Source organism: Mesorhizobium sp. Ca11, from assembly GCF_020165275.1.
Classification (GTDB): Bacteria; Pseudomonadota; Alphaproteobacteria; order Rhizobiales; family Rhizobiaceae; genus Mesorhizobium.
In genome coordinates this window covers 57,106-113,234 of record NZ_JAIUHU010000004.1, presented here as the reverse complement: position 1 = coordinate 113,234, position 56,129 = coordinate 57,106, and the positions used below count along the sequence as shown (strand labels likewise).

Sequence of the window (56,129 nt, the reverse complement as noted above, 5' to 3'; positions counted from 1 at the left end):
CCGATCACCTCGCGCGCGCACCATACGGCGTGGCCGAGGCCCTGCGGCGACTGCTGACGGATGAAGGAGGTAGCGCCGGCCTCCGGCAGCAGGCTTTCCAGCGCTTCGAGCTGCGCCTTCTTGCCGGTCTGCTCCAGCGTGCCGATCAGTTCAGGATGCAGGTCGAAATAGTCCTCGATGACCGCCTTGTTGCGGCCGGTGACGAAGACGATGTGCTCGATGCCGGCCTCGAACGCCTCGTCGACGGCATATTGCACGACAGGCTTGTCGACGACGGGCAGCATCTCCTTCGGCATCGACTTGGTCGCCGGCAGGAACCGCGTTCCGAGCCCCGCCACCGGGATGACTGCCTTCCTGACTTTCTGCATCTGCTCTTCCTTCTGAGAGAAAAGATTTCTACCTGTCGCCGGCTATCAAATCGCCCGCATGCTTCATCTCCCCACCCCCACGGCGAACTTGCGCCGCAATCCTTCTGAGCCGGACCGCGATCGGCATCGACATATGCCCGATCGCCGCCGGATCCCTGAGCGCCGCGCCGATCGCCTTGAGCGGGGCGCGTGCCTTGATGTGCTGAACCAGGGACAGGAACGACGCCGCCTTGCGCAGGCTGCGGCCACGCCTGGCGAAAGCCGCCTTTGCGTCGCTGTCCATGGGATATGCCGCCGCGAACAGGGCATCGGCGCGCGTCATCGCCTCAACGTGATGCAGTTCGAGCACGCGCGAGATCGAGCCGGTGCGGATGTGGTAGGCATAACCGACGGTCGGCTCGACCACGCAACGGCCGCCGCTGGCCAGCGCGCTTGCGAGCAGAATGTAGTCCTCACCAATGCGTAGCTTCTCGTCGTAGCGCAGCTTGTTGTCGTCGAGGAACCGGCGCTGGAAGATCGGCTTGAGATAGCCGAAATTGAAGCGCGATTCGAAGACCAGATTGCCGGCGATGTAGTCGGCCAACGAGATTTCGCGCAAGCCTTCGAGATAGCTGGCCGGGAACATGGTGTCATCGGGCGTGCCGTCCTCGCGCACGATCTGCACATTGTCGACCGCAATCTGGGCGCCCGCCGCTTCGGCGCGGGAGATCATCGTGGCAAGGCGACCGGGAAGGACCGCATCGTCGGAATCGAGCACCGCCACCCAGCGGCCGCGCGCCAGGTCGAGGCCGGCATTGCGGGCGCCGCCCGGACCGCGATTGGCGGGCAGCGCCACCACCTTGACGACATCTTGCGGATAAGCACGCGCCACATCCAGCGTGCCGTCGCTCGACTGGTCGTCGACGACGATGACCTCGACGGTCACGCCGAGTTGCGCGATCGCGCCGGCGATGGCGCGGTCGAGAGTCGCCTCGGCGTTGTAGGCGGCGATGACGAAGCTGACGTCAGGCTGCACGCTTGTTCCCTTGTTCTGGCGACGTGAGGCCGTATTGGCGGATTTCACGGACGCCGACCAAACCGCTGACGACACCAACGTGCATAATGCCGCGCAGCACGCTGCGGTTCCGTTGCACCGGGCTGATGGCGGTCAAAATAGCCATACCGAAGCAGTAGGCAGCCTTGGCCGAAGCGAGTCCGACCTGACCGGCGCGACGCAACCCGCCGGCGCCGTGTCCTATCAGGTGGCCATGCGTCTGGCCGAAGCGGAAGCGGCGGCGGCGCAGCCAGTCGAACGCGGCCCTGGCACGCGGCACGACCTCGTCGACGAAGGCTTGCGGAGCAAAGGCGATGCGGCCGCCGGCCTTGACCATAGCATCGAAGAACTCGGTGTCCTCGCCGCCGGTCTGGCCGCGCGCTAGGCTGAAGCGTCGGCCGCGAAGGCTCGCGTCGGCCATTTTGAGCAACACGTTGCAGGTGTAGCCGGTGCGGATCTCGCCGCGCACCCAGACCGGCAAGGTGGAATGGAAGTCGCCCTTCTGCATCCAGTCCGGCGCGTCGGGGCGGTAATGCGCCCGCACCGGACCGAGCACCGCCGCAGCGCCCGTGGCATCGGCCGCCGCCATCAATTCGACCAGCCAGCGGGGCGACGCCGTCTCGTCGTCATCGATGAAGGCAACGAAGTCCGACACGCTGGCGTCGAGACAGGCGTTGCGGGCAATCGAGATGTTGCGCGCCGGCGCGTGACGATAGCGGACCGGCAGCTTCAATTCCTCGGCCAATGCTCTCACCAGCTTCTGCGCGCCGGGCTCATCGTCATTGTCGGCAACGACGATGCCAATCTCGGCTCCCGCCGGCTTCTCCAGCGCGGCGACGGAGCGCAGCGTGTCGGCCAGCTCCGGCCGACGGAAAGTGCAGATGCAGATGTCGATCGAGCGCCCGGTCATCACGCCACCTTGCGCTGCAATCGAGACGCCAGAAGCTGCTGCCAGAAACCGGCCGACCAGCCGAAATGCATGACCATCGCCGAGACGCCGGCGAGCGCTATGCCTGCGTTGCGCTGGCGTATCGCCGTCACCAGGCCGTAACCGAGGCACACCGCCGCCCATAAGAGGAACGGCAGCGCCGCCAGCCAGTGGACGAAGGAAAACAGGGCGAGCAGCACCACGGGCGCAACCAGCAGCGGAATCATCTGCCGAACCTTCGGCACCATGCGGTGCTTCAGCACGTTCCTGGCGCGACCGCGGCCATAGCCGAGATACTGGAAATAGAGACTCTTCAACGTCGAGCGCGGATAGTAGACCATCTGTGTCCTACCGCTCATCCAGATGCGGTAGCCCGCCTGGCGGAGCCGGTAGTCGAGCTCGGCGTCCTCATTGTGGCTGAAGCTCTCGTCGTAACCGCCGACATGCCTGAAGGCGGCGATGCGCATCAGCGCGTGGTGGCCGTGGTCGACCCATTCGCCTTCGGACATGTGCCGGTGCTTCGAGCCGCCGGTGCCGAGCTTGGAATTCTGCGCCGCCGCGACCGCCTTCTGCACGGCCCCGGTGCCGGCGGTCAGCATCGAAACGACGACCGAATCAGCGCCGGTGGCGAGGGCTTCCTCCACCAGCCGGTCGCAGTAGTCGTCCGGATAGCCGCCATGCGCGTCGATGCGGATGAGGTAGTCGACGCCTTCGCCAAGGGCCACCACCGCGAGATTGATGGCGGCGCTCTGGAGGCGCTTCGGATTGGCGAGCAGGATAACCCGGGGATCCTTCGCCACGATTTTTTCGACGATGGCTTGCGTGCCGTCGGTGCTGCCGCCGTCGGCGACGACGATGCGGCCGCCGAGCCGGGCCGCCGCGGGCCGCAATTGGTCGAGCAGGCCGCCGATATGGGCGGCCTCGTTGAGGCAGGGAATGACGATCAGGATCGATGAGGCGGACTGCGCCATCGGTTTTTGTTCGCCCTGTTGCGCCATCACGCGGCCGCCTGTGTCGCAAAAGCCGAAGGCATGGCGGCGAGGCCGCGCAGCTTGTCGACGAAGGCCGCGCAGTCGCTGCGGTCGTAGCTCCAGGTCTTCGGATTGCGCGCCGACACGCGCGACCTCAGGCCGCGATATTCATCTTGATCCATCCGGCTCAGCATCGCCTCGAGGCTTTCGGGCGTCGCTTCGGGCAGGAGCACGCCGATATCCCGCTGCTTCAGGAACCTGCCGGTTTCGGTGTCCGCCATGGAGATCGGCACGGCGCCGAAGCGGCAGCCCTCGTAGAGGCGGTTGGGAAGCAGCCATTCGGAATTCTGGCCGGCCTCGAAAAAATCGATCGCCCAGGAGAAATGCACCTCACCGTAGATGGCTGCCATGTCCTCCGGATTGCGATAGGGGCCGCGGAAGGAAAGCCACGGCTCGGCCTCGACGAAACCGTGAAAGTCCGGAAATTCGGACAGCGCCGGACGGCCCCTGAGCACGACTTCGAAACGGCCCGCCTGCCGGCGGGTGAAATCGGCCAGCAACTCCAGCGAGCGGCGGCAGCGCAGCGCGCCGAACCAGCCGATCCGCCAGGGCGGCGGCGACGGGCTGTCGTCCTCGACAGAATGCGCGGCGACGACGGATGCTGCCTCGAAATATTTGTTCTCTATCAGCTCGACAGGTGCGCCGATCTGCCCGAAAGGCTCGAAGTAATTGGCGATGAAAGCCGGCGAGCTCGTCACCAGAAGCTTCACGTCGCGCGCGAGATGGCGTTCGGCGCCACGCAGCGTCCTGCCGACGAAGTCGTCGCGAAGCACCAGGCGATGAATATCGAGGCATTCATAGACGATCGGCACGCTCGCCCGGAGCGCGCCGTTGGCGCGACGGGCCAGCGCCAGCATTTCGAGGTTGCGCGCGATGATGAGATCAGGCTTGGGCACGGCGACCAGCTTCGCGCCGATCGATATGGCTGCCTTGGCGACAGCGCCGATGCGCTGCGCGAATCGGCCGTCGCGCGTCGCGCCAAGGTCGACAGGCTCGATGCCCTCGATCTCGGCGACCGGGCTGGTGGTGCGGCGGAAGCCCGCCAGGGTAACCCTGGCGCCGCCTGCCTTGAGCATCTGTATTCTCCGGCGCACCGCCGGGTCGGATACGTCATGCACAAGGTACAAGACATGCAGCATGTAACTCGACCGCTGTTGGGCCCACCCATCGGGGATGCTAGTACAGCTTTTGCTGCATCGCAACAATTTTGGTGCGGCGTAGCAAGCGCCCGCACATTTTTTGTTGCACTGCAAAAATCATAAGCTACTCTCAGCCTGCTTGGCGTCGATCCGGATTTCGCGTTGGCTATCAGCGCGGAGCAGCACGCCAGATCGCGACGCGGATCGCGTGGCAGCACTCCGGCAAACATGCCGTTTAACCGCTGTGGCCTGGCCACGGACGCGAAACGAGGTTCCCCATGAAAGTCGTGATCGAAAACACAGTGTGTCTGAACACTGGCGATGCCGCGATCCTTTTGGCTATCCGCCATATTCTCAGATCGATCGTCGGCGGCGATGTGCAGTTCCTGGTTTTCGACAGTCAGCCCGACGTCGCGGCCAGGCTTTACCCGAAGAAAGATTACCCCGATCTCGAATTCCACAAGCTGCTGTCGGAATCCCTGTTCAGGGATCAGCATGGCGGCGGGATAAAGGGCCGGCTCAAGTCGATCTACAATCGGGGAGTCTTGCGCGCCTTGCGCCGCTTTGCCCAAAACGGCGCCAGCAGCGTGTTCTTCAGCAGAAGCGACCGCCACGGCCTTGAGGCCTATGCGAGCGCCGACCTGGTGGTCACGACAGGCGGAACCTATCTCGTCGAGAACTACGATCTTGAAAAGCGGCTCAATCAATTCCGCATCGATGCGATCTTGGGCAAGGACCCGATCTTCTTCACGCAATCGCTCGGCCCGTTCAAGAAAAGCTACAATCGCCAGGAGCTAGGTCCGATCTTCGACCGGGCTCCGCTCATCCTGCTGCGTGACGAGCGATCCAGAAATCACATACTGGATCTGGTGAAAGACCCCGGCAAATGCCATGTGGTCGCCGATGCCGTCTTTGCCCTGGCTGATACCGACAGGATCAAGAAACATCTCGGCAGCGCACCGGCGCCGACGGGCCGAGTCGCTATTTCCGTCCGCCACTGGAGCTTCGTCAGAGACGGTGAGGATGGCATGCGCCGCTATCTCGATTCGATCCGGGAGATCGCCACAATTCTTGTCAGGGACCACGGCAAGCAGGTGACCTTCATCTCAACCTGCCAGGGTGTGCCGGAATATGCCCATGACGACGCCAGGACTGCGCGGGCGATCGTGGCCGAACTCGACCCGGAAATCGCCGAACACGTCAATGTCGACGCCGCATTTCATACGCCCGACCAATTGATGGCGCTGGTGAAGGATTGCGACTTCGTCGTCGCCACGCGCATGCATATGATGATCATGTCGCTTTGCGTCGGCACGCCGGTGCTGCCGATCGCCTATGAATTCAAAACCAAGGAAGTCGCCAAGCGCATCGGTGTCGACGACCTTCTGCTCGACATCGATACCGTAACGCCGTCGGAAGCAGCCGAAAAACTCGGCAGATTCATCGCCAGTCTTGACCACTATCGCCGGGCAAGCCTCGAGGCCGTGCTGGAAGAGCATGCGTCGGCAATGTCGGCAACCAGGCCGTTGTCCTCCTTGATAGGCAACCGCTCACCCAATGTTGCTGGCGACGTTGGCAAGAGTGGCGAACAACGCCTTGCGCGACTGCGGAACAGCAAGCATGAGGGCCAAGGCGAACCCGTAGTTTAGGACGACCGCCACCAGGATCGTGAGCAGGTCCGACTGATTGGTCAGCAACGCCGGCAGCGACAGATATGAGAGCCAGGCGAGCAGGGACGAGACGATGAAGAGCCCCTGTATGCCCAGAAAATCGCCGGCGGTCACCGGGCCGACACGATGGATCAGGGCGGCAAGCACCGGGATGCGCAGCACGTAACCGCTGATGGCATAGGCAGCCGCGACGCCGATGGCGCCCCAATGCAGGCCGACGATGAAGGAGGCGACGGTCGTCAAAGACGAATAGATGCCCCAATGAAACATCGTCTTCGTCTTGCCCTGGCAGATGAATATCCACCCCGTGGTGCTCGATACGGACTGCATCAGGCCGGCGATGCCCAGCCAGGCGAAAATCGGCGCCACGGCCATCCAACGCTCGCCGAAGAGAAGCCTGACCACCTGCTCCGAAGTCAGTGTCAAAGTCGCAATGCCGGGCATGGTGATGACGGCCAGCAGCCAGTTTGTCCGGACATAGATGTCTCGAAATCGTTGCTTGTCCTCATGGATGCGGCTGAGCAGCGGCACCATGATACGCGTCAGCGGCTGGTTGATGTTCTGCAGCGGAAACAGCAGAAGCTTGTAGGCGCGATCATAGTAGCCCAGCTCGACCGCGCCGGAATATTTTCCGATGAGAATGTTGTCGAGGTTGCGAGACAGAAAATTGACGAGGTTGAAGCCCGTGAGGTTCGCCCCGAACCTGAATATGTCCGCGTCGACCTTCAGATTCGGCCAAGACGGCGTCCAGCGCGTCACCAGCCAGCCCGCAACCAGCGCTACGACAGCCGACACAGCCGGACCCAAAACCAGAGACCAATAGCCAAGCCCTAAATACGCCGCGGTTGCGGTAGCGAGCAGCCCTACGGCCGCGGTGACTGCGTCGTTGAGCGCAAGCTGGCCGAATTGCAGATGGCGGTTCATCAGGGCAAGCGGCACCGCGGCAAGACTGCCAAAAAGCAGCGGCACGGCGGAAGCAAGTGTTATCCCCCACATTCGCTGATCACCGTAGAAAGCGGCAATGGCGGGGGCCAGGCAGGCCACGACCGCCCCGGCGCACAGGCCGACAACCGCGCTCAGCCAGAAAACTTGGTTGAGTTGCCGTTGATCGATCTCCTTGCGCTGGATGACCGCCTGCTGGAGGCCCAGATCCTGAAGCAGGCCGACGAAGGCCACGATCGGTCCCACGGAAGCCACCAGGCCGAAATCCTCGGGGACGAGCAGTCGGGCAAGGATGACGACCGAAAGGAACTGGATCGCTATCTTGAAGCCTTGCGCGCCGGCTGTGACCAGCCCGCCGCGCAAGGCAACGCGACCAAATTGCGGGGGCGGCGGATTGGCATTCATGTGACGGATCCGGTCTCCCCTAGCCGCGCGACGATCTGCGCAAAGCGTTCATTCAAAGTATCGGCATTGAAATCCGCCTCGACCTTCCTTCGAGCGGCAAGCGCTATCGGCTCGCACAGGCCCGGGTTCTCGGCGATCCAGGTGAGTTTGCCGGCAAGCGCGGCGACGTCCCGTTCGGGCACGAGGAAGCCAGTCTTGCGATCCTCGATCAGCTCCGGAATTCCCGAATGGTAGGTGCTGACAGCGATCAAGCCGCCGGCCATCGCCTCCATGAGCGCAACCGGTATTCCTTCCAGATCGCCGTCTCGCCCGGCGACGCTTGGCAGAAGGAAGACATGGGCGTCGCGCAGGCGCTGCTTCACCTCGCCGTGCGGACGCGGTCCGAGGAAGGTCACCCTGTCGGCAATACCGAGGTCGACGGCGGTAAGCTTCAATTCCTCCAGCAATTCCCCGCCGCCGATCACCGAATAGGTCCAATCGCGGTGCGGCAGGCAAGCGAGGGCGCGAAGCGCATATTCGGTCCCCTTTTTCTCGGTCAGCCGGCAGACCGAGATGAAAGACAGCGTACGCCCCTGCCAGGAGCGCCAGCGATATTCGATCTCGCTTGGGCGAATGCCCATGTGGTGAACCGCGACTTGTGCCGGCGCGGCACCGGCATCGATCAGGGCCTGACGGAAGAATGCGTTCACAGGGAGCTGGAGAGCCCCTTGTTCGAAAACGGGCCTGTACTGGTCCAGGGTGCCGTCATGCAACGGCCTGCCGACATCGGTGCCATGGAATATGGTCACCAAAGGCGCGGAAATCCTGCGCCGCTTCATGACGCGGGCGACGCGCAGGCCGTTATGGCCAAAATGCGCCACGATCACATCGACGTTTCGCAGCTTGCGTGCGTTGGTCAGGTCGATGAAGGTCGAAAGCTTGTCCCAAAATCTGCCGGACCATTTCCGGAGCAGTGAGCGGTAGCGATTCAGGCCACCCCACCAGGAAACGACAGGGCCGGGCAGTGTCTGCCAACGTGCATCGTCCACATTGCTATCCTTGCCAAAAGCCATCTCGTTGCAGACGACGCTGACTTTCATTCCCCTTTCAAGGCATCCGGCAATCTGATCGAGCACGAATGTCTCGGACAAAGTGGGAAATTTATCGACTACGAAGCAAATCCTCATCGGCAGGATGTTCTCGCCCAGATCAGGCTGGAAACATCGCCGGCAGGGCCTGACGAATGCGGCATGAACTTTGACTCCTGTCGGCCCAACCTATTGCAGGTTTTGCCGCATCGCAACATTTTTGGTGCGTTGCAGCAAACGGTTCCCTCTCCTTGCTTGCAAGCTACGCAGCGTGGCGGACGCCCTGCCGAGCCGCTCTTTCGAGCAGATCGAGAAACACCACCAATTGCCGCGCGGGATCGAGCTCCGGGCGCTTGGAGAAGGCCAGAGCCGAGGCCGAAAGCCGTTCGTATTCCTGGCGATCATTCCAAAGGCGCGTCACCGCCGACGCCCAGTCGGTAAGCGGGGCGTCGTAGTCGAGCACCACGCCGCCGGGACCGATGGCTTCGGGCAGGCCGCCGCGCCTCGAGCCCACGACAGGGATGCCGCTGCAATGCGCCTCGGACGCGACGCGGCCCCAGGCTTCCTCCCATTTGCTCGGGGCAAGCAGGATCCTGGTGCGGCCATAGACCGTCTTCATGTCGTCGGTGCGGTTTTCCAGCGTGACGTTCGAGAGCGGCGCGATGGTCTTTTCGATGCGGGCACGATGCTCGTCCTCCAGTTTCCAGCTCTCCACGAACAGGAAGGGAATCTCCGGGCAGGCGGCCGCAATCCTCACCGCCAGATCGAACCCCTTCTCCTCATAGGGATTGATCATGGTGACGAATTCGCCGGTCGTATGCGTGCAGTAGAGCGCGTCGTTGATGGTCGGCGGAAGCACGGTGGACTCGATGCCGAATTTTTCCTTGTAGGTGCGCGCCGTGAATTCCGAATTGGCGATGTACAAAGCCGAATTGAGTTCGCGCGGATCGCCGGCGAGCTCGTGAAATTCAACATTGTGCAGATAAACGACCAGCGGCACGCCTTCGGCAAGAAGCGCCTTTCCGAGCAGGACGGATTTGTGGCACTGCACGACCGCGACGTCCGGTGTGGTCTTCTCGACGGCGAAGCCGGCCGCCTCCCAGGGGAACCAGGCGCGCATCACCGGGTAGCCGGGGAAATTGTCGACAACCGCGGGCTGCCGCAACAGCTTCATCTTGGCGCGCGCCTTGAGGCCGAACATGCCGTCGCCGAACAGCGAGGCGAGGACCGACGCCTGATGGCCGTGCTCGATCAGCTGTTCGACCAGGTGATGCGTGTTGGATTGCACGCCGCCGGTGAACTCGGGAATGTACCCGTTGCCGCTTGCAAAAAGCACTTTCATCGTTCTGCTCCTAATTCGGCCCGGGCGAGTATCCGCAAGCCACGGCTCATCAGCTTGCGCTGCGCGCCAAGGGAAGCTTCGACGTCATCGCCCGACACAGCCGACCGAGCGAAGCGGAAAGCGACAGCGCCGAATACTCCCGCAACAATTTCGAAGCCGGGATCACCTTTCCCGCCTTCAGGTCCCGCGCCAGATAATGCGGGAAGGAATGCATGTATTCCCTGACGATGTCGGCCTTCAGCGATCCCGACCTCCAGGCCTTCACCGCCGAGACGAATTCGTCGGCCGGGGCGGATGCCAAACCTGTATCGTAGGCTTCGAACGTACGCCGCACGATGGCGCGTTCCTTGTCGTTGAGCGACGTCTTTCCGGCTCGTTCGGCAAGCAGGGCGTAGCGGCGGATGTCCTCGGCCGCGTGATGCCATAGCCCCTTTCTGGCCATGATGCTCGACCGCTGCAGCAGCGCCTGCATCTCGAGATCGGCCGTCCTCGGCAGGGCCTGCTCCGAGCGATCGAGATACTCATGCAGATCGACCGACTTGTAGACCTCTTCCATGATCGCCCGGTCGTACGCGCCCCAGGCCTTGATCCGGTCGGTGTAGGAAATGACCACCTTGGTGCTGCCGCGGACCATGTCGTGCTGGCGCTGGAAGAACATCAAGCCGTCGACCCTGACGCCCTTAAACCGGCGCGCAAGCCTCAACATCATCTCGTAGTCCTGCGACCGGACCAGGGTCTCGTTGAAGCCACCCACCTCGTCGTAGCATTTGCGGCGCACCAGGAGACCCGGCTGGTGGACGTGGCAATATTCGAGATGCGACGGGAAGAAATTGTCCTGGCTGACATGGCCGAAGGCGACGATCTCGTAATCCTGCTCCTCGATCTGGGCCGAACGCTGGAAACGCGCATATTCGCCGAATGCGAAATCGGCGGCCGGCTCGCGCTCGAAGGCGGCGAGAAACCGCTCAAGCGCCGTCGGGTGCGCGACGTCGTCGTCATCGAATATCCAGACGAAATCTCCTGTGCAGCGCTTCAGGGCAAAATTCAGCGCCGTCGATTTCCCGCCATTTTCCTTGCGGTAGTATTCCACCGGCGCCGGGAAAGAGGCCGCCACCGCGCCGGTATCGTCCGTCGAGCCGTCGTCCACGATCAGGATCTGATCCGGCATCACGGTCTGCCGCAGCAGGCTTCCGATGGATTCGGGCAGGAATTTTTGCCGGTTGAAGGTGGGGACGATGACGGTGACCGTCGGTTTGTGCTGCGCAGCCATTGATGACCTCATACTGTTGCCGATGCCCCGTTCGCCGGCATGAGTCCACAGCCATGGCGACGGCCATTGTCCTTGAGGCAATCAGCCCTCACGCCGCCATCCTGCCGATCGAGAAGTATTCGATGCCGTAGCGCGCGATCACCTTGGGATCGTAGAGATTGCGGCCATCGAAGATGACCGGCGTCGTCAGCGCGTCCTTGAGCGCATCGAAGGACGGCGCGCGGAAGCTCTTCCATTCGGTGCAGATCAAAAGCGCGTCGGCGCCGCGCAGCGCCGCTTCCTTGGTGCCGCACAAAAGCAGATCCTCGCGCAGGCCGTAGATCGCCTGGCACTCCTGCATCGCCTCGGGATCGTAGGCCTGCACCTTGGCGCCGGCCGCCCACAGCGCTTCCATCAGCGTGCGCGCCGGCGCCTCGCGCATGTCGTCGGTGTTGGGCTTGAAGGCCAGCCCCCAGACGGCAAAGGTCTTGCCCCTGAGCGCGCCCTTGAAATAGTGGTTGACCTTGTCGAACAGGACCGACTTCTGCGCATTGTTGCGCTCCTCGACGGCGCGCAGCAGCTTGGCGTCGAACTTGACGCCCTCGGCGGTCTTGATCAGCGCGCGCACATCCTTCGGGAAGCACGAGCCGCCATAGCCGAGGCCGGGATAGATGAAGTGGTAGCCGATGCGCGGATCCGAGCCGATGCCCTTGCGCACCTCTTCGATGTCGGCGCCCAGCTGCTCGGCGAGATTGGCCATCTCGTTCATGAAGCTGATCTTGGTCGCCAGCATGCAGTTGGCGGCGTATTTGGTGAATTCGGCGCTGCGCACGTCCATCACGATCATCTTCTCGTGGTTGCGGTTGAACGGCGCGTAGAGCTCGCGCATCACCATCTCGGTGTCCTCGCTGGAGGTGCCGACGATGATGCGGTCCGGCTTCATGCAATCGGCGACCGCCGAGCCTTCCTTGAGGAATTCGGGGTTCGAGGCGACGTCGAAGGCGAGATCCTCGCGGCCGCGCCTCTTCAGCGTTTCGGCAATCCTGGCCTTCACCTTCTCGCAAGTGCCGACCGGCACGGTCGACTTGCCGACGACGATCTTGGCGCTGTCCATCTCACGGCCGATGGTCTCGGCGACGGCCAGCACATATTTCAGATCGGCCGAGCCATCCTCGCCGGGCGGCGTGCCGACCGCGATCATCTGGATCTGGCCATGCCTGACCGCCGCTGCCGCGTCGGTGGTGAAGCGGATGCGGCCGGCCGCATGGTTTTCCCTGACGAGAGCCTCCAGGCCCGGTTCGAAAATCGGCACCAAGCCCTGGTTCAGCCGCTCCACCTTCTTCTCGTCGATGTCGACGCACACCACCTCATGGCCGACCTCGGCCAGCACAGCGGCCTGGACGAGACCGACATAGCCAATCCCAAACACCGTCAAATTCATTTGGTTCTATTCCTGTCAAAGGCCGGGCCGCAAAAGCGGTCCGGCCGGTTCAGATGTCCCCCAGGCCAAACGGCCCAGTTGGTTCGGCATGATCCTATCCCAAAATCGGTTCCACTTTGGGGGATCATGCCTAGTTGGAATTGCTAATGCTGCATGCCAGCGATTCCGGAAATTGGCATGGCTGGCCCAAAGCGGTGAAAGCGACGCGCTTGACCTCCATGGTCACCTTGCTGCCGGGATCGACAAAGGCGCCCATCCAGTTGGTCAGCTTGTCGCTGCCCCAGAGGCTGAAGAAGATTTTCTGCGAATGCTTCGGCAACTCGTCGGGGTTGGTCACCTCATGGACGAGCTTGCCGTTGACGTACCAGCGTAGCCGGTCCTTCTCCCAAACGAAGCCATAATCGTTGAAGCCCTTGTCGGCGCCGCCTTCGACGTCGACAAGCTTGCCGTTCTTCGGCTTGCCCTGGATATAGCTGTTGACCTGCACCTTGGACGGATCCTTGGTGAGGACCTCGAAGTCTATCTCGTCCCAAGGCTGTTTGTCCTGCGGGCCGATATAGGAGAAGAAGGCGGCGTTGAGGCCGGAGCCGGTGCCGGTCTTCATCCGTGCCTCATAGACCCCATAGCCGTAGCGCTGCTTGGTCTGGATCTCGGCGCAGGCGAACTCGCGGTCCTTCAGCTTGCGCTTTTCGAAGCCCAGCGAAAGCACGCCGTCGGACAGCCGCACGAGATCCTTCGACCACGTGCAGTTCTGATGTGCGCCATTGGTCCAGCCGTCCGAGACGAACCAGCGGGACTGGTTGAAATTCGAGAAATTGTCGACAAAGGACGGCGCGCTTTGCAGCTCTTGCTGCGCCGCTTGCGCATGCGCGGGATGCGGGCTCGCCGCAAGGGCCGCAGCGACCGCAAACAGGGCGCCGACCACGCCAAGCCTCAGGCTGGTTAATCCGCTCCCTGGCGCCTGCGATACCTCGCAAGCCGCCTCGGTGGAGGTGTTGTCCGGATCTGCGTTCATAACAAACTCACCTTGTGTTGTCCGCCCAACCCAAAGTCATCCTCGGTTCGCATGAGCGACCCGCTTCCGATCTTCCGCCCTGTGAACTCCTCTAATGTCCTGTAACGTCTCGTACCATGACGGCGCCTGACGCGCCGTCAGCCTCTTGCCGTCGCCTGCGCAGCAGACCGCTCGGCACCATCCTCGACGATCGCGTCGAGCGAATGACGCAGTTCCTTCACCAGGCCTTTCTGGCGAACGAGCTCCGCAATGCGCCGCTCGCAGTTCAGGATCGACTTGGTCATCGCGGCGACATCCGATCCCTTGCTGGCCGACGCCGAACCATTCTCCATCGCCTCGACCAGAAAGGCGGCGTTGGCAGCCGTCGACTTATAACGATTCTCCAGTCCGGTTTTCTCCGCCTCGATCTCGGCCGCGATCTGGTCGAACAGCTTCGCCAGCCGGTCGAAACGCTGGAGATCGGTCTGCCGGTCGCGAGCCGGATCCCGGGATCTGAAGCTAAAAATCGAAGCCATCCTATCGGCCTTTCGAAATTGCTGCATTGCAACATAGACTGCCATTCCGGCAGCGACTAGGCAACATCATAGTTTCCGGAATGCGATTTTTTGAGGGACGGCGGCTTCCGGGACAATGCACGATCACGCGCTTGCGGCGCTGGTTGCCGCCATCAGGAAGCGCGTCGGCGGCATCTGCTGCCGCGCAACAATCCCCGTGCGGCGGAACAGCGCGTCGAGCTTGTCGGTGGCGACGCCGCGCACGATCGGGATCAGATTCGATTGGCTTGCGAAAGCGTAGGCCGCGGCCGATGCCAGCCCACGCTCGGCCTTCACATCAAGGAAGTTGCGCAGCCGGTATTTGTCGCGGACATGGCGCTCATGGCGCCGCAACGCGGCCTTCGAGCGCTCCGGAAGGCTGTCTATCTGGAGCAGCGCCAGATCGGCATCGGCAAGGCGCTTCAAATCCTGCGTCCTGTGGCGGCCGCTCAGCGAATCGGCGCGCACGATCGCGCCATAACCGCAGGACTTGATGATCTTGAACCGAGCCCCGTAAGCGACAGCGCGCGCGTAGAGTTCGTAGTCCTCGCCAAGCCTGAGGTTCTCGTCGTAGCTCAACCCATGCCGCTCGAGGAAAGCCCGGCTGATCACCGGCTTGAGGAAACCGAGCTCGCCGCGCCGCACACGGCGGCGCGAGATGTTGCCGTCGATGAAGCGCTCGAAATCGAGAAATTCCGGCTCGGCCGCGAAAGGCGGCGCTGCGACCTTGGCGAGGTCGGTCGCGGCATCGTCGCGGATCAGCATGATGTTGTCGGCGGCGAAGTCCCAGTCGGTGCTGGCGAAAAGCCGGCGGAAGCGGCCTTCGAGGAAGAAATCGTCGGCGTCGAGAATGCTGATGAAGGGCGATTTAGAGGCCTGGATGGCGGCGTTGCGCGCGGCGGAAGGACCGCGATTGACGTCGAAACGGATGACGGCAAGCCGGCCGCTGCCATCGTCGGCGGCCAAAGCCACATCCCGGGTGTCGTCGGTGGAGGCGTCGTCGACCACGATGACTTCGGCGACTTCGGCCTCGCGCAGTGCCGAAGCGATGGCGCCGGGAATGGTGCGCGCCGCATTGCGCGCGGCGATGATGACGCAGACCCTCGAGGTCGCCACAGGGGTCGTCACGGGCGTCGTCACGGGCATGGGCTCACCTTTCGCTTGCATGATTGGCCGCCCCGCCCACGATTCTGATCATTTCGCTCCGCGCCGGCCCGGCCGTGGCCGGGCGCTCGAAGATGCGCCGGCTGAGGTCGGCGGAGGCCGCCCAGCCGGCTTCAGCCAGGTAGCGGACCGGCTCGCGGCCGCAGAGTTCCCACAGCACATGGCGGCGCTGCGGCCAGCGCAGGGACGCGAGCCACGGCGCCATGACCATGTGGAAGAGGTCGGCGTTGTCGATGCGGGCCAGCATGCGGGTGGCGCGATCCGAAAGCAGCGTGCCGTCGCCGCCGAGCAGCACGTCGGCGGCGCGCAATCCCAAGAGCAGCGTATCCGCCAGGCCCTGTTCGGCGGCGTGGTCGAGCACCCTCCGCTGCTCGGCTTCGCTCAGGCGGCTGACGCTGGCTCTGACGTCGCAGACATAGCCGGCGCAGGGCTCGCGGTTGAAAAAGGCCTTGGCGACGCTGATCGCGGACAAAAGCAAGGTGTCGGCGGCCGAGATGATCGGCATGGCGGCGCCGGCCACCTCGACTTCGCGCTTGCGGCGCAGGAAGCCGTCGGTGTCGCGCGGGCTGGGCGAACCCGGCTGCTGCAGCCGGTGGTGGAGGTCAACTGTCGAGGCCCTCGCGCCGTCTTCGCGCACCATATGCTGCTCACCGAGGAAGCGCACCCACCAGACCGAACGCGACTTGCCGGCAACCTCATAGCCCATCGTGCGCAACGCATCGCGGGCCTTGGCGAAACCGGTCGGCGAAACCAGTATATCGACGTCGCCGGATGGCTTCATGAAGTGGTCGCCATAAAGCAGATGCTGCTGGAGCGGCCCCTTGAGGAAGACGAAATCGACCTGCCTGTCGCGCAGCACACGAGCGATGGCCACCGAATCGCCAATGCAGGCGACATTCATCGACATGGTACGCCGGCGGTAGCTGTCGAGCCAGCCAGGCAACTCCGCAGGCGCGGTATTCGCGGGCGCCCGCGCGAGCGCCTTGAGCAGGAACACGGCGACCTTGTTCAGCCTGGCGATGTCGGCGACATTGGTTGCCGAAATTGGGGCCGCCGAGATTGTCGTCGCCGTGATCGGGGTGGCCGACACCGTCGGCGCGGGCACACCGACCCGGCCATCCGTGATGTTGGCTCGTGGCGCGAAAAACAGCCTCAGACAGGCCTGCACATAAGCGACTTCATCGGCGCAGCCGGCGGCGCGCAGCCTTTCATAGGAGCCATCCTGCACCGCCATGCCCGATGTCGTTCTCCGCAAAATGCCGCCCAAAGCGGTTATACTGCACCTGCGAAGAAAAGCATCGGAAAAATTGACGCGCTCACGCCAAAAGCGGCTGAGGTCGCCTCCTGACCGCAACCCCAGCGTTTAAAATCGCTTCACGTTCAATCACTTTTGAAGACAATTCCGGGGGCGTCCCGGCTGGCCGGAAAATGACGATTTTTTGTGACAAATTCTTCGCAATTGCGAGATGTCTTTTTCGCCTGAAAAATTATCGCAGATAAATCAATCGCTTATCTAAACGGCAGGGACCTACGGTTGAATTCCTGGATGGGTGAGGTTTAGGATGACGCTGCCTACGCCTTGATTAACAACGGATGCGAGCGCAACCAAGAATTGATTAATGCTTGGTAAATCAAGCTTGACTCATGGATGTTGCCATGCAGCAATTGCGCTGCAGCATAGCGATATGTTGGCGGCATTCTGCAGCCGCTTCCAGTCCTTAATTGGAGAGTACAATGGAACAGAATGTTGAAAAGCATGAGTATGAAACCCCCAGCCTGACGGTTCACGGTTCGATTGAAACTATCACGCAGGGCGGTGCAGGCACGACGGCGCTCGACGCGAGCTTTCCCGCGCACACGCCGGTCGGCGAGCTGACTTTCTCTTAAAACTCACACAGGTATCCGGGTGTCTGAGTTGGGGCTCCGGATGCTCTCCAACAGGTGAGCCGGGGGGCGTTGTCCCCCGGATTCCTGCCGAGGATCGCAGGCAACCGATCCCGGTGGAAGCCATAGGGCGCGACGGGCCAGCAACGAGGTTTTAGGATGCACTGGAACCCTTCGGACCATGACCGCGTCGTCGCGACGAACGAGGCGGTGGCTTGTGAATTCGGCGCCGGACTGGCGCTGCTCCACCTCAAATCCAATGTCTATTACAGCCTGAACGGCGTCGGCGCCTTCATCTGGGAGCAGATCCAGGAGCCGCGATCGATGCTCGATATCCGCAGCGCCGTGCTTGCGCGCTACAATGTCGATGCCGAACGCTGCAGGGCCGATGTCGAGGGCTTGCTCAAGGGGCTGAGCGAAGCAGGGCTTGCGAGGCTCCACAATGAGGAACTGGTCTAGGCTCCGCTCGCTGAGCGCCTGGGAAATGCTGTTTCTGGCGCGCTGCCTGATGGTGGTGAGCGTTGTGCGGCTCGCGCTGACGCTGTCCTCCTATAACCGTGTCCGTAGCCTGGTGACGGGAATGCACGCCAGACGCGACGCCAGCGTCGCCGACCTGCGGCGTGTCGCATGGGGCGTCGCCGCCGCGGCGCGCCTCGTGCCGGGCGCCAGCTGCCTGACCCAAGCGCTGGCAGGACAATATCTGCTCGCCCGCCAGGGCAGCGCATCGAAAATAAGCATCGGCATCGAACGAGGGACAGGCAGCGAGCTCAAGGCGCATGCCTGGTTGATGAGCGGCAACCACATCGTGCTTGGCGGCTCGATCAAAGGATTTGCCCATCTGGTCGACCATAGGTCGTGAGCGATGAGCGGCGTCGCTGGAATCGTGCTCAGCGATAACGGCCGGCCCGCCGCGGCCGGCGCTATCCAAGAGATGCTTTCGCGCATGCGCCACCGCGCCCGCGACGGCAGCTCATGGTGGGCGGACGGCAGCGTCGCGCTCGGCCATGCCTGGCTCGACACGACCGGCGAGGAGGGCCCCGGCCCGCTGACGATGGCCGGCGGCAAGCTCGCCATCACCGCCGACTGCCGGCTGGACAATCGCGACGAGCTTCTGGCGCGGCTCGGCATGCGGGACCGGTCGGTCGCCGATGCGGTGCTCATCATGCTCGCCTACCTTAAATGGGGCGAGGCCTGCCCGACCTATCTGCAGGGCGATTTCGCCTTCGCGATATGGGATGGCGAGCGCCGGGCGCTGTTTTGCGCGCGCGACCATTTCGGCGTCAAACCTTTCTACTATCATTCGACCGGCAGGCGCTTCGCCTTCGCCTCGGAGATTGGGCCGATCCTGGCGCTGGACGACGTCGGCAGGCGGCTCAGCGAACACCAGATTTCCGGTTTCCTGGCCGGCTTGACGGACGATCCGCAGGCCACGCTCTACGCCGAAATCTTCCGCCTGCCGGCGCGGCACAGCATGACGGTCGCCGACCGCCGGGTAGTGCTGCAGCGCTACTGGCAGATCGAGCCTTCGCAGCGGCCGCCGCACCCGGACGCGGCCGAAGAATTCAGGCATCTCTTTGCGCAATCGGTGGAGAACAGGATGCGCGGCACGCCGGCCGTCGGCGCGATGCTGAGCGGCGGGCTCGATTCCTCCTCGATCGCTTGCGTCGCCGGTCTTCGCGCGGCGGCGAGGCGCAACCCGAGGCTCAAGACCTTCTCGCTGGTGTTCGACAGAGGCTCGTCGATGGACGAGAAGCCTTTCATCGATGCGGTGCTCGACCGCAATCCGCTCGACGCCACGCTGATTGCAGTGAGCAATTACGCGCCCTTCGCCGAGTTCGAGCGTATCCTGGAGGAGCAGGAAGGCACGTTCCTGGCGCCCGGTCTGTCATTGACCCGCGATCTTTACCGCACCGCGGGCGCAAAGGGCGTCAAGGTGCTTCTCGACGGGCATGGCGGCGACGAGGTCGTCTCGCAGGGTCATGGACACCTTCACGAACTCGCCAATGCCGGCCGTTGGCTGGAGCTGTGGCGCGAATTGCACAGCGCCGCCAACACCTATGGCGAGGGCATGTTCTCCCTCTATTTCAAGTTCCTGACCATCTACGGACCCGCTTGGCGGATCGCCCGGATGAGATCGATGGCCAGACGCCTTGTCGGCAAGGTGCGGCAGAGGCCAGCATCGGCGCCGCGCGCGTGGCGGGGCCTGGTCAATCCGGACCTTGCCAGGCGCACCGATCTTGCCGAGCGCTTCCATCGCAGCGGCTACATGCCCGCCGCCGTGAGCGCCAGCGAAGCGCTGACGCATCGCTGGCTGCTGTCCACCGGGCTGGTGCCGCACGCCTTCGAAGTGCTCGACAAGGCCGCCGCCAATTCCGGCGTCGAGCCCCGCTATCCGTTCTGGGACAAGCCGCTCGTCGAGTTCTGCCTGGCGCTGCCCGGCGAGGAAAAGCTCAGGGACGGGTTTGGCCGCCACGTGCTGCGCCGCGCGATGCAAGGCATTCTGCCGCCGGCCGTGCAATGGCGACGCGACAAGATCGATTTCACCGCCAACCTGGTCAAGGGCATGCTCGGCAACCACCGCGAGCTTCTGGACAGGCTGCTGATAGCGGACGGCGAGCGGATCGCGCCCTATGTCAACCTGCCTGAAGTGAACGCCGTCTATGAGCGCCTGCTCAGCCAGCCCGAGCAGGCAACGCTGCCCGACGTCCAGCATGTCTGGCGTTCGGTTTCGCTGTCGCTGTGGCTGCGGCAAGTCCAAGGAAGCCCCGCATGAATCTTCCGATCGCTTCCTTTGCGCGACCGGGGCCCGCCACCGGGACAATGGCGCCGGGCGGACGCGTCCGCCATTTCTACAGGGCGTACGGGCTGGTCGTCAGCTCGGACGTGGCCTTGCCGGAACTGACGCCGACGGCGCCGGCGACGCCGGACCTGGAGATCGCGGTCGGGCCGATCGACTTTCCCGACGGCGCATCGCATGGCGCCACGGCCTTTCGTTTCGAGGCGACCCGCCAATATCTTTCCTGGCAGGCGGTCGGCACCTTCATGATCAGCGACGGCAGGCGGATCGATGTCGATCCGGCGCCGGGGATCGACGACCCGCTGCTTGCCTTTCCGCTGCTCGGGCCGGTGATGGCTCTTGTCCTGCATCGGCGCGGGCTGCTCGTCCTGCATGCCAGCGCCATTGCCGTCGACGGCAAGAGCGTGATCTTCATGGGCGACAAGGGCGCCGGCAAGTCGACGACGGCGGGCGCGATGATCCGCGCCGGCCATCGGCTGATCACCGACGACGTCGTCGCGCTGGATTTGTCCGACCCTGGACGACCGATGATCCTGCCCGGATTTCCGCAGCTCAAGCTGGCCGCGGATGCGGCCGGCGCCATTCGCCTCGAGCAGGCGGAAGTGCGCCCGCAGGTGCATCCGCAAATCGACAAGGCGCAGCACCGGCTGCATGACGGATTTGCCGCCGAGGCGGTGCCGGTATCGCGCATCTATGTGCTCGAGCGCGGCGAACGCGCGGTGATCTCGCAGCTTGCCGGTGTCGCCGCGCTGCCGGCGATCATCAAATTCTCGTACATCACGCGCTTCGGCCGGCAGGCGTTGACCGGCGATCTCGCCGCCGCGCATCTCAGCCAATGCGCTAAGATCGCCGGATTGATCGGCGTCAACCGCCTCGAAGTGCCGGCCGGACTCGCCAGGCTCGATGAAGCGGTCGCCGCGATCGAATCCGACCTGGCGTCCGGAACAAGGTGATCCAGGGTATGGGCTGGTCCTCGAAGTTTCGCCTGTCGCTTCTGCGCGATGTCGCCGGTTTCGGCGCCATGGTGGCGCATGTCGGCGGACGGCGCACGGCGACGGCGCTTGCCTTCCTGATCCTGGGGAGCCTCACCGAAGGCATTTCGATCCTGCTGCTCGTTCCGCTGCTGCGCCTGATCGGCAAGCCCGACCAGGACTATGCGGTGCGGGTGCCGGAGGCCTTGCATCGGCTGGTGCCCGGCGGAACGCTGTCGCTCGCGAGCGTGCTCTCACTGCTCGTCGCGCTGGTGGCCGTGCAAGCGATGTTCAACCGCTTCAAGTCGGTCTACATGGCGCGGTTGCTCTATGACTTCGTCAACCGCGTGCGCATGAACCTGTTCGAGAGCATCGGCAAGGCGCGCTGGGGCGTTTTCACCCGCATCCGCAGCTCCGATCTCGACCATGCGCTGAACGGCGACGTCGACCGGGTGCAGGTTGCGGCCTTCTCGCTGCTGATGCTGACCCAAGCCACACTGCTCCTGGCCGGCTATCTCATTGTCTCGCTGTTCATCTCGCCGGTGATGACGTGCTTCGCCATCCTTGTCGGTCTGGTGCTGCTGGTTGCGCTGCAGCCGTTCCGGGCGCGCGCCAGCGCCTATGGCCGCACGCTGACCGGCAATCGCCAGGACCAATACCGCACGGTCTCCGAGTTCCTCGGCGGCATCAAGGTCGCCAAGAGCCTGAACGTCGAGGCAAGCTATTTTGCCGAGCTCGGCGCGACGCTGGACAGGATGAAGGCCGACAACATCGCCTTCGTCCGCAACAGCTCGCTCGGTACCGCTCTGTTCCAGGTTACGAGCGTGATCGGGCTGAGCCTCTTCATCTATATCGCGCTGGTTCGCTTCCACCTGTCGCTGGCCGAGATCGTCGTGCTGCTCCTGGTCTTCATGCGGGTCGCGCCGCGCTTCATGGACATGCAGCTTCAGACCCAACAAGTGCTGATCAACCTGCCGGCCTATGCTTCGATGCAAAGCCTCCAGGCTCGCTTCGATGCCGAGCGCGAGCCGGAAGAGAACGTGACCGAAGGCGTAAAGCTGTCGCTTGAGACCGGCCTCAACATCCGCGATGTGGCGTTCGCCTATGGCGAGGGCGGCGGCAAACCGGTGGTCAGCGACATCACCTTCGGTCTGCCGGCCGGAAAGGTGACGGCGCTGATCGGCCCTTCGGGTTCCGGCAAGAGCACGATCGCCGACATGCTGCTTGGGCTGCTTGAACCCACCCAAGGACGTATTCTGGCCGACGGCGTCGAGATCACAGCGCAGAATCGCAGGGCCTGGCGCGATCAGGTCGCCTATGTGCCGCAGGATGTGTTCCTGCTGCACGACACAATCGCCGCCAATCTGCGCCTTGCGGCGCCTGAGGCCAGCGACGAAGAATTGTGGGCGGCCCTGCGAAACGCCCATGCGGCCGATTTCGTGGAGCGGCTGGACTCGCGGCTCGATACGGTGGTGGGCGACCGCGGCGTCCGCCTTTCCGGCGGAGAGCGGCAGCGCATCGCATTGGCGCGTGCGCTGCTGCGCAAACCCTCGCTGCTCATCCTCGACGAGGCGACAAGCGCGCTCGACTGGCAGAATCAGTCGCTGATCGCCCAATCGATCGAGGCGCTGCGCGGCCGGATGACGATTTTGACCATCGCGCACCGGCCGTCGATGATCGCCTTCGCCGACTGGGTCGTGGCCATCGAGAACGGACGCATCGTCGAGGTCGGACAATATCGGCGGTTGAGGGCGAAAGCCGGCAGCCGGCTTGCGAGGATGCTGTCCGGCGAGCAGGCGGAGCGCGAAAGCGCGCCACCGATCGCGGCCGGGCTGACCTCCGCGCCGATTGAACGTTCAGTGGAGGCTGCGTCTGGCGCTTAGCTTTTCGCCTTCGGCGACCTTGCTCAGGATCGGGCCGCGGTCCGCCTCGCGGGTCTTGTCGGCCGATGTCGGCGTGGCTCCCCCGATCATGGCAAAGACCAGAAGGAAATAGCCAGCCTGGATAATGACGGCGCAGACGATGGTGCGAAGCAGGATGGTTCCCGCCGACGCGCCATCGAAATAGGACCAGCCGATGACGATCGCGAGCGCGAAGATCATACCGACGATGAATTTCGGCAAAGACATGACCGCCGCCCTCTCAACCGAGACGAGCATGCAGAAGCTGCGACTTACCCACCCGCGTAACTCCCCGTTGCGCCAAAGAGCTCTTTCTGGCTGCCCAATCCGGCCGGTTGCTTCCGACCTTCCTTACCCGTGCAGACTATGACAGGAACAATTTGCGACTCTATTAAGGCCGGCCTGCCGGAGCAAGGCCGTGCAGGTATGGTTTCCAACGATTTTACGAGATCGACTCTGCCATGCTGCGCCGCACACTCTGGCTCCGAGAGCTATTCAATGAGACGTCTGCCGCTTCAGTCAAACTCATGACTTTGATTAGTATTTTATGTGAATAACTTACCATTGCGAGTGCTTCCAGCGGCCTGCAACCACGTTTCTTCTGCAGCAAAGAATGCACTGTCCAAAAATGGCCCGAAAAGCGGACTACATTTTCCTGGTTTTCTCTCACCTTGTCATAAACGCGCCACAAAGGTGAAAATTTGGGCAAGGCAGGTTTATTATTTAGTCAATTCATGACGTGAACATTTCAACGCGATGGGAAATTGTGTGTTGCGCTGCAGCATTTTTTTGGTATCTTGCCGTAAACCATCCGTTCAACGTATGGAGCTTCTGCATGAGGGACGTCGCCAAGTCGGCAAATGCGAGTTTTGCGCAGGCCGGCGTTGATTTTCCACCCCCCATCGGCGGTCTGCTCAAACGCAGTTTCGATGTCGTTGGTTCCCTGGCTGGGCTGATCCTGCTGAGCCCGCTCTTCCTGATGGTCGCGCTGCTGGTCAAGCTTTCGGATAATGGTCCGATCTTCTATGGCCACAAGCGTATCGGCCGCGGCGGCAGGATTTTCTCCTGCCTCAAATTCCGCACCATGGTGCCGGATGGCGAGCGCGTGCTCGCTGCGTATCTGGCGGCCAATCCGGAAGCCAACGCCGAATGGATCGCGACGCGCAAGCTGAAGAACGATCCGCGCGTCACCCGCGTCGGCCAGGTACTTCGCAAGCTCAGCCTCGATGAACTGCCGCAGATCCTCAACATCCTGCAGGGCGACATGAGTCTTGTCGGCCCGCGTCCGGTCGTGCGCGACGAATTGGAAATCTACGGCAGCGCGGCGGTCTATTACCTGAAGTCGCGCCCTGGTCTCACCGGTCTGTGGCAGGTGAGCGGCCGCAACGACGTATCCTACGACACGCGCGTCGCCTTCGATCGCCATTATGTCGAGAACTGGTCGTTGTCCGGGGATATTCGCATCATCTTCAAGACTGTTCCTGCCGTGTGGATGTCACGCGGCAGCTATTGACCGACGGGCCTGCTCCGCCAGATTCGGGGCAGGCATCCGGCAGTGATCTCATCGGGCGGATGGGGCCAAAGCGAATCGGAAAACGTATTTGACAAAAGACCTCTTCGGACTGCCCTTCGCATGCAGTCTCATATCCAGGACCACAGCCCGCTTCGGCGGCGTCTTGCTTGCTGCGTTGCTGGTCATGCCGCAGGTCGCTGCCGCCAGCGACTATCGGCTTGGACCGCTGGACAAGCTCAACATCCGGGTCGCCGAATGGCAGACGGTCGACGGCACGTTCCGCGATTGGTCGGCCCTAAATGGCGAATACTCGGTCGGCCCGGGCGGGATGCTCTCGGTGCCGTTCGTCGGCGACATGCAGGCCGCCGGCAAGACGACGGCCGAGATCGCTTCAGCGATCGGGCTCGCCCTGCAACGAAAGCTGGCGCTGCCCGACAAGCCGGAAGCCTCGGTCGAGATGGCGCAGTTCCGGCCGTTCTACATTTCAGGCGAAGTCCAGAACCCCGGGCAGTTTCCCTTCGTGCCCGATCTGACCGTGCTCAAGGCAATCAGCATTGCCGGCGGTATCCGGCGCAATGCCGACTATGGTCCGCAGCTCGAAAAGGATCTGATTACCGCCAAGGGCAGCTATGAGATCTATGACGACCAGCGCTTGCGGCTGATGGTCAAGCGAGCCCGCATCGACGCCGACCTCGCCGGGAAGACGACTTTCGAGGTGCCTCAGGAAATTCAAGGCGATCCGAGATTGCCGACCATCGTCGCCGACGAAACGGCGATCCTGGTCTCCGACCAGAAATCGCTGAAGCTGAAGCTCGACGCACTCGACGACCTCAAGGGTGTTCTGCAGTCGGAAATCGAATCGCTGCAGAAGAAGATCGCCAACCAGCAGAAGCAGGTCGACCTGGCCTCCAAGCAGGCCGACAGCATCGGTCCGCTGGCGCAGAAGGGCCTGGTCGCCAATGCGCGCCTGCTTTCCTCGCAGCAGTCGGTCACCGACCTGCAGGGCAAGATCCTGGATTATGAGACGGCGATCCTCACCGCCAAGCAGTCGATCAGCAAGGCGGAGCAGGACGCTATTGATGCCCGCAACACACTGAGTTCGAGCCTCACCGCCGATCGGCAGCAAACGGAAGCGAACCTTAATGAGGCGGCCTTGAGGGTCGGCATGCAGAAGGGCCTAATCGCACAGGCATCGGATCCGGCAACGGCTGCCGCCTACACCGGCAATGAAGAGCCAGCCCTGCTCTATTCGCTGGTGCGCGTCGTCGACGGCAAGACCAGCGAGGTCGAAGCCAAGGAAGACACGCCTATCCTGCCGGGCGACGTAATCAAGGTGAAGCTGGCGCCGACGGCCAGCCAATAACGCCGCCGGCCCGGGTTTGTCCGAAGCGAACCGGGAACGGAGGCGGGAGGGACAAGCCAGGCTCGTTCGCGCGCAGCGCGGGCGAGCGATCTGTTTGGACCGCTTGAAGGCATAACATGCAGCCCGCAGCCCAGCGTCACGTGTATCTGAACCTCGACGCCATCCGCGGCGTGGCGGCGATCAGCGTCATGCTCTACCATTTCTCGCCATTCCTCGCCGACGGCAAGGTGCTGCCGTCGAGCTATCTCGCGGTCGATCTATTCTTCCTGCTCAGCGGCTTCGTCATCGCGCATGCCTATGACCGCAAGATCGAAACCGGCATGGGCTTCGGCACTTTCGTGGCCATCCGCCTGATCCGGCTCTATCCGCTCTATCTAGCCGGCACGCTGCTCGGCTTCTTCTATTTGCTGGTCAAGAACAGACTGATACCGGCGGAATACATGCCGCTGTCCGAGATCGGCATGCAGCTGACAACCGGCATGCTGTTCATCCCGCTGGTCAGCGACGCCTATCATACGATCTTTCCTCTCAACCCGGCATCGTGGTCGCTGTTCTTCGAGCTCATCGTCAACATCGCCTATGTCGCTGTCTTCGTGCTCTTGTCGCGGCGGGTGCTGACGGGGATCGTCGGCGCCAGCCTCGTGCTGCTCGTCGTCGCCTCGGTTTTCGCCGGCACGCTCGATTTCGGCATGACCGGCAAGACCATCGTCAGCGGGCTGCCGCGCGTAACCTTCTCGTTCTTCCTGGGCGTGCTGCTCTGCCGATCGATGGCGGGCTGGCAGGGCAGCTTCGGCTTCCTGCGGCGCGGCTTCTGGGTCGAGGGCGCGATCCTGCTCACGCTTGCCGTCTTCGCCATCGCCCCGGTTGCCGCCGGCGCGCGCGTTGCCTACGACCTCTGCGCCATCGTCATCGTCTTCCCGATCATGGTGATGACCGGCGCGGTGGCGCCGACCGCGCCGCGACTGTCAGGCTTCTATGGCTGGCTCGGGCGGATTTCCTACCCGATCTACATCATCCACACGCCGATGCTGATGATCATCGCCGGGGCCGGCAAGGCCTTCTCGATCGACCCGTTCGCGCATCATCCCTTGTTCGGCATCGTGATGGCGGCGATGGTTGTCGTCATCGCCGACATCGCCACGCGCGTCTATGATGAGCCGGTGCGGCGCTTCCTGCGGCGGCAGATGCAGCGCGCCCGGGCCGTGGCTTAGCGCGGGACAAAAGCCGGTATGAAGATTCCGAAATCCATCCTGATCGATCCCGATCGCAACGAGACCTACGGCATTTTCGCCGTCGCGGTTTCCACGCTCGCCTTCGCCTACTCGCCCAATTTCGGCCAGATCCTGATCCTCGCCTACTACGCCGTCTGGCTGCCGCTGCTGTTCGTCGATTACCGGCGCTTCACCTGGAAACTCTCCAGCGCCTGGCTACCCATTCTGCTTGCGGCCTATGTCTGCCTCTCGGTGTTCTGGTCGCAAGCGGCGGGCATCAGCGCGCGCGCGGCGGTGCAATATTCCTCGCACATCGTATGCGCCTATGTCGCGGCGCGCACCATCAGCGTGCGCACGCTGGTGGTCGGCTCGCTGATCGGCATCTTCTTCGTGCTGCTCTATTCACTCGGAGTCGGTGGTTACGCGCTCGACACGATCGACGGCACGGTCAATTTCGTCGGCGCCTTCGGTTCCAAGAACCAGGTCGGCTTCTTCTCTTCGCTCGGCATCTTCTTCTGCCTGGCGTTCCTTGTCTTCTACCGGCGCAACTGGCTGGGCTTCGTCTGGACCGCGCCGATCATGCTTTTGTCGGTCTATATGCTGGCAATCGCCCATTCGGCGACGTCGGTGGCCTCGCTGCCGGCGGTGATCGGCATCGTGATGCTGCTCACCATGACCAAGGTGCTGTCGCGACGCTATCGCCGGGTGCTGTTCGTCGTCGGCGCCGGGGCGCTGGTGACGGGCGTGGTGGCAGCGCTCAACCTCGGGCTGCTGGATGTCGTGCTCGGCATCTTCGGCAAGGATTCGACGCTCACCGGCCGCACCTATCTGTGGGAACAGGGCTGGAAAGCAGCGCAGCAGCGTCCGCTGCTCGGCTATGGCTATGCCGCCTATTGGGTGCAGGGTTTTGCCGATCCGGAGCGGCTGTGGGCGGAATTCTATATCTCGACGCGTTCCGGCTTCCACTTCCACAACACCTATGTTGAGACGCTGGTCGAAATCGGCTTCATCGGCGTCACCTTGCTGGCGCTGGTCATCCTGCGCGCCTTCTACGGCCATGTATCGAAGGTGGTGTTCGGCGGGTGGAGTGCCGATTCGGTGGTGCTTGCCGGCGCGACCGGGCTGATGCTGATCCGCTCCTTCTTCGAGGTCGAGATGCTCGGCCCTTATTTCCTGGCGTCCTTCATCGTCTATTACGGCCTGTTCAAGCTGAACCCATTGCCGGCTTTCCGGCGCCGCCAGATGGCCGTTGCCGCCGAGGACGAGAGGCCGGCCATCGGCCGCATGCCGGCGCCGACCTGAGGGGCTTTTGGCGTGCTCGCCAACGATCTTGGGATCCGCCCGAGCGGCTTGCCCAAGCCCGAAATCCTGCAGGTGCCGTGTGTAAACGCCTATGTTACATCGGCCTGCCGCGCCAAGCAGCTTTCCAACGGCGCAACCTGGTACGCAGAAATCCCTCGGCCCCAAACGGCAGCGAAGGTTTGCCTGGCCGCCGGCCCGTACTCTGCTGCGTCAGGCGCTGAGCGATGAGGCGGGCAAGCCGACAGCGCGGATGCATGTCGAGATCAGCCACTTGACCGGCCAGCCTCTCGGGCAGCGGCCTCGATCGCCAGGCAAGATAGGCTGCGTAGGCCTGCGGTGTTTCGATGAGATGGTGAAGATAGGCCGCCAGTTCCGCCGGTGTGCTGAAGGATGCGACGTCGATGTAGGAATTGTCGGGAACGAACGCCGCGGCATTTGGCGCGCCGAGATAGACCGGCACCGTGCCGGCCTCCAGCGGATCGAACATCTTTTCGGTGACGTAGTCGGGCGCGATCGAATTCTCCAGCGCCAGGCAAAAGCGATAGCGGCCAATGGTCTCGAGCTTGGTTTGCCGGCCGAGATCGAGGCCCGCGATCTCGCGGTTGGGCCGGTAGCGGCCGTAGCAATCGACCGCGATGTGCCGGGACAGTTCGGCGATGAATGTATCACGACCGCTCTTATTGATGCTCGATGACTGGAAGTGTACCGTCGGGGCGCGCTCGGGCTTGGGCGGTATCGGCGCATTTCGGGCGGCTTCCCACCAGCTTGCGTCAGGCAGATAAGGCGTCCAGACGTCCGCCCCGGTTTCATAGGTCATGACGATGTCGAAGTGCTGCATGACGGCCGCGTCGGTCATGACGGGATAGTTGACGACGCTCTCCATCGACCAGGCAACCCAAAGCTGGCCGGGATATTTGCGGGCGTCGCCGGCCTCACGAAAATTCGGCAAATGGAAAACCACCGCATCGGCCTCGGCAAGCCGTCGCCGGTCGTTGGTCCATTCGACGGACACTGGGCATTGCGGCGTGGCCGCGATGTCGGTCGGTTCGTTGAAGCAGCGCGTCCAGAACAGGATCAGCGGAGTATCAGACGGCATCGGGCCCTTCCGCTCTGGCAAGGCGCCGTCTTACCCTTATCGCGGCAATCGCGAAAGAACCACGCGGTTCCGCACTCACCCATGCAGGTCCCTTGCAATCGCCGGCCCGATCGTGAAGCCGGAGAAGGTCGCCTCAAAGCCTTCGCGCTGCGGCGAGCAGCACATCATGCCGACATCGACCGTTTTCGAGATCGGGAAATAGGCCAGGCGCACCGGTTTCCAGTGGCCGTCCGAGGCGTCCAGATACTGGATGCGGATCGCCTCGGCGTGGCGGGTCAGGCGGATCCTGACGCCGTCCTTGCCGGCGGCGATGGCGACCAGCGACCAGTCGGAGGTGTCGTTGGTGAGGACGACGGAGAAGTATGCCAGCCCGTCGGTGTATTCGATGCCGGCCTTGATCCAGTGCGTTTCGCTCAGGCGCAGCATCAGCCCCGCCTGATCGTAGAGCACCTTGTAGTCACCCTTGACGGTGACTTCGGCGCTGAAATCACCCTCGACGGAACGGTAGAGGAAATGGCCGTTGTCACGCCAGAAGCCGTAGAAGGTCTCGCGCCAGAAGTCGGTGTCCTTGCCTGTTCGGACGGTGAGCGTGCCGTCGCCGACCGTGTGCTGCGGTGGCGGGTTGAGCCATGTCATGTCGGCCACGCTCATCGATCTGCTCCCGGATTGGACTAGTGCGTTTCACCGTTTCATGGAAACGGCGAAACGCCCTATCTCCTTGTTTTTGCGCAATTCCGGACGGAAAACCGCCAACACTTTTCCTGGAACTGCTCTAGCCGGCGAATGTATAGGCGGTCTTCACCGTGGTGTAGAACTCCATCGCGTAACGGCCTTGTTCGCGCGGGCCGTAGCTCGAGCCCTTGCGGCCGCCGAACGGCACGTGGAAATCGACGCCGGCCGTCGGCAGGTTGACCATCACCATGCCGGCCTCGGAATTGCGCTTGAAATGCGTCGCGTGCTTCAGGCTGGTGGTGCAGATGCCGGAGGTGAGGCCGAACGGCGTGTCGTTGGCGACAGCCAGCGCTTCGTCATAGTCCTTGACGCGGATGACATTGGCGACGGGGCCGAAAATCTCCTCGCGCGAGATGCGCATCGCGTTGGTCGAGCCGACAAACAGCGCAGGCTGCAGATAAAAGCCAGGCGCGCCGCGCTCAAGCCGGTCACCGCCGAAGGCGAGCTCGGCGCCTTCCTGGCGGCCGATGGCGATGTAATCCTCGTCCTGCTTGAGCTGGGTCTGGTCGACGACAGGACCGATCTGGGTCTTGGCATCGAGCGCATCGCCGATGACGAGCTTGTCCAGCCGCTCCTTGATCGCGTCGACAAAACGGTCGTGGATGCCGTCGGTGACGATCAGGCGCGAGGACGCCGTGCAGCGCTGTCCGGTCGAGAAATAAGCGCCGTTGACCGCGCAGTCGACGGCCACCGCGAGATCGGCGTCGTCGAGCACGACGAGCGGATTCTTGCCGCCCATTTCGAGCTGGAATTTGCGCATGTGCTCCACACTTGCCGCGGCGACGCGCTTGCCGGTCCCGACCGAGCCTGTGAAGGAGATGGCGTTGACATCGGGATTGTCGAGCATCGCCTGGCCGACCACCGATCCCTTGCCCATGACGAGGTTGAGCACGCCCTTGGGCAGGCCGGCGCGGTGCAGGATATCGACGATGGTCCAGGCGCTTTCAGGAACCAGCTCGGCCGGCTTGAAGACGATCGTGTTGCCGTAGGCCAGCGCCGGCGCGATCTTCCAGGCGGGGATGGCGATGGGGAAATTCCACGGCGTGATGATGCCGACGACGCCGACGCCTTCGCGCGTCATCTCGACGCCGACGCCAGGCCGAACGCTCGGCACCATCTCGCCCGACAGACGCAGCGTCTCACCGGCGAAGAAGTCGAATATCTGCGCGGCGCGGATCGTCTCGCCGACGCCCTCTGCCAGCGTCTTGCCTTCCTCGCGCGCGAGCGACCGGCCGATCTCGTCCTTGCGTGCCATGATCTCGTCGGAGGTTTTCTTCAGCACGGCATGGCGGGCAAGAGGCCCGGAGCGCGACCAGGCGGGGAAGGCCGCCTTGGCGGCGGCGATAGCCTGCTTGGTTTGCTCAGGCCCGGCCGAAGCATATTCGCCGACGACGTCGTTGGTGTTCGACGGGTTGATGTTGCGTGAGCCGGCCTCGCCAAGCCACTCGCCGTCGATCAGGTTCTTACGCAGCACGGTCATTGTCTTGTTCCTTGAAGCTGGGGTAGTGGCAGTCCGTCGGCCGGTCAATTGTCGGACAAATGATATAATGATTGTCCCGTGGCAGGTCTACCGGCCTTCTGCGACAAACCTAGGGCCTTGCCGCGTCAGGTCGAGAACGACCAGAACAGACAGGCGAGCGTGACCGCGCCGAAGGCGACGAAGAACAGGCTTCTGAGCAGGATGTTGCGGCGAAGCTCGTTCATGGTGAGATGCGCCGCAACGATCACTGCCACGAACAGGAAACGCCAGTTGAAAAGCGCCCAGAGCACCTCGTGCTGGCCGAAGGCCCATCTGGCGATCAGCGAGCCGACGATGATCGCGAACAATACGATCGTCGCCCAGAAGATCGCATCGGCCGCATGGGTCAGCACGACGCCGGCGGCGCGGATGGGCAGGATCATCATCAGCATGGCAGCGAAGAAATAGACGGCGGCGATCGCCAGGAATGAGCCGGCGTCGGCGATGCCGTCGAGACGCTTCACGCCGAACGCGCCATAGGGATAGCCGTGCCTCGCCACGGCCAATGACAGCGCCATCAGCAAAGCGCTCAAAACCGTGACCAGTGCGAATGTGCCGAGGGCCTTGCTCATGCCTTTTCCTGTCGAGACGAATCAACAGGAGTCTAGCAGAGCATGGCTCTCGAAAGCCGCAATTCACTGCTCGACATTCTCGAAGATGTCAGGGCCTTTGCGAAGCCGAGACGAGATCGGCCTTGCGCCGGGCCGTCTCCAGGCCGACCGCGATGAAGCGGCGCGCATGACGAGCAAGCTCCATATTGTCGGTCCACAGATTGCGCCAGATCGCCGTCTTCCGCGACAGATTCTCGTCGACGATCTCGGACGAGAAGGATTCGAAGCTGAGATCGTCGCTGTAGCCGATCGCCGCCAGCGCATCGAAGATCGCCGAGAAATCGATGCTGCCGGTGCCCAGAAAGCCGCGATGGCTCTCGCCGATATGGACATAACCGATCTTCCTCGCGGCATGGCGGATGGCCAGGCCGACATCGGCCTCCTCGATGTTCATGTGGAAGGTGTCGAGGTGCAGGAAGATGTTGTCGGAGCCGGTGTCTTCGATGAAAGCTAGTCCTTGCGCGGCGGTGTTGAGCAGGTTGCTTTCGAAGCGGTTGACGATTTCGAGATTGAGCGTCACGCCGGCGGCCTTGGCCGTTTCCGCAACCCCGGCAAGTGTAGCGGCGCTGCGGTTCCACTGATCGCGCGTCGGCGGTTCGGTTTGCAGGCCGTGGCTTGCCGAGAGAATGCCGCCGATCTTTTGGCCGCCGAGATCGCGCGTGAGGGCGACGGTGCGGTTCAGGATCTCGACGCCGCGCGCGGCGACCGCCTTGTCTGGGCTGGAGATGTCGCCGTCGGCAGGCAGGCCAATGCTGATCGCTACGCCCAGGCTGAGATCGGTGATGCTTTTGGCCAGCCTGCCGATATCGACATCCGCCGGATCGAGATAGGAGAATTCGATCAGGTCGAAGCCGGCTTCCTTCGTGTTGGCCAGCGTGCGTTCGAGATCCGCCTGCGCCGAACTCGCAGACCAGACGAAAGAATGGATACCAATGCGCGACATGATCGTCTCCGTCCGATGAATGAGGCGCGGCCGGACCGATCCGGCCGCGCCAGCCTTGGGAGCAGGCTTTTTAGCGGGCCGCCGTCCAGCCCTTGTAGTCCTTCAGGTTCTCGGCGGTAATCAGCTTCGGATCGAGCAGCACGGTCGGCTCGGCCGGCTTTTTGCCGGCAAGCACATCTGCCGCCATCGTCAGCGACTGGCCGGCCATGACATAGGGATCCTGCGAGGCCGAGGCCTTGATCAGCGAGGTGCCGGACGCGAACTCCTTCTCAATGTCCGGGGCGCCGTCGACCGCGGTGATGATGAATTCCGAGCGATTGAGCTGCTTGGCGGCGAGCTGCGCGCCGATCGCCGTAGGATCGTTGATGGCGAACACCGCGTCGATCTTGTCGAAGCGGGTGAGCAGCGACTGGAACACTTTCAGGCCGCCGTCGCGCGATCCCTCGGCGTTCTGGTCGTCGGACAGGATTTTGATGTCGGCGTGCTGCGAAAGAACGTTCTTGCAGCCCTTGACTCGCTCCAGGATCGACGACGAGGCCGGGCCGTTGAGGATGACGTAGTTGCCTTTGCCGCCGGTGTGATCGACCAGATACTGGCAGGCCTCCTCTCCGGCCTTGACGTTGTTGGTCATCACGGTGACGTCGGCGCCCGGCGCCGAGACGTCGAAGGCAGCGACAACGATGCCAGCCGCCTGCGCCTTCTTGACCGCGGGCGCGATCGCCTTGGCATCGACGGCATTGAGCATGATGACATCGACGCCGGCGGCGATGAAGGAATCGATCTGCGAGACCTGCTTGTTGAGGTCGTAGTCGGCCGACACCGACGTCACCTCGACCTTCGGATTGATCTTCTTGGCCGCGTCCTCGATGCCCTTGATGGTGGCGACGAAGAACGGGTTGCCGAGCAGGCCGACCGAGATGCCGACCTTGTTGAGGTCTTTGGCCGATGCCGGCGCGATGGCGAGGGCCGCGAGGGCTGCGCCGCAGAGCAGTTTGGCGATGGTCTTCATTTACTTGCTTCCTCCGATTGCCCCGCGCCTCTCACGGTGCGTTACACACAATCCGGCCCGTCTAGGCCGGCGACCGAGGTCAATCACGTTCTTGCTCCGGCCTGCAGCCGGTAACGGTCGAGGGCGACCGCCACGATGATGACCAATCCCTTGATGATGTACTGCCAGATGTCCGAGACACCGGCCAAAATGAGCCCGTTGGAGAGCACGGCGATGATCAGCCCGCCGATCAGCGTGCCCCAAATCGAGCCGACGCCGCCGACGAAGCTGGTGCCGCCGAGAATGACGGCGGCGATGGCATCGAGCTCGTAGGACTGGCCTAGCTGCAGGCCATTGGCGGCGTAGAGTCTCGCCGCCGACATGACGCCGCCCAGGCCCGCGAGCAGGCCCGACACGCCATAGACGAAGAGCAGCACCAGCGGCACCTTGATGCCGGTGAGGCGCGCCGCCTCGGCATTGCCGCCCACGGCATAGATCCAGGTGCCGAGCACGGTGCGCTTGAGCACCAGCCAGGACAGTACCACCACGGTCAGCGCGATGATGACAAGCCAGGGAATGCCGAACAGCGAGCCATTGCCGATGAAATCGAAAGGCAGGTCGGAATTGAACACGGTGGTGTCTTCGCCGAGCAGGCGGGCGATGCCGCGCACGGCGGTCAGCGAGCCCAGCGTGACAATGAAGGGCGGCAGCTTGATGTAGGCGACAAGCAGCCCGTTGATGACGCCGAAGCCGAGGCCGAGCAAAATGGCGGCCGGAATGCCGAGCATGCCCCAGTCCGGCACCAGCGACACCAGCACAGCGACCATCGCCGAGGCCGCGAGGATCGAGCCGACGGATAGGTCGATGCCGCCGGTGAGGATGACGAAGGTCATGCCCGCGGCCAGCACGATATTGATCGACGACTGCTGGCTGACGATGAGCAGGTTGGTGCCGGTAAGGAAGCGCGGGTTGATGAACTGGAAGCCGACAGCAAGCAGCACCAGAACCGGCAGCATGCCGAGCGCGGCGAAGGCCGTGCGCAGCCGCCGGCTCCTGACCGCTGCCTGATCCGCCGCTTTCGCCACTGTTGAGCTGTCGGTCATCTTGTCGGTCCTTCCTTGGCCGCCCCCGTCGCAAGTTCCATGATTTCTTCCTGACGCAGCGGCCTGCCCTCCGACGCCGTCACCTCGCCGGCGATGGCGCCGTCGCGCATCACGAGCACGCGGTCGGCCACCCCGATTACTTCGGGCAGTTCGCTGGAGATCATGAGAATGGCGATGCCCCGGCCGGCAAGACTGTCGATCAACCGATAGATCTCCGACTTGGCGCCGACGTCGACGCCGCGCGTCGGCTCGTCGAGGATGACGACCCTGGGCTCGGTCTCAAGCAGGCGGGCAAGCAGCACCTTCTGCTGGTTGCCGCCCGACAGTGAGCCGGCATTGGCCTGCGCCGAGCGCGTGCGGATCGAGAGATCGGCGATGGCCTTGGCGGCACGCCGCTCGGCGGCGGTGAAATCACGAAAACCGCCGGCGCGCGCGTCTTTCGCAAGCACGCCCATATTGATGTTGTCGGCGATCGACATGTCGAGAAACAGCCCGAGCTCCTTGCGGTCCTCGGTGAGGTAAGCAATGCCGGCCTCCAGCGCCTCGCGTGGCGAAGCGATGGCAATCGGCTTGCCGTCGAGCTCCAGCTCGCCCGCGCTGCGGCGGTCGGCCCCGAAGATCAGCCTCGCGAGTTCGGTGCGGCCGGAACCAACCAGCCCCGCCAACGCCAGCACCTCACCGTGGTAAAGATCGAACGAGCAGTCCTTCAGCAATCCGCCATCCGACATGCCGCGCACCGACAGCGCAACCGGGCGCTGGCTGTCCGGCGGCCGGTGATCCTTCTTGTAGAAGGCCGAGAGATCGCGGCCGACCATCATCGAGACCAGGCGCGATGCATTGAGATCGGCGCGTTCCAGCGTGCCGACATAGCCGCTGTCGCGCAGCACGCTGACGCGGTCGGCGAGCTGGTAGACCTCCTCCATGCGGTGGCTGATGTAGATGATGGCAATGCCTTGCGCCTTCAGCGCCCCGATCACCTCGAACAGCCGGTCGGTCTCGCGCGAGGTCAGCGAGGTGGTCGGCTCGTCCATGACGATGATGCGGGCGCTGGTCGACAGCGCGCGGGCGATCTCGACCAGCTGGCGCTCGCCCAGCGACAGGCTAGAGACCAAGGCGCGCGCCGAAAAGGAGACGCCGAGCCGCTCGATGATTTCCTTGGCGCGACGGTTGCACTGGTCGCGGTCGACGATGCCGAACCTACGCGGCTCGTTGCCGAGGAAGATGTTCTGCGCCACAGTCAGGTTCGGCGCCAGCGACAGCTCCTGGTAGATGACCGCGATGCCCTGGGCGCGAGCCTTGATAGGATCGCCGCTGGCGACCGGCGTACCGTCGATCAGGATCTCGCCGCCGGCATCCGGCCGATAGGCGCCGGACAGCACCTTCATCAGCGTCGACTTGCCGGCGCCATTCTCGCCCATCAGCGCATGCAGTTCGCCGGCATTGACGGTGAGCGATACGTCGTGCAGGGCCCGGACGGGACCGAAGGTCTTGGAGATGTGGCGCATCTCCAGCACCGGCCTTTGCGACGCCTCGACGCGGGCGGCCGCGCTCATCGCGCACCTCCTGCCGCCGCGCCGGCGATGTGGCGTCCGGCAATAAGGCCGCGCCAGTCGTCGCGGTAGCGATCCAGGCCTTTGAAATCCGCGGCGCGTACCGGCTCCGGCCTATCGGCGGCGAATTCGCGGCCGATGCTCTCGAAGGCGAGAGCCGCGGCGCCCGTGGCGCTGCCTTCCAGCGTGGCCCCCTGCAGGAAGGATTGGCCCGGCCGCAGCGCCGCCAGGAGGCCGGCAAGCATCCCATCCGCATTCAGTCCGCCATCGACGATGACGGTGTCTGCCGAACGGATCAGGTCGAGCGAGAGATCGATCATCAGAGCCACATAAAGCAGCGCTACGGCGGCGCGCTCCCCTGCACCGGAAACGGGCCCGAGGATCTCGCCCGTCCGGCCCGGCAGCGGTCCGCCCGGGGCAAAGCTCGGCACGGCCATCGTGCCGGCGTCGATCGCCCGCTGTATGGCGGCCGGGGCGATCGCGCCTTGCCAGTTGCCGCTGATCACGGCGAATTCGCGCCCGCCCATGAAGCGGATCGTAGGCACCGGGCCGCCATCGACATCGACATTGGCCAGCATGTCGCGCTCGCGGTCGAGCGCCTCGAACGGACAGTCAGGGTTGAGAACGATCACCCAGGTGCCCGTCGACACCACGGTGAGCGGCCCGAGGTCCTGCCGGCGATACGCATGGAGCGCGGCATTGCTGTCATGGACGCCGTTGTGAATGGCGACCGGTCTGCCCGCCCGGCCAAAGCGCCGCTCGCCAATGACGCCGCCGGCGTGCGCGAAGGCGGGCATGCGGCCCCGCCAGCCCTCGGCATCGACCAGCGAGGAGAAGTCATGCTTGCTCGGTGCCCACAGATGCGAGTGGCAGCCGAGATAGGAGACTTCCGAAACGGCGTGGCCGCCGAAGCGCCAGCTCCAATATTGCGGATAGCCGAGAATCGCCTTCGCCGCCGAGAACGCGCCGGGCTCCACTTCTTTCAGCCACAGCATGTGGCGGCCATAGTTGAAGCCGAGCGGCAGGCGCGGCGAGAAGGTCTCGGCGAAATCGGGAATGCGCCGATCGATCCGCGCGGCGATCTCGGCGGGCGGCTCCTGCTCATAGTCTAGGATCGGATGCGTCAGCGCCGTATCGTCGACCAGCGCGAAGGTGCAGCCGTGGCCCGACACCATCAGACCTTCGATGCCGTGGGCATCAGCGGCCTCGTTGACGGCGTCCAGCGCCCAGTTATGCAGCGCCGTTTCGTCAAGCACGCTGAGCCCGCTTTTGCGTATCCAGTCGGGTTTCCTGCGCCGTTCGTCGAGGATGCGCCCGTCCTGGTCGAAGACGAACAGCTTCGAATTGGTCTTGCCGAAATCGAGCACCGCCACCTTCACTGGACGGCTCCCGAAGGCGAGGCGATACGCACGGTGACACCGGCATCTTCCAGCATGCGCGCATCGGCGTCGGACAGGCCGTCATCGGTCACCAGCGTGCCGATGCGCGACAGCGGCAGCGCGACATTGCGGGCGTGGATCGACAGCTTCCGGCTGTCCGCCAGCACGACGATCTGGTCGGCGCAAAGGCTGAGATCGATAATCGAGCGCACCAGCAGCGGATGCGATTCCAGCACACCCTCATGGCCGAGGCCCTGCGCGCCGAGAAAGAACTTCGAGGCATAAAACGGCACGGCCTGGGTGAGCGAATGGATGATGCCGGGCTCGCGGTGCAGATCGCCGCCGGCGATGGTCAGGCTGCAATGGCCATGATCGCTGAGATAGGCGGCGAGCGGCATGGAATTGGTGAAGAGGCGAATGTTGCGGTCGGCAAGCTTGACGCCGAGATGGAAGCAGGTCGAGCCGCCATGGACGATGACCGCATCGCCGTCCCGCACCATGGTGGCGGCTACAGCGGCGATTTGCCGTTTGGCATCGACCGCCAGGTCACGGTTCTCGTCATAGGGCCTCGCATAGGCGATGCCGGCATGCGAGGCGCCGTCGAGCGCCGAGATGCCGCCATAGACCTTCCTGGCTTCGCCGGCCTCGTCGATCTTGTCGATGTCGCGCCTGACCGTCGCCGCCGACACGCCAAGCCGCTCCTGCAGTTCACGCACCGAAGCGAACGGCCGGTCCCGCAATAGCTCGACGATCTGACGCTGGCGGCCGGAGTCGCTCAACTCTTCCTCCCGACAATGCCATTTTGCATGACAATTGATGCAACTTACTCAACATCAGTCGGATTGCAAGCCCGTTTTGACGATAATAGATCACTGTTGACGTAGATCGCTCGCATCTGCGATATCAGCACCAATCATTCTCCTGTAATGGGAGATCGTGCGAGACCGACGAGCCGTTGGAGGAAGATCGCAATGGCGACCACAGTTGATGCGCAGGAGCTGGCAGCCTTGCGGACACTTTCGGCAGCCATCGGCGACGATCCGCACCTGACACAGGCAGCCGGCGGCAACACATCGCTGAAGGCAGGGGACACGCTGTGGATCAAGGCCTCCGGCACCTGGTTGAGGGACGCGCTGACCGACGACATCATGGTACCGGTCGCGATGGGTCCGCTCGTCGAGGCCCTCGAACGGCGCGATCCGAGCGCCGACAAGCCGCAAGCCTTTGCCATCGATGCCCTCAATCCGCGCGGCTTGCGCCCTTCGATCGAGACCACCGTTCACGCGCTGATGCCGCAGCGAGTGGTGCTGCATGTCCACTGCGTCGAGACAATCTCACTCGCCGTTCAGGCCGATTGCGAGATCGAAGCCGGGCGGCGTCTCCAGGGCATCGCGTGGGCTTATGTCCCCTATCGCCGGCCGGGCCTGCCGCTTGCCCAGGGCATTGCCGAGCGTCTCCGGCAGGGGGTCGACGTGCTGATCCTCGGCAATCACGGACTGGTCGTCGCAGCGGAGACCGTGGCCGAGGCGGAGCGTCTGCTGCACCGGGTGAGATCGCTTTTGGCCCGCCCGGCGCGGCAGACACCGATCCCGGATATAGTGGCGCTGGCGGCACTTGCCGGCGGCAGCGGTTACCGATTGCCGGCGGATATCGAGGCGCATGCGGTGGCGCTCGATGCGGACAGCCGCCGCATCGCCGAAGCCGGCAGCCTCTACCCTGACCACGTCATCTTCCTTGGCCGGGGCTCCGTGGTGGCAAGGCCTGGCGAGAAGGTCGCCGACGTCGTCGCGCGGCTGGGCACGAACCCCGTTGCGGTCCTCTTTCCGGGCGCCGGCGTGCTGATGCGCGGCGACGCCAGCTCCGGCGCGGACGCGATGCAGCGCTGCCTCGCCGACGTGACCGCGCGGATCAACATCGCGGCGAAATTGAACTATCTCACCGCCGCCGAAAATGACGAGCTGGTCAACTGGGATGCCGAGCAGTATCGCCAGAGACTCAACGCCGCGGGTTAGGCGAATGGCGCCGCTTGCATTAGGCATCGACATCGGCACGTCCGGATCGCGCGCCGTCGCGATGCGTCCTGATTTCTCCACCGCCGCGAGCGCCGCCGTGCCGCTCGAGCGCTTCGGCGCGAACGGCCGCGATCCGGCCGTTTGGTGGGCCGCCGTCGAAGCGACACTGCACGAGCTTTTTTCGCGCATCGATCGCATGGCTGTGCGCGCGATCGCCGTGGACGGTACGTCAGGAACCGTGCTGCCGACCGACGACGCCGGACGGCCGCTGGCCGAGCCGCTGATGTACAACGACAAGGTTTCGGATGCGGCCATCCTCGCCGCGATCGCCGGCACGACGCCTGAGGCAAGTGCTGCGCATGGGGCGACCTCCGGTCTCGCCAAGGCGCTCTGGTTCCAGCGCCTGCCTGGCATCCACGCCGTGCTGCACCAGGCCGACTGGATTGCCGGGCAATTCTCGGCCCGCTTCGACATCAGCGACGAGAACAACAGCCTGAAGACCGGCTACGATGCCGAGGCGCGCCGCTGGCCGGAATGGATCGCGGCGACCGGCATGCGCGTGGAGCTTCTGCCCACCATTGTCAGGCCGGGTAGCGTGACCGGCAGGCTCACGGCTGCCGCCGCCGGCCTGTTCGGGTTGCCGCGCGACGTCGCGGTGGTCGCCGGCACCACGGACGGCTGCGCCTCTTTCTTGGCGACGGGCGCGGCGGCCGCGGGCGACGGCGTCACCGCTCTCGGATCGTCGCTGACCATCAAGATCCTGTCCGACCGGCCGATCTCGGCGCCGCGCTACGGCATATACAGCCACCGGCTCGGCGATGCCTGGCTCGCGGGCGGCGCGTCGAACACCGGCGGCAAGGTGCTCGCCCAGCATTTTTCGCTCGCGCGCATCCTCGAACTCAGCGCAGCGATCGATCCTGCGACGGATACCGGCCTCGACTATTATCCGCTCGGCTCGGCCGGCGAACGTTTTCCTGTTGCCGATCCAAAGCTCCAGCCGCGCCTCCTGCCCCGACCGGAATCGGACGCCGACTATCTCAAGGCGATGCTGGAAGGCATCGCGGCCATCGAGGCGCTCGGCTACCAGAGGCTCGCAGAACTCGGCGCACCGAAGCTCACCTCGGTTCGAAGCGTCGGCGGCGGCGCCGCCAATGCCGCCTGGACCGCGATCCGGCAGCGCAGGCTTGGCGTCGAATTCCGGCCCGCGCTCTCGGACGAGGCCGCGGCCGGGACGGCAAGGCTGGCGCTGGCGGGCGCAAGGGAAGCGGGGCTGTTGTGAACGTGAAACGCACCGCGCATCTCGACGGGATCGAAGCGCTTGCCGAGCGCTACAACGTGTTCCTGCTCGACCAGTTCGGCGTGCTGCATGGCGGACAACAGCCTTATCCCGGCGCGGTCGAAGCCCTGTCGGCGCTGAAGCGCGCCGGCAAGACCGTGGTGCTGATCTCGAATTCCGGCAAGCGGGCGGAGCCAAACGAAAAGCGGCTGCTGAAGCTTGGTTTTGAAGCGGGAAGCTGGGATCATTTCGTCTCATCCGGCGAGGTGGCTTGGCGCATCTTCCGAAACATGGCGGACTCGGGCGCGCTGCGGGCTGGCACGAGATGCCTGCTGATCAGCCGCGACGAGGACCGTTCGGCGATCGAGGGCCTGCCACTCGTTCTGACCGAGCGCGGCGATGACGCCGATCTGGTGCTGATCGCGGCCAGTGAAGGCGACCGCTACGACCTCGACCACTACCGAAGACTTCTCGGCCCGGCGGCGGCGCGGAAGGTGCCGTGCTTCTGCACCAACCCCGATCGGACCATGCTGACCGCGGTCGGACCGCGCTTCGGCGCCGGCGAGATCGCCGATCTTTACGAACAGCTCGGCGGCAGCGTCACCCGTATCGGCAAGCCCTATCCGGCGATCTACGAAGCTGCGCTGGCGCTTGCGGGACATCCGGCACTCAGCGATGTGATCTGTGTCGGTGACAGTGTCGAGCACGATATAGCCGGCGGCAACGCGGCCGGCGTGTCGACCGCGCTGGTGATGACGGGAATATTGGCCGACAGGAGCGACCTGACGGGGCTGTTCGCAGACCTTGGCGCGTGGCCTGACTACACTCTGGGCGCTTTCCGCTGGCGCTGATCCGCGGACCTATCCAATCCGGTTTCCGCTCTTCGGATCAAACAGATGCAGCGCCGCCGGATCGGCGGCGAGGCGGATCGTATCGCCCGGCCTCACGTCGCTGCGGCCCATGACGAAGACGCAGACCTGCTGGTTGGCCAGCCTGACATAGAACTGGGTCGACAGGCCGAGCGGCTCGACCACCTCGACCTCGGCCTTCAGCGCGCCGTCGTCCACGAGCTTGATGTGTTCCGGCCGCAGTCCGATGGTGAGGTCGTCGCCATCGCTCAGCGGCAGGCCATCCGGCAGCCGCAGCTTCTGGCCATCGGCGAGCACGGCATCCGCCTTGCCGCCCTTGGCGACCTTAGCCGGCAGGAAGTTCATGCCCGGCGAGCCGATGAAGCCGGCGACGAAGGTGTTGACCGGACGGTCGTAAAGCTCCAGCGGACGACCGACCTGCTGCACATATCCGTCATGCATGACGACGATGCGGTCGGCCATGGTCATGGCCTCGACCTGGTCGTGGGTGACATAGACCGAGGTGGTCTTGAGCTGCTGGTGCAGCGCCTTGATCTCGGCACGCATATGGACGCGCAATTTGGCGTCGAGGTTGGACAGCGGCTCGTCGAACAGGAACACTTTCGGGTCGCGCACGATGGCGCGGCCCATGGCGACGCGCTGGCGCTGGCCGCCGGAGAGCTGGCGCGGCAGTCGGCCGAGATAGGCGTCGAGGCCGAGCCGCTTGGCGGCAGCACCTACCCTGCCGTCGATCGTCGTCTTCTCGGCCTTCTTCAGCAGCAGGCTGAAGCCCATGTTGGAGGAGACATCCATATGCGGGTAGAGCGCGTAGGACTGGAACACCATGGCGATGTCGCGGTCCTTCGGCGCGACGTCGTTGACCAGCCGCTCGCCGATGTGGATCTTGCCGCCGGTAACTTCCTCCAGGCCGGCGATCATGCGCAGCAGCGTGGACTTGCCGCAGCCGGACGGGCCGACCAGCACGACGAACTCGCCATCGGCGATCTCGAGATCGACGCCGTGCAGGATGCGCAGCGCGCCGTAGTCCTTCTCGACGTTTTGCAGCGTGACGGAAGCCATCTTTTATCCTTTGACCGCGCCGGCGGTGAGGCCGGTGACGAGATAGCGTTGCAGGAAAGCGAAGAAGACGCAGACCGGGATCAGCGCCAGGATGGAGGCCGCCATCATCTGCCCCCAGTCGACGGCGAACTTGCCGATGAAGGTGAGCAGGCCGACGGCAAAGGTCTTCTGCTCGTCGCTGGAGATCAGCATCAGCGCGAACAGCAACTCGCTCCAGGCGGCGGTAAAGACGAAGCCCAGCGTCGCGCCCATGCCGGGCAAGGTCAGCGGCACGATCACCCGGCGCATCGCCTGAGCGCGGGTGCAGCCGTCAATCATCGCCGCTTCCTCCAGGTCTTTCGGGATGCCGTCGAAGAAGGACTGCATCAGGAAGGTTGCGAAGGCGGTGTTGAAGGCGGTGTAGATAATGATCAGGCCGATCAGGCTGTTGGTGAGGCCGAGGTCGCCCATGATGCGGTAGATCGGCGGAATGACCATGACCAGCGGGAAGGTCTGGGTGAGCAGCAACAGGATCGCCAAAGTCGCCTTGCCGCGGAAAGTGAAGCGCGACATGGCATAGCCGGCAAGCGTGGCGATGACGGTGACAAAGGCGGCCGTCGACACCGAGACGATGACGCTGTTGAGGAAATAGCGCGGAAAGTCGGAGGCCTCGAGCACGGTGGCGAAGTTCTGAAAAGTCGTCTGCGACGGCCAGAAGGTGATGCCTTCGGAATAGAGCAGGCGTTCGGGCGTCACCGAGATCTTCAGCGTCCAGAAGATCGGAAACAGCGCGAAGATCACGTAGGCCGCGATAGCGCCGTAGAGACCGATGCCGCCGAAAATGCGCGAGGAGGTGGAGCGACCGGCGATCATCAGACGTGCCTCACCAGGGTACGGCGGATGGCGATCAGGCCGATGGCGTAGGCGATCAGCAGCACCAGAAGCAGCACCGCAACCGCCGAGGCGTAGCCTTTGTCCAGCGACTTGAAGGCGCTGACATAGATGTAGACCGGCACCGTGCTTGTGGAGCCGGCCGGCCCGCCCTCGGTCATGACGAAGATCAGGTCGGCGAAGGTGGCGATCCAGATGGTGCGCAGCATGACGGTGATGACGATGGTCGGCGCCAGGAAGGGCAGCGTCACCTTGGTGAAGCGCTGCCAGGGCGAAGCGCCGTCGATGGCCGCCGCTTCATGCAACTCGGAGGGGATCGACTTTAGCGCCGCCAGCAGCGTGATGGCGAAAAACGGGATGCCGAACCAGATGTTGGCGACGATCGGCCCCCACATGGCGGTGGCGGGATCGGACAACACATTGGTCGGCTCCGCCTTCAGGCCAAGCGCGAAGAGCCAATGCGGCAGCGGCCCGATGATAGGGTTGAACAGCCAGGCCCAGGTGAGGCCCGAGAGAAAGGACGGCACCGCCCAGGGCAGGAATACCACCGCCTGGACGACCTTGCGGCCGTAGAAGGGCTTGTCGAGGAGCAGCGCGAGACCCAGGCCAAGGAAGAACTGGAAGAACAGGCTGGCAACCGTCCACCACAACGTGTTGATGAGCGCCTGGCCGAGCACCTGGTCGGAGAGCATCGCCTGGTATTGGGCAAGGCCGACATATTGCGACTTGAAGGCCGAGAATTTGCGGAAGGAATAGCTGATGCCGATGATCAGCGGCACCAGTAGAACCAGGACCAGCAGGACGATCGCAGGCGATAGATAGAGCCACGGCTCGATCGCGGCCTTGCTCAGCCGTTGCTTTCGCGGCCGGGCGGCGGATCGGATTTCGGAGACGGCGTAGGTCATAAGTTTTTGGCTCTACGGTGGTGAGTGGGTGCCGGGGACGGCGACAGCGTCCTTCTCCCCGTTCAACGGGGAGAAGATGCCGGCAGGCAGATGAGGGGCAGCGCGAACTTATGAAGGTGTGGCGCCGCCCCTCATCCGTCACTTCGTGACACCTTCTCCCCGTAAACGGGGAGAAGGAAAGAAGCTTACTTCTTGTTTTTCGCCAGCCAGTCCTGCTGTTCCTTGGTCAGGAACTTGGCCCATTCGTCGGCCACTTCCTTGGCCGGCCTCTGGCCGAGCAGCACTTCCTGAAAGTTCTTGATCGCCACCTGGTCGACGAAGTTGCCGAGGTTCTCCAGATGCGTTGGCGGCGTCACCATTTCGTATTTGGAGCTGTCGCTGAGCTCGGTGAACCAGCCCTTGAACTGCTCGGTCTTGAAATGCGCGTCCTGGTCAGCGCCGTTGTGGATCGGCACGACCCCGACTTCCTTGGCCCATTCCAGATTGTCCTTGGGCGACAGCAGTGTGGCCATCAGCTTCCAGGCTTCGTCCTTGTGCTGGGAATTGGCGAACATCGCCCAGCCGGCATAGCCGAGCGTCGGGTAGGATTTGCCGCTCGGACCCACGGGCAGCGGCGCGACCGCGAAGTCGTCGGCGCTCATCTTGTCGGCGATGCCGAGCAGCGCGTCCGGATCCTGGTTTAGCATGGCGCAGGTACCGGAATAGAAGCCGGTCACCGTCTCGTTGAAGCCCCAGCTCACGGAATCTTTTGGCGCCAGACCGTTCTTGTACATGTCGGCCAGCATCTGCAGACCCTTGACCGAGCCTTCGTCATTGATGGTCGAGACGCCGTCGTCGGTGAAATAGCCGCCCTTGCCGTCGGCGATGTTCATGAACATGTGCATGCCGTTGAAGGCGCCGGGGCCGCCGCGCAGGCAGTAGCCGTATTTGCCGGGGATGGCGGAGATCTTCTTGGAGAAGGAGACGAACTCGTCGAGGTTTTCCGGCGGACGGTCGAGGCCGGCTTCCTTGAACAGCTTCTTGTTCCAGAACAGCGCGTTCACATAATAGCCATAGGGGATCATGAACTGGGTGTTGTTGACGGTCGAGCCGAACTGCTTGGCGCGGTCGCCGAGCGTCTTGGCGTCGGGCCATTTGGCCATGAAGGGACCGAGATCCTCGAGCTGGCCGTTGTTCGCGTAGAGGCCCATCCAGCGTTCGGGCATTTCGACCACATCGGGCGTATCGCCGGCCTGCACCATGGTGAGGAACTTTTCGAAGGCCTGGCCCCAGGGCAGCGAGACCACCTCCACCTTGATGCCCGGGTTCGCCGTCTCGAATTCGGCAATCTGCTTCTTCAGGAATTCGGTGCGCGGCGGGCTGGTGATGACCTCGACCAGCTTGATGGTGGTGTCGGCCAGCGCGCCGCTGGCGGAAATCGCCAGGCCGGCCACGGCGGCAAACATGAAGGACAGTCTTTTCATCTTCAGGACTCCCATTTTTGGACGACTATTTTTTTGATTTGTCGAAGGCTCTACTTTTGTCGAAGGCTTGGGCGATGTCGGCCCAGAGGTCCTCGACATTTTCCAATCCGACATTGAAGCGGATGGTTCGGGGGCTGACGCCGAAGCGCGCCATCGAATTGATGCCCGGCGTCTGCTCGAGCGAGGCTTTTGCCGGCACGACCAGGCTTTCATGGCCGCCCCAGCTGACGCCGATGCGGAAATATTTCAGTGCGTCGACGAAGGCCGGGATGTCGACATCCTCGGTGACCTCGAAGGAGAACAGGCCGGCATAGCCGGCTAAAGTCTTCTTGCCGGGGTGGTTGGAATAGGCGGGATGGTTGACCCGCTCGACCTTGCCATGCGCCTTAAGCCGCTCGGCAATGATGAGCCCGCTCTTCATGTGATGCGGCAGCCTGAGCGGCAGCGTGCGCAGGCCGCGCAACAGCAGCCAGCCTTCGAAGGGCGACAGCTTGCCGCCAAGCTGCGAATAGGTCTGCTCGTTGATGTGCTTGATGTGGGCGGCCGAGCCCGCCACCACACCGGCGACGGTGTCGCTGTGGCCGCCCAGATATTTCGAGGCCGAATGCAGCACCAGGTCGACGCCATGCGAAATCGGCTTCTGGAAGACCGGCGTCGCCCAGGAATTGTCGATGGTGGTCACGATCCCCTGCTCCTTCGCCAGCCGCGTCAGATGCTCCAGATCCTGCAGCTCGAACATCATCGAGGTAGGGCTTTCGAGGTAGAGCAGCTTGGCGCCGGGAAGTGCCGCGGCAACCGCGTCGGGATCGGAGCCGTCGACATAATCGACCTTGATGTGCAAGCGCGGGAACAGCCGCTCGAACAGGCGGTAGGCGTCGCCATAGCAGTTGCGCACGGCAACCATGCGCTCGCCGGCGCCGACAAAAGCGAGCACCGTAGCGCTGATGGCCGCCATGCCGCTGGAAAAGCCGCGCGCGGCCTCCGCGCCTTCGAGCGCGGCGACACGCGCTTCGAATTCCATCACCGTCGGGTTGTCGCCGCGCGAATAGATCGGCTGCTTTCGCCGGCCGGCGAAGGTGTCGGCCATGTCGGCATAATTGGCGAAGGTGAACAGCGAGGTCTGGTAGATCGGCGGCACCACCGCACCGTCGGGAAACGGATCGTCATGCGCCAGAAGCGTCGCCGCCTCGCCGAGATAGTCGCTGGCCATCGAGGCCGGGTCGAAAGTGCTGCGCTGCTCGTTCATCTGCGGTCCGAAAGTTTGAGGTTGGCAGCGCCGCGCTTCAAATCGTCCTCGACGGTGGCGATGAGTTTTAGCGCCTCGGCGCGAGCGCCATCGGGGTCACGCGCGGCGATGCAATTGAAGATGGTCCGGTGATAAGGAAAACTGGCATGGCCGAAGTCGCGCACGCCAAGAGGATGCTCCCAGAAACGGTGGAACAGCTCGTACATGGCGGCGATGATCTGCTCGAACAGCGGATTGCCGGAAGCGCGGAAGATCGCCTGGTGGAATTCCCAATCCTCGTCCGAGGACATCCCGGCGCGGGTCTGGAAGGCCTCTTCCATGAGGTCGAGCTTGCGCTCGATCTCAGCGAGCTCGGCTTTGCCGGCACGAATGGCGCAGAGCGCGGCGGCCTCCGCTTCCAGCGCGCGCCGGATCTCAAGCGTCGACATTAGGCCGGCGAAATCATTGCCACCGGCTAGTGTCAGCGGCATGTGCAGCATGTCGGGCGAGACGGCGGCCTTGAGGTAGGTGCCCGAGCCCTGCCGCCGCTCGACCAGGCCGAGGCCTTCCCAGCGCGTCAGCGCCTCACGCACCGTGTTGCGGCTGACCTTGAGGCGTTCGGCGAGGATGCGCTCCGTCGGCAACCTCTCGCCGGGACCCAGAGCCTCCTGCCGCACGAACCCCGCCAAGGCCTTCAGCACCGCGTCGTCGCGCGCCGTCGTCTGGATGGGGGGCAGGAAATCGGTCACGCCGGCTGGGCCCAAAGTGGTTCAATGGTCCAACCAATTTCTGCACATGCGGAAAGATGAGTCAACAACCGAAACCAAGCCCGACGCCGAATGGCGGGTTCTCCGGTCACAAGGCGGAATGGTAAGTCGGCAAATCGTCCTTACAACGTCGCCGGCAAAGGTCCGATGGCGGCAAGGCCGGCTTCTGTCAGTGCATAGATGCCGCGCTCGGCGCGGGCGAACCAGCCATAGTAATTATGCTGCAGGATGCTGGCGGCGCGCGGCGAAAGCGCCTTGAGGTCGCGCGGCCGTTTCGGGCCGTTGGCCATGGCGGCTGCGCAGGCGAGCGCCTCCTGGCGGTAGGCGGTCATGATCGGCTTCTTGCGCGTGCTGCCGCCGACGGACGGATCGCCCTTGCGGCGGTGATGCTCCTCGACCAGGCGCGAGCGCCGGCGCGGGTCGCGGCGCGGCGGCAACGCGGCGGGACTGAGCAGCAGCTCCACCTCGCCCTTTTTGCCGACGCCCAACAGGCCGAAGCCGAGACGGCGGCAGAGCGCGCGGAAGCGGCGGTCATGCTCGCGGCCCTTGCCGCGCGCCGACATATAGGCGGCAAGCCACACCTCGTCGCAGGCCGCCGCGCGGTCGACGGCTTGCAGGACGAGCTCGAGGTTGAACTGCAGCTTCAACTCGCAGATGACGACAACCGGCGGCTCGCCGGCACGCACGCCGACCACGTCGCAGCCGCCGATCTCGCCCTTGACGGCGAAATCCATGCTCTCGAGGAACCGCTTCACCGGCTCGTAGAGGGAGGTTTCCTGCATGGCAGAGGCATAACCGATTCGCAGCGGTCCGGCACGCCGGGCCACCCCATGTCAGCCGCGATGCAGATAGTCTTCGATCGACTTGGCCTTCATCTCGATCGAGAAGCCGGGCGCACGGGGCGGCATATAGGCGGCGTTGCGGATCACGCAGGGTTCCAGGAAATGCTCGTGCAGGTGATCGACATATTCGATGACCCGGCCATCCTTGCTGCCTGAGACAGCGATGTAGTCGATCATCGACAGATGCTGGACATATTCGCACAGGCCCACACCGCCGGCATGCGGCCAGACCGGCAGGCCGAATTTGGCGGCGATCAGAAGCACCGCCAGAACCTCGTTCAAGCCGCCCATGCGGCAGGAATCGATCTGCACGACGTCGATCGCGCCGCCGGCGATGAACTGCTTGAACATGATGCGGTTCTGGCACATCTCGCCGGTCGCGACCTTTATCGGCGCCACCGCCTTGCGGACCTTCGCGTGACCGGCGACGTCGTCCGGACTGGTCGGCTCCTCGATGAAGAAGGGTTTGGCGAAGGCAAGGTCCTTGAGCCAGTCGATCGCCTGGTCGACCTCCCAGACCTGATTGGCGTCGATCATCAGGTAACGGTCCGGCCCGATCACCTCGCGGGCGATTCTGAGGCGGCGGATATCGTCGGCGCGGTCGCGCCCGACCTTCAGCTTGATGTGGTTGAACCCCTCGTCGACCGCTTCTTGGCAGAGGCGCCTGAGCTTGTCGTCGGAATAGCCGAGCCAGCCGGCCGAGGTGGTGTAGCAGGCATAGCCTTCGCGCTCGAGCGTGGCGATCCGCTCGGCCTTGCCGGCCTCGGCCTTCTTCAGGATCGCCAGCGCCTCGGCCGACGTGATGGCGTCGGTGAGATAGCGGAAATCGACGATGCGCACGATCTCTTCCGGGCTCATCTCGGCGACCAGGCGCCAGACCGGCTTGCCGGCTTCCTTGGCCCATAGATCCCAGACCGCGTTGACCACCGCACCAACCGCAAGATGCATGGCGCCCTTGTCCGGGCCGATCCAGCGCAGCTGGCTGTCGCCGGTCACGTGGTGCCAGAAGCGGCCGGGATCCTCTTTCACCCAGTCGAGATCGAGCCCGACGACGAGGTGGCGCAGCGCTTCGATCGCCGCGCAGCAGATCTCGTTGCCACGACCAATGGTGAAGGTGAGGCCATGGCCTTTCAGCGGCGGAACATCGGTGTCGAGAATGACATAGGCAGCCGAGTAATCCGGGTCCGGATTCATCGCGTCCGAGCCGTCGAGACTTTGCGATGTCGGGAAGCGCAGGTCGAAGGTTCTGAGGTCTGTGATTTTGGTCATTGCTGCCTCGTACTGGCTTGCCTCACAACTCAACTGGCGGCCGAAACGGCCTCAGATCGACCAGCCGCCGTCGATATTATAGGCCTGTCCTGTCGTGTAGGTGGCGCCGGCCAAATAGACGGCAAGGTCGGCGATCTCCTCCGGCGTGCCGATCCTGCCCATCGGCTGGCGCGCGATGAAGGCGGCGCGCGCGGCCTCATAGTCGCCCTGCGCCTGCATGCGGCCCTGGAGCGAGGGGCTCTCGACGGTGCCCGGGCAGACGGCGTTGCAGCGAACGCCCTTGGCGACATAATCGGCGGCGATCGACTTGGTCAGGCCGATCACGGCCGCCTTGGTCACGCCATAGGCGAAGCGGTTCGGCACGCCCTTCGGGGCTCCGGCGACGGAGGCCATATTGATGATCGAGCCATCGCCGCGCTCCAGCATGCCGGGCAGCACGGCGCGGATGGTGCGGATCATGGCGCGCACATTGAGATTGAAGGCAAAGTCGAGATCCTCGTCCTTCATGTCCAGGATCGAGCCGGCATGGACGAAGCCGGCGCAGTTGAACAGCACGTCGACTTGGCCGATTTCGGCGAAGGCGGCCTTCACCGCCTCGTCGTTCAGCACGTCGAGTTTTCGCGTCGTGATGCCAGGCGTCTTGCCAAGCTCGGCCAGGGCCGCCTCGTTGATGTCGGTGGCGTGGACGATGGCGCCCGCCTTGGCGAAAGCCAGCGCGCTTGCCCGTCCGATGCCTTGCGCGGCGGCCGTGACGACCACGACCTTGCCAGTGATATCCGCCATGTTCTTTGTCTCCGTCTTTCAGCCGGGCCGTCGCTCGACGATGTAGATGTGATCCGCCGCCAGCACGACCTCGTCGCGCTGGTTCAAAACCTCAACGCGTTCGACGACGCGTCCCGCGTTTGGCCGTTTCGGGTCGTCTTCCTTGGCGGCGATGGTGGTGCGCGTGCGGATCGTGTCGCCGATGAAGACCGGCTTGATGAAGCGCAGGCGGTCGTAGCCGTAGGAGAAGGCGACGGGATTGACGACGCTCGCCGTCAGCCCGACACCGACCGAGAAGACCAGCGTGCCATGCGCGATGCGCTGGCCGAAAGGTGTCGTCTTCATGAACTCGGCATCCATGTGATGCGGGAAGAAATCGCCGGTGTGGCCGGCATGGACGACGAAGTCCGTCTCGGTGATGGTGCGGCCGCTGGTGAGGCGCGACGAGCCGATCTCGTAGTCCTCGAAATAGGTGGTCTGTTCCATGTCCGGCCTTACGGCTTTGCGGCCAGCGGCGTCGCCGGCGCGGCACTCGATTTATAGGCGGCCTCGACCAGCGCCATTGTGTGCCAGGCGTCCTCGACGGAGCTGACCAGCTCCGCGTCTTCGCCGGATGCGAAGCGCTGGACATTGGCCATGCGGCCGACAAAGGCATCGGGGAACCATTCGCCGGCGAGCGGCACGGTGACCCACTCCGACCCGCCTTTCGGATAGATTTCCAGAATGTCCGGCTCGCCGCGCGGATAGTCGAGGTTGAGGCCGAGCTTGACATAGGCCGCGCCCTCGGTGCCGCAGATGCGGAACTCGCAAGCCTGATGGCGGCGCCCGAATTTGTGGTCGTGGTTGATCGAGAGCGCGCAGCGCACCGTATCGCCATAGTCGAGGATGGCGCTGGTGCGCGTCTGCGCGACCTTGTGATTGGGATGGCCAAGCGTCTTGGCATGCACGCCCAGCGGATTGCCGAGAAGCTGGCGGATCAGGTCGAGATAGTGGATCGAATGCATGGCGATCTCGACGCGCGGCGCCTTGAGCAGGAATTCCCAGAGCTGCCAGGGCGTGTCGAGCGCCAGAAGCGCGTCGAAATCCACCACCTCGCCCAGCCATCCCTTGGCAATGGCGTCCTTCAGCGCCAGCATCATCGGCGCGAAACGGAGCTGGAAATTGACCGCCGCCTTGAGCTGCTTGGCGCGGCAGATTTCCAGGATCTCGGTCGCCTCGCCGAGATAATTGCCCATCGGCTTCTGGATCAGCGCCACCGCACCATCCGGCAGGGCCTTCAGCACCTCGGCATGGCGGCCCGGCGGCGTAGCGAGGTCGAAAATCGCGTCCGTCACGGCGGCCGCTTCCTCGACCGAACGGAACGCCGTCACGCCCCATGTCTCAGCCAGTTCTTGCGCCTTGGCCTGATCCGGATCGTAGAGGCCGGAAATCGGGAAGCCGGCCTTACGATAGGCGGGAAAATGCGCGTCGCCGACGATCGAGCCGGCGCCGAACGTCACGATCGAGCGCGGTTTTAAAGGCTTCGGCCAGGACTGCGCCAGCGATGCCGGATCGAAGGCATCAGTCATAATGGAAGACCTCGTCCATCGAGGCCCACCACTCGCCTTCCTTCCGCGTCTCAAGCGGCTCCTGACAGGGCATGCAAACGGACCACCATTCCTGCGTCTTCGGGTCGGCGGCCATCTTGGCCATGTCGGCGGCGTAGTCGGTGCCGTGATATTCGAAATAGGAGAAAAGCAGGTTCTCCGGCCGCTTCAGGTAGATCGAATAGTTCTTGATGTTGCAGGCCGAGATCATGGTCAGCACGTCCGGCCAGACGGCAGCGTGAAGGCGGACATATTCCTCGACCTTTTCGGGCTTCAGGCCCAGCACCATTCCCATACGCTGCATCATCCGTCTCCCTATTTCGTGATCGCCGTGGTGAATTCAGCGATGCTTCTTGCCTTCACGGCGTCCCAGTCCCAGTCGATGCCGATGCCGGGCTCACTGGGCGCCAGCGCATGGCCATTCTCGATGCGCATCTTGGCGCCCGTCAACTCGTCGAGCTGCGGAATATATTCGACATATTTGCCGTTCTGGATGGCGCAGGCCAGACTGACATGCAATTCCATCAGGAAATGCGGGCAGACCGGCATGTCGAAAGCCTCCGCCGCGTGGGCGACTTTCAGCCAAGGGGTGATGCCGCCGATGCGGCCGACATCGACCTGGATGATGTTGCAGCCGCCTTTCTGCATGTACTCGCGGAAGTGCCTGATGGAATAGAGCGACTCGCCGACCGCAATCGGCGTCGCGGTCGAATTCGACAGCCGCACATGGCCGTCTATGTCGTCGGCCGGCAGCGGCTCCTCGATCCAGGCAAGGTCGAGCTCGCGCAGGCGCTCGGCGCGGCGGATCGCCTCGTCGACGGAAAAGCCCTGATTGCAGTCGGTCATGATCTCGTGGCCGTCGCCGACCGCCTTGCGCACCGCCGACAGCCGCGAAAAATCCTCGGAACCGTGCGGCTTTCCGATCTTCACCTTGGAGCCGGCAAAGCCTTTGGCCTTCGCTTTCAGCGCATCGTCGACCAGTGCCTGCGTCTCGATATGCAGCCAGCCGCCCTCCGTGGTGTAGAGCGGGCAGCGGTCCTTGGCGCCGCCGGCAAGCTTCCAGAGCGGCAGGTTCTGCTTTCTCGCGCGCAGGTCCCACAAGGCGATGTCGATGGCGGCCAGTGCGATCGCGGTGATGGCGCCGATGGTGGTGGCATGGGTGGCGAATTCGAGGTCGTGCCAGATCGCCTCGATCTGGTCGGCGTCGCGGCCGATCAGGCGCGGCGCGAGATGGTCGGCCAGAAGCCGCATCACCGACGAGCCGCCGGTGCCGATCGTGTAGCTGTAGCCGGTGCCAGATGCGCCGTCGGCATCGGTGATGGTGACGATCGGCGTCTCCTGGCTGACGAAGCTCTGGATGGCGTCGGTGCGCTTCACCTTCGGTACGAGGTCGACCATGCGCAGCTCGATCTTCTCGATTTTCGCCATGTCAGCTCCTCAGCGACTTGCCGGTTTCGGCGGAGAACAGATGCGCGTGGCTGAGGTCGAAGCTCATGCCGACCCTGTCGCCGGCTTTCAGCGGCTTGGGATTGAGCATCCGCGAGACCCAGTCGGTGCCGTTGAACTCAGCGAAGACCAGCGTTTCGTTGCCGAGCGGCTCGGTGATGCTGACCGGCAGCTCGATACGATGGACTTCCGCTTCGCCGCCTGAGCTCAGGCCGTGGCCGGTCGGATAGAAATCGTCGGGACGGATGCCGAACACGACCTTGTCGCCGGCAGCCGTCTTCGACTTGAACTGGCCGGGCAGTGGCAGGCTGTCGCCGCCGCCGAACATCAGTCGCCCGTCGCTCACCGTCGCCTGGTGCAGGTTCATCGGCGGCGAGCCGATGAAGCCGGCAACGAAGTGGGTCGCAGGCCGGCTGAACACCTCGTCCGGCGTGCCGACCTGCTCGATATGGCCCGAGCGCATGATGACGATGCGGTCGGCGAGCGTCATCGCCTCGACCTGGTCGTGGGTGACGTAGATGACCGTCGACTTCACCTTGGCGTGCAGCTTCTTGATCTCGGTGCGCATCTGCGTGCGCAGCTTGGCGTCGAGGTTGGAGAGCGGCTCGTCGAACAGGAAGACATCGGGATCGCGCACGATGGCGCGGCCCATGGCGACGCGCTGGCGCTGGCCGCCGGAAAGCTGCGAGGGGCGGCGCCCAAGCAGCTCGTCGAGGCCGAGGATGGCGGAGGCTTCGGCAACGCGCCGGTCCATGTCATCCTTGGCCGCACCCGCGATCTTGAGCGAGAAGCCGAGGTTCTCGCGCACCGTCATGTGCGGATAGAGCGCATAGGACTGGAACACCATGGAGATGTTGCGCGAGCGTGGCGGCAGGTCGTTGACCATGCGCCCGCCGATGTCGATCATACCGCCGCTGATGTCCTCGAGGCCGGCGATCATGCGCAACGTCGTCGATTTGCCGCAGCCGGAAGGGCCAACCAGCGCGATGAATTCGCGGTCGGCGATATCGAGATCGATGCCATGCACAATCTCCATATTGCCGTAGCGCTTGGTGAGCTGTTTCAGCGAAACCGTTGCCATGGAAATCAACCTTTCACCGCGCCGGAGGTCAGGCCACCGACGAGGTGTTTCTGGACGATATAGGTGAGGGTCAGCGCCGGGATGATCATCACCACGGCCAGCGCGCACATGCCGCGCCAGTCGATGGTGAACTCGGCCGTATAGTCGAGTAGGCCGACCGGCAGCGTCTTGGAATTGACGGAACGAGTGAGCTGCGAGGCCAAAGCGAACTCGTTCCAGCAGGTGAGGAAGGCGAAGATGGCGGCCGAGGCGATGCCCGGACGCGCCAGCGGGAATTCGACCTGCCAGAACGCCTGCCAGCGCGTGCAGCCGTCGATCTGGGCTGCTTCGGCAAGGTCCTTCGGAACCTGGCGGAAGAAGCCGTCGATCAGCCAGATGGTGAACGGCACGTTGAGCGCGACATAAGCCAGGATCATGCCGATATGGGTGTCGATGATGCCCAGCCGCACATAGAGGAAGAACAAGGGCAGCGAGAGCGCGATGCCGGGCACGGTGCGCGTCAGCATC

Annotated in this window: 54 protein-coding genes (2 of these 54 only partly in view); 14 read left to right on the top strand and 40 right to left on the bottom strand. The window is 63.8% G+C overall.

What is annotated here, in order from left to right; translation table 11 throughout:
- The 5 genes in view from galU to LB538_RS09050 are tightly spaced (at most 28 nt apart) and all read right to left on the bottom strand, a layout consistent with a single transcriptional unit that may run on beyond the window.
- Positions 1-368, bottom strand: partial view of a UTP--glucose-1-phosphate uridylyltransferase GalU gene (gene galU / locus LB538_RS09070; protein ID WP_095766145.1) — the 5' end (the start) only. Its footprint begins 529 nt before the window's first position; only the first 368 of its 897 coding nucleotides appear in the window; the start codon lies at positions 366-368; its stop codon lies off the left edge, out of view.
- Positions 369-396: 28 nt separating this feature from the next.
- Complete coding sequence (locus LB538_RS09065) at positions 397-1,383, bottom strand: glycosyltransferase family 2 protein (RefSeq protein ID WP_224527076.1); 987 nt, start codon at positions 1,381-1,383, stop codon at positions 397-399.
- The gene (locus LB538_RS09060) at positions 1,373-2,311 is read right to left on the bottom strand and encodes a glycosyltransferase (RefSeq protein WP_224527078.1); all 939 of its coding nucleotides are present in this window, start codon (positions 2,309-2,311) and stop codon (positions 1,373-1,375) included. The genes LB538_RS09065 and LB538_RS09060 overlap by 11 nt, the downstream gene beginning before the upstream one ends.
- Complete coding sequence (locus tag LB538_RS09055; RefSeq protein WP_224527117.1) at positions 2,311-3,300, bottom strand: glycosyltransferase family 2 protein; 990 nt, start codon at positions 3,298-3,300, stop codon at positions 2,311-2,313. Before LB538_RS09055 ends, LB538_RS09060 begins: the two co-directional genes overlap by 1 nt.
- Positions 3,301-3,326: 26 nt before the next feature.
- A complete protein-coding gene (locus tag LB538_RS09050) occupies positions 3,327-4,499 on the bottom strand; it encodes a glycosyltransferase (protein ID WP_224527080.1) in 1,173 nt (390 codons plus the stop codon).
- Between the two features lie 278 nt (positions 4,500-4,777).
- Between LB538_RS09050 and LB538_RS09045 the strand changes: the two genes are divergently transcribed.
- Positions 4,778-6,148 (top strand): polysaccharide pyruvyl transferase family protein, encoded by a 1,371-nt coding sequence (locus LB538_RS09045; RefSeq protein ID WP_224527082.1) that lies wholly within the window; start codon positions 4,778-4,780, stop codon positions 6,146-6,148.
- Here the strand turns inward: LB538_RS09045 and LB538_RS09040 are convergent.
- The 9 genes from LB538_RS09040 to LB538_RS09000 all read right to left on the bottom strand — a co-directional run bounded on the left by LB538_RS09040 (position 6,050) and on the right by LB538_RS09000 (position 16,561).
- Entirely contained in the window at positions 6,050-7,516 is a 1,467-nt protein-coding gene (locus LB538_RS09040) for a lipopolysaccharide biosynthesis protein (protein ID WP_224527084.1), read from the bottom strand. The two genes, LB538_RS09045 and LB538_RS09040, sit on opposite strands and share 99 nt — an antisense overlap.
- The gene (locus LB538_RS09035; RefSeq protein WP_224527086.1) at positions 7,513-8,682 is read right to left on the bottom strand and encodes a glycosyltransferase; all 1,170 of its coding nucleotides are present in this window, start codon (positions 8,680-8,682) and stop codon (positions 7,513-7,515) included. Before LB538_RS09035 ends, LB538_RS09040 begins: the two co-directional genes overlap by 4 nt.
- A 163-nt stretch (positions 8,683-8,845) precedes the next feature.
- Positions 8,846-9,925, bottom strand: coding sequence for a glycosyltransferase (locus tag LB538_RS09030; protein ID WP_140845618.1), 1,080 nt, complete (start codon positions 9,923-9,925; stop codon positions 8,846-8,848).
- Between the two features lie 49 nt (positions 9,926-9,974).
- Positions 9,975-11,195 carry a glycosyltransferase family 2 protein gene (locus LB538_RS09025; protein ID WP_224527088.1) on the bottom strand — a complete coding sequence of 407 codons (1,221 nt, stop codon included), beginning with the start codon at positions 11,193-11,195 and terminating at the stop codon, positions 9,975-9,977.
- Positions 11,196-11,283: 88 nt separating this feature from the next.
- On the bottom strand, positions 11,284-12,615 hold the full coding sequence (locus tag LB538_RS09020; protein WP_224522961.1) for a UDP-glucose dehydrogenase family protein: 1,332 nt from the start codon (positions 12,613-12,615) through the stop codon (positions 11,284-11,286).
- 130 nt (positions 12,616-12,745) lie between these two features.
- Positions 12,746-13,630, bottom strand: coding sequence for a glycoside hydrolase family 16 protein (locus LB538_RS09015; RefSeq protein WP_224531374.1), 885 nt, complete (start codon positions 13,628-13,630; stop codon positions 12,746-12,748).
- A 137-nt stretch (positions 13,631-13,767) separates the two neighbouring features.
- Complete coding sequence (locus tag LB538_RS09010) at positions 13,768-14,145, bottom strand: hypothetical protein (protein ID WP_095769312.1); 378 nt, start codon at positions 14,143-14,145, stop codon at positions 13,768-13,770.
- A 123-nt stretch (positions 14,146-14,268) separates the two neighbouring features.
- The gene (locus LB538_RS09005; protein ID WP_224531377.1) at positions 14,269-15,309 is read right to left on the bottom strand and encodes a glycosyltransferase family 2 protein; all 1,041 of its coding nucleotides are present in this window, start codon (positions 15,307-15,309) and stop codon (positions 14,269-14,271) included.
- Positions 15,310-15,313: 4 nt separating this feature from the next.
- Entirely contained in the window at positions 15,314-16,561 is a 1,248-nt protein-coding gene (locus LB538_RS09000; protein WP_224531380.1) for a nucleotidyltransferase family protein, read from the bottom strand.
- Positions 16,562-17,061: 500 nt separating this feature from the next.
- On the opposite strand from LB538_RS09000, the gene LB538_RS08995 reads away from it, so the two are divergent.
- The 6 genes from LB538_RS08995 (at position 17,062) to LB538_RS08970 (ending at position 22,862) form a co-directional block, all read left to right on the top strand.
- On the top strand, positions 17,062-17,214 hold the full coding sequence (locus tag LB538_RS08995; RefSeq protein WP_095769314.1) for a lasso RiPP family leader peptide-containing protein: 153 nt from the start codon (positions 17,062-17,064) through the stop codon (positions 17,212-17,214).
- 156 nt (positions 17,215-17,370) lie between these two features.
- Complete coding sequence (locus tag LB538_RS08990) at positions 17,371-17,670, top strand: PqqD family protein (RefSeq protein ID WP_095769315.1); 300 nt, start codon at positions 17,371-17,373, stop codon at positions 17,668-17,670.
- Entirely contained in the window at positions 17,654-18,070 is a 417-nt protein-coding gene (locus LB538_RS08985) for a lasso peptide biosynthesis B2 protein (RefSeq protein WP_140845612.1), read from the top strand. Before LB538_RS08990 ends, LB538_RS08985 begins: the two co-directional genes overlap by 17 nt.
- Before the next feature lie 3 nt (positions 18,071-18,073).
- Entirely contained in the window at positions 18,074-19,984 is a 1,911-nt protein-coding gene (locus LB538_RS08980; protein WP_224531383.1) for a lasso peptide isopeptide bond-forming cyclase, read from the top strand.
- Complete coding sequence (locus LB538_RS08975; protein WP_318011853.1) at positions 19,981-20,961, top strand: serine kinase; 981 nt, start codon at positions 19,981-19,983, stop codon at positions 20,959-20,961. The genes LB538_RS08980 and LB538_RS08975 overlap by 4 nt, the downstream gene beginning before the upstream one ends.
- Positions 20,962-20,969: 8 nt before the next feature.
- The gene (locus LB538_RS08970; RefSeq protein WP_224531386.1) at positions 20,970-22,862 is read left to right on the top strand and encodes an ABC transporter ATP-binding protein; all 1,893 of its coding nucleotides are present in this window, start codon (positions 20,970-20,972) and stop codon (positions 22,860-22,862) included.
- On the opposite strand, the gene LB538_RS08965 is transcribed toward LB538_RS08970, so the two are convergent.
- Positions 22,836-23,108, bottom strand: a complete 273-nt coding sequence (locus LB538_RS08965) for an exopolysaccharide production repressor exox (RefSeq protein WP_140544959.1) — start codon at positions 23,106-23,108, stop codon at positions 22,836-22,838. The genes LB538_RS08970 and LB538_RS08965 overlap by 27 nt on opposite strands.
- Positions 23,109-23,715: 607 nt before the next feature.
- Between LB538_RS08965 and LB538_RS08960 the strand changes: the two genes are divergently transcribed.
- The 4 genes from LB538_RS08960 (at position 23,716) to LB538_RS08945 (ending at position 28,269) form a co-directional block, all read left to right on the top strand.
- Positions 23,716-24,393, top strand: coding sequence for a sugar transferase (locus LB538_RS08960; protein ID WP_140544958.1), 678 nt, complete (start codon positions 23,716-23,718; stop codon positions 24,391-24,393).
- A gap of 184 nt (positions 24,394-24,577) precedes the next feature.
- The gene (locus LB538_RS08955) at positions 24,578-25,756 is read left to right on the top strand and encodes a polysaccharide biosynthesis/export family protein (protein ID WP_095769320.1); all 1,179 of its coding nucleotides are present in this window, start codon (positions 24,578-24,580) and stop codon (positions 25,754-25,756) included.
- Between the two features lie 116 nt (positions 25,757-25,872).
- On the top strand, positions 25,873-26,967 hold the full coding sequence (locus tag LB538_RS08950; RefSeq protein WP_224531389.1) for an acyltransferase family protein: 1,095 nt from the start codon (positions 25,873-25,875) through the stop codon (positions 26,965-26,967).
- An 18-nt stretch (positions 26,968-26,985) separates the two neighbouring features.
- A complete protein-coding gene (locus tag LB538_RS08945; RefSeq protein WP_224531394.1) occupies positions 26,986-28,269 on the top strand; it encodes an O-antigen ligase family protein in 1,284 nt (427 codons plus the stop codon).
- 94 nt (positions 28,270-28,363) lie between these two features.
- Here LB538_RS08945 and LB538_RS08940 read toward each other — a convergent pair whose 3' ends face one another.
- From LB538_RS08940 to LB538_RS08895, 10 genes are all read right to left on the bottom strand, one after another.
- The gene (locus tag LB538_RS08940) at positions 28,364-29,365 is read right to left on the bottom strand and encodes a glycosyltransferase family 10 domain-containing protein (RefSeq protein WP_224531396.1); all 1,002 of its coding nucleotides are present in this window, start codon (positions 29,363-29,365) and stop codon (positions 28,364-28,366) included.
- Positions 29,366-29,440: 75 nt separating this feature from the next.
- Positions 29,441-30,016 (bottom strand): DUF1349 domain-containing protein, encoded by a 576-nt coding sequence (locus tag LB538_RS08935; protein ID WP_224531402.1) that lies wholly within the window; start codon positions 30,014-30,016, stop codon positions 29,441-29,443.
- Between the two features lie 121 nt (positions 30,017-30,137).
- Entirely contained in the window at positions 30,138-31,577 is a 1,440-nt protein-coding gene (locus LB538_RS08930; protein ID WP_224531405.1) for an aldehyde dehydrogenase family protein, read from the bottom strand.
- Positions 31,578-31,702: 125 nt separating this feature from the next.
- A complete protein-coding gene (locus LB538_RS08925) occupies positions 31,703-32,188 on the bottom strand; it encodes a hypothetical protein (RefSeq protein ID WP_224531408.1) in 486 nt (161 codons plus the stop codon).
- An 88-nt stretch (positions 32,189-32,276) separates the two neighbouring features.
- Positions 32,277-33,170: a sugar phosphate isomerase/epimerase family protein gene (locus tag LB538_RS08920; RefSeq protein ID WP_224531411.1), complete on the bottom strand. Its 894-nt coding sequence runs from the start codon at positions 33,168-33,170 to the stop codon at positions 32,277-32,279.
- Positions 33,171-33,240: 70 nt separating this feature from the next.
- Positions 33,241-34,179 carry an ABC transporter substrate-binding protein gene (locus LB538_RS08915; protein WP_095769327.1) on the bottom strand — a complete coding sequence of 313 codons (939 nt, stop codon included), beginning with the start codon at positions 34,177-34,179 and terminating at the stop codon, positions 33,241-33,243.
- An 83-nt stretch (positions 34,180-34,262) separates the two neighbouring features.
- Entirely contained in the window at positions 34,263-35,261 is a 999-nt protein-coding gene (locus tag LB538_RS08910; RefSeq protein WP_224531414.1) for an ABC transporter permease subunit, read from the bottom strand.
- Positions 35,258-36,814: a sugar ABC transporter ATP-binding protein gene (locus tag LB538_RS08905; RefSeq protein ID WP_224531417.1), complete on the bottom strand. Its 1,557-nt coding sequence runs from the start codon at positions 36,812-36,814 to the stop codon at positions 35,258-35,260. Before LB538_RS08905 ends, LB538_RS08910 begins: the two co-directional genes overlap by 4 nt.
- Entirely contained in the window at positions 36,811-38,190 is a 1,380-nt protein-coding gene (locus LB538_RS08900) for an FGGY-family carbohydrate kinase (protein ID WP_224531419.1), read from the bottom strand. The genes LB538_RS08905 and LB538_RS08900 overlap by 4 nt, the downstream gene beginning before the upstream one ends.
- The gene (locus LB538_RS08895; RefSeq protein WP_095769331.1) at positions 38,187-38,969 is read right to left on the bottom strand and encodes a DeoR/GlpR family DNA-binding transcription regulator; all 783 of its coding nucleotides are present in this window, start codon (positions 38,967-38,969) and stop codon (positions 38,187-38,189) included. The genes LB538_RS08900 and LB538_RS08895 overlap by 4 nt, the downstream gene beginning before the upstream one ends.
- Before the next feature lie 192 nt (positions 38,970-39,161).
- Here LB538_RS08895 and LB538_RS08890 point away from each other — a divergent pair, with 192 nt between their 5' ends.
- Genes LB538_RS08890 through LB538_RS08880 form a run of 3 tightly spaced genes read left to right on the top strand, consistent with a single transcriptional unit; the run spans position 39,162 to position 42,329 of the window.
- Complete coding sequence (locus LB538_RS08890; RefSeq protein WP_224531421.1) at positions 39,162-40,202, top strand: class II aldolase/adducin family protein; 1,041 nt, start codon at positions 39,162-39,164, stop codon at positions 40,200-40,202.
- Positions 40,203-40,206: 4 nt separating this feature from the next.
- On the top strand, positions 40,207-41,481 hold the full coding sequence (locus LB538_RS08885) for an FGGY-family carbohydrate kinase (protein WP_224531423.1): 1,275 nt from the start codon (positions 40,207-40,209) through the stop codon (positions 41,479-41,481).
- A gap of 2 nt (positions 41,482-41,483) precedes the next feature.
- Complete coding sequence (locus tag LB538_RS08880; protein ID WP_411909006.1) at positions 41,484-42,329, top strand: TIGR01459 family HAD-type hydrolase; 846 nt, start codon at positions 41,484-41,486, stop codon at positions 42,327-42,329.
- A gap of 9 nt (positions 42,330-42,338) precedes the next feature.
- On the opposite strand, the gene LB538_RS08875 is transcribed toward LB538_RS08880, so the two are convergent.
- The 15 genes from LB538_RS08875 to LB538_RS08805 form a co-directional block, all read right to left on the bottom strand.
- The gene (locus tag LB538_RS08875; protein ID WP_224531427.1) at positions 42,339-43,406 is read right to left on the bottom strand and encodes an ABC transporter ATP-binding protein; all 1,068 of its coding nucleotides are present in this window, start codon (positions 43,404-43,406) and stop codon (positions 42,339-42,341) included.
- A gap of 3 nt (positions 43,407-43,409) precedes the next feature.
- Positions 43,410-44,258 (bottom strand): carbohydrate ABC transporter permease, encoded by an 849-nt coding sequence (locus LB538_RS08870; RefSeq protein WP_095769336.1) that lies wholly within the window; start codon positions 44,256-44,258, stop codon positions 43,410-43,412.
- On the bottom strand, positions 44,258-45,181 hold the full coding sequence (locus tag LB538_RS08865) for a carbohydrate ABC transporter permease (RefSeq protein ID WP_224531429.1): 924 nt from the start codon (positions 45,179-45,181) through the stop codon (positions 44,258-44,260). Before LB538_RS08865 ends, LB538_RS08870 begins: the two co-directional genes overlap by 1 nt.
- Positions 45,182-45,366: 185 nt before the next feature.
- Positions 45,367-46,644 carry an ABC transporter substrate-binding protein gene (locus LB538_RS08860; protein WP_224531431.1) on the bottom strand — a complete coding sequence of 426 codons (1,278 nt, stop codon included), beginning with the start codon at positions 46,642-46,644 and terminating at the stop codon, positions 45,367-45,369.
- A 25-nt stretch (positions 46,645-46,669) separates the two neighbouring features.
- Positions 46,670-47,890, bottom strand: coding sequence for a PLP-dependent transferase (locus LB538_RS08855; protein WP_224531440.1), 1,221 nt, complete (start codon positions 47,888-47,890; stop codon positions 46,670-46,672).
- Positions 47,887-48,618 carry a FadR/GntR family transcriptional regulator gene (locus tag LB538_RS08850; protein ID WP_224531442.1) on the bottom strand — a complete coding sequence of 244 codons (732 nt, stop codon included), beginning with the start codon at positions 48,616-48,618 and terminating at the stop codon, positions 47,887-47,889. The genes LB538_RS08855 and LB538_RS08850 overlap by 4 nt, the downstream gene beginning before the upstream one ends.
- Positions 48,619-48,758: 140 nt before the next feature.
- The gene (locus LB538_RS08845; RefSeq protein WP_224531458.1) at positions 48,759-49,418 is read right to left on the bottom strand and encodes a DUF2161 domain-containing phosphodiesterase; all 660 of its coding nucleotides are present in this window, start codon (positions 49,416-49,418) and stop codon (positions 48,759-48,761) included.
- Between the two features lie 51 nt (positions 49,419-49,469).
- Positions 49,470-50,747, bottom strand: coding sequence for an L-fuconate dehydratase (locus tag LB538_RS08840; RefSeq protein WP_224531461.1), 1,278 nt, complete (start codon positions 50,745-50,747; stop codon positions 49,470-49,472).
- A 51-nt stretch (positions 50,748-50,798) separates the two neighbouring features.
- Entirely contained in the window at positions 50,799-51,530 is a 732-nt protein-coding gene (locus LB538_RS08835; RefSeq protein ID WP_224531464.1) for an SDR family oxidoreductase, read from the bottom strand.
- An 18-nt stretch (positions 51,531-51,548) separates the two neighbouring features.
- Complete coding sequence (locus LB538_RS08830) at positions 51,549-51,995, bottom strand: MaoC/PaaZ C-terminal domain-containing protein (RefSeq protein ID WP_224531467.1); 447 nt, start codon at positions 51,993-51,995, stop codon at positions 51,549-51,551.
- Between the two features lie 8 nt (positions 51,996-52,003).
- A complete protein-coding gene (locus LB538_RS08825) occupies positions 52,004-53,077 on the bottom strand; it encodes a Gfo/Idh/MocA family protein (RefSeq protein ID WP_224531469.1) in 1,074 nt (357 codons plus the stop codon).
- Positions 53,070-53,399 carry an L-rhamnose mutarotase gene (locus LB538_RS08820; protein WP_135886830.1) on the bottom strand — a complete coding sequence of 110 codons (330 nt, stop codon included), beginning with the start codon at positions 53,397-53,399 and terminating at the stop codon, positions 53,070-53,072. The genes LB538_RS08825 and LB538_RS08820 overlap by 8 nt, the downstream gene beginning before the upstream one ends.
- An 11-nt stretch (positions 53,400-53,410) precedes the next feature.
- Positions 53,411-54,523, bottom strand: a complete 1,113-nt coding sequence (locus tag LB538_RS08815) for a mandelate racemase/muconate lactonizing enzyme family protein (RefSeq protein WP_224531473.1) — start codon at positions 54,521-54,523, stop codon at positions 53,411-53,413.
- A gap of 1 nt (position 54,524) precedes the next feature.
- Positions 54,525-55,622, bottom strand: coding sequence for an ABC transporter ATP-binding protein (locus LB538_RS08810; RefSeq protein WP_224531477.1), 1,098 nt, complete (start codon positions 55,620-55,622; stop codon positions 54,525-54,527).
- 5 nt (positions 55,623-55,627) lie between these two features.
- A protein-coding gene (locus LB538_RS08805; RefSeq protein WP_224531480.1) for a carbohydrate ABC transporter permease crosses the window boundary here: on the bottom strand, positions 55,628-56,129 show its 3' portion. Its footprint extends 365 nt past the window's final position; only the last 502 of its 867 coding nucleotides appear in the window; the start codon falls outside the window, past its right edge; its stop codon occupies positions 55,628-55,630.

What these genes read in the sequence shown, in the direction of transcription:
- LB538_RS08975 (WP_318011853.1), top strand. Translation starts at nt 19,981, where the DNA reads ATGAATCTTCCGATCGCTTCCTTTGCGCGACCGGGGCCCGCCACCGGG.
- LB538_RS09035 (WP_224527086.1), bottom strand. Translation starts at nt 8,682, where the DNA reads ATGAGGATTTGCTTCGTAGTCGATAAATTTCCCACTTTGTCCGAGACA.
- LB538_RS08845 (WP_224531458.1), bottom strand. Translation starts at nt 49,418, where the DNA reads ATGCAGGAAACCTCCCTCTACGAGCCGGTGAAGCGGTTCCTCGAGAGC.
- LB538_RS08980 (WP_224531383.1), top strand. Translation starts at nt 18,074, where the DNA reads ATGAGCGGCGTCGCTGGAATCGTGCTCAGCGATAACGGCCGGCCCGCC.
- LB538_RS09040 (WP_224527084.1), bottom strand. Translation starts at nt 7,516, where the DNA reads ATGAATGCCAATCCGCCGCCCCCGCAATTTGGTCGCGTTGCCTTGCGC.
- LB538_RS08910 (WP_224531414.1), bottom strand. Translation starts at nt 35,261, where the DNA reads ATGACCGACAGCTCAACAGTGGCGAAAGCGGCGGATCAGGCAGCGGTC.
- LB538_RS08955 (WP_095769320.1), top strand. Translation starts at nt 24,578, where the DNA reads ATGCCGCAGGTCGCTGCCGCCAGCGACTATCGGCTTGGACCGCTGGAC.
- LB538_RS08885 (WP_224531423.1), top strand. Translation starts at nt 40,207, where the DNA reads ATGGCGCCGCTTGCATTAGGCATCGACATCGGCACGTCCGGATCGCGC.
- LB538_RS09015 (WP_224531374.1), bottom strand. Translation starts at nt 13,630, where the DNA reads ATGAACGCAGATCCGGACAACACCTCCACCGAGGCGGCTTGCGAGGTA.
- LB538_RS09030 (WP_140845618.1), bottom strand. Translation starts at nt 9,925, where the DNA reads ATGAAAGTGCTTTTTGCAAGCGGCAACGGGTACATTCCCGAGTTCACC.
- LB538_RS09055 (WP_224527117.1), bottom strand. Translation starts at nt 3,300, where the DNA reads ATGGCGCAGTCCGCCTCATCGATCCTGATCGTCATTCCCTGCCTCAAC.
- LB538_RS09010 (WP_095769312.1), bottom strand. Translation starts at nt 14,145, where the DNA reads ATGGCTTCGATTTTTAGCTTCAGATCCCGGGATCCGGCTCGCGACCGG.
- LB538_RS08855 (WP_224531440.1), bottom strand. Translation starts at nt 47,890, where the DNA reads ATGAACGAGCAGCGCAGCACTTTCGACCCGGCCTCGATGGCCAGCGAC.
- LB538_RS08960 (WP_140544958.1), top strand. Translation starts at nt 23,716, where the DNA reads ATGAGGGACGTCGCCAAGTCGGCAAATGCGAGTTTTGCGCAGGCCGGC.
- LB538_RS08840 (WP_224531461.1), bottom strand. Translation starts at nt 50,747, where the DNA reads ATGACCAAAATCACAGACCTCAGAACCTTCGACCTGCGCTTCCCGACA.
- LB538_RS08825 (WP_224531469.1), bottom strand. Translation starts at nt 53,077, where the DNA reads ATGACTGATGCCTTCGATCCGGCATCGCTGGCGCAGTCCTGGCCGAAG.
- LB538_RS09005 (WP_224531377.1), bottom strand. Translation starts at nt 15,309, where the DNA reads ATGCCCGTGACGACGCCCGTGACGACCCCTGTGGCGACCTCGAGGGTC.
- LB538_RS08930 (WP_224531405.1), bottom strand. Translation starts at nt 31,577, where the DNA reads ATGACCGTGCTGCGTAAGAACCTGATCGACGGCGAGTGGCTTGGCGAG.
- LB538_RS09045 (WP_224527082.1), top strand. Translation starts at nt 4,778, where the DNA reads ATGAAAGTCGTGATCGAAAACACAGTGTGTCTGAACACTGGCGATGCC.
- LB538_RS08815 (WP_224531473.1), bottom strand. Translation starts at nt 54,523, where the DNA reads ATGGCGAAAATCGAGAAGATCGAGCTGCGCATGGTCGACCTCGTACCG.
- LB538_RS08965 (WP_140544959.1), bottom strand. Translation starts at nt 23,108, where the DNA reads ATGTCTTTGCCGAAATTCATCGTCGGTATGATCTTCGCGCTCGCGATC.
- LB538_RS08820 (WP_135886830.1), bottom strand. Translation starts at nt 53,399, where the DNA reads ATGCAGCGTATGGGAATGGTGCTGGGCCTGAAGCCCGAAAAGGTCGAG.
- LB538_RS08945 (WP_224531394.1), top strand. Translation starts at nt 26,986, where the DNA reads ATGAAGATTCCGAAATCCATCCTGATCGATCCCGATCGCAACGAGACC.
- LB538_RS08870 (WP_095769336.1), bottom strand. Translation starts at nt 44,258, where the DNA reads ATGATCGCCGGTCGCTCCACCTCCTCGCGCATTTTCGGCGGCATCGGT.
- LB538_RS09025 (WP_224527088.1), bottom strand. Translation starts at nt 11,195, where the DNA reads ATGGCTGCGCAGCACAAACCGACGGTCACCGTCATCGTCCCCACCTTC.
- LB538_RS09000 (WP_224531380.1), bottom strand. Translation starts at nt 16,561, where the DNA reads ATGGCGGTGCAGGATGGCTCCTATGAAAGGCTGCGCGCCGCCGGCTGC.
- LB538_RS08985 (WP_140845612.1), top strand. Translation starts at nt 17,654, where the DNA reads ATGAGGAACTGGTCTAGGCTCCGCTCGCTGAGCGCCTGGGAAATGCTG.
- LB538_RS08950 (WP_224531389.1), top strand. Translation starts at nt 25,873, where the DNA reads ATGCAGCCCGCAGCCCAGCGTCACGTGTATCTGAACCTCGACGCCATC.
- LB538_RS08860 (WP_224531431.1), bottom strand. Translation starts at nt 46,644, where the DNA reads ATGAAAAGACTGTCCTTCATGTTTGCCGCCGTGGCCGGCCTGGCGATT.
- LB538_RS08920 (WP_224531411.1), bottom strand. Translation starts at nt 33,170, where the DNA reads ATGTCGCGCATTGGTATCCATTCTTTCGTCTGGTCTGCGAGTTCGGCG.
- LB538_RS08890 (WP_224531421.1), top strand. Translation starts at nt 39,162, where the DNA reads ATGGCGACCACAGTTGATGCGCAGGAGCTGGCAGCCTTGCGGACACTT.
- LB538_RS08940 (WP_224531396.1), bottom strand. Translation starts at nt 29,365, where the DNA reads ATGCCGTCTGATACTCCGCTGATCCTGTTCTGGACGCGCTGCTTCAAC.
- LB538_RS08835 (WP_224531464.1), bottom strand. Translation starts at nt 51,530, where the DNA reads ATGGCGGATATCACTGGCAAGGTCGTGGTCGTCACGGCCGCCGCGCAA.
- LB538_RS09060 (WP_224527078.1), bottom strand. Translation starts at nt 2,311, where the DNA reads ATGACCGGGCGCTCGATCGACATCTGCATCTGCACTTTCCGTCGGCCG.
- LB538_RS08970 (WP_224531386.1), top strand. Translation starts at nt 20,970, where the DNA reads ATGGGCTGGTCCTCGAAGTTTCGCCTGTCGCTTCTGCGCGATGTCGCC.
- LB538_RS08925 (WP_224531408.1), bottom strand. Translation starts at nt 32,188, where the DNA reads ATGAGCAAGGCCCTCGGCACATTCGCACTGGTCACGGTTTTGAGCGCT.
- LB538_RS08995 (WP_095769314.1), top strand. Translation starts at nt 17,062, where the DNA reads ATGGAACAGAATGTTGAAAAGCATGAGTATGAAACCCCCAGCCTGACG.
- LB538_RS08905 (WP_224531417.1), bottom strand. Translation starts at nt 36,814, where the DNA reads ATGAGCGCGGCCGCCCGCGTCGAGGCGTCGCAAAGGCCGGTGCTGGAG.
- LB538_RS08810 (WP_224531477.1), bottom strand. Translation starts at nt 55,622, where the DNA reads ATGGCAACGGTTTCGCTGAAACAGCTCACCAAGCGCTACGGCAATATG.
- LB538_RS08875 (WP_224531427.1), bottom strand. Translation starts at nt 43,406, where the DNA reads ATGGCTTCCGTCACGCTGCAAAACGTCGAGAAGGACTACGGCGCGCTG.
- LB538_RS09020 (WP_224522961.1), bottom strand. Translation starts at nt 12,615, where the DNA reads ATGAATTTGACGGTGTTTGGGATTGGCTATGTCGGTCTCGTCCAGGCC.
- LB538_RS08865 (WP_224531429.1), bottom strand. Translation starts at nt 45,181, where the DNA reads ATGACCTACGCCGTCTCCGAAATCCGATCCGCCGCCCGGCCGCGAAAG.
- LB538_RS08830 (WP_224531467.1), bottom strand. Translation starts at nt 51,995, where the DNA reads ATGGAACAGACCACCTATTTCGAGGACTACGAGATCGGCTCGTCGCGC.
- LB538_RS08935 (WP_224531402.1), bottom strand. Translation starts at nt 30,016, where the DNA reads ATGAGCGTGGCCGACATGACATGGCTCAACCCGCCACCGCAGCACACG.
- LB538_RS08990 (WP_095769315.1), top strand. Translation starts at nt 17,371, where the DNA reads ATGCACTGGAACCCTTCGGACCATGACCGCGTCGTCGCGACGAACGAG.
- LB538_RS09050 (WP_224527080.1), bottom strand. Translation starts at nt 4,499, where the DNA reads ATGCTGCATGTCTTGTACCTTGTGCATGACGTATCCGACCCGGCGGTG.
- LB538_RS08915 (WP_095769327.1), bottom strand. Translation starts at nt 34,179, where the DNA reads ATGAAGACCATCGCCAAACTGCTCTGCGGCGCAGCCCTCGCGGCCCTC.